Source organism: Roseburia sp. AM59-24XD, from assembly GCF_003478445.1.
Taxonomy (GTDB): domain Bacteria; phylum Bacillota; class Clostridia; order Lachnospirales; family Lachnospiraceae; genus Jutongia.
On record NZ_QUET01000006.1, the window covers coordinates 1 to 57671 of the forward strand.

57 protein-coding genes, 5 pseudogenes and 1 riboswitch (1 of these 63 running past the window's edge) are annotated in these 57671 nt (G+C 46.4%); of the genes and pseudogenes, 10 read left to right on the forward strand and 52 right to left on the reverse strand.

Translation table 11 applies throughout. From position 1 onward, the window contains the following. Positions 1-82: 82 nt before the first annotated feature. Complete coding sequence (locus tag DXA20_RS03690) at positions 83-1132, reverse strand: S66 family peptidase (RefSeq protein WP_022305255.1); 1050 nt, start codon at positions 1130-1132, stop codon at positions 83-85. A 271-nt stretch (positions 1133-1403) separates the two neighbouring features. On the opposite strand from DXA20_RS03690, the gene DXA20_RS03695 reads away from it, so the two are divergent. Next, a complete protein-coding gene (locus DXA20_RS03695) occupies positions 1404-2168 on the forward strand; it encodes a shikimate dehydrogenase family protein (RefSeq protein ID WP_118559362.1) in 765 nt (254 codons plus the stop codon). A 94-nt stretch (positions 2169-2262) separates the two neighbouring features. Here the strand turns inward: DXA20_RS03695 and DXA20_RS03700 are convergent, their stop codons facing one another. The 17 genes and pseudogenes from DXA20_RS03700 to DXA20_RS03780 all read right to left on the reverse strand — a co-directional run bounded on the left by DXA20_RS03700 (position 2263) and on the right by DXA20_RS03780 (position 19111). Then, positions 2263-4098 carry a CDP-glycerol glycerophosphotransferase family protein gene (locus DXA20_RS03700; RefSeq protein WP_022305253.1) on the reverse strand — a complete coding sequence of 612 codons (1836 nt, stop codon included), beginning with the start codon at positions 4096-4098 and terminating at the stop codon, positions 2263-2265. 280 nt (positions 4099-4378) lie between these two features. Further along, positions 4379-4807: a flavodoxin domain-containing protein gene (locus DXA20_RS03705; protein ID WP_330420608.1), complete on the reverse strand. Its 429-nt coding sequence runs from the start codon at positions 4805-4807 to the stop codon at positions 4379-4381. 235 nt (positions 4808-5042) lie between these two features. Further along, complete coding sequence (locus DXA20_RS03710) at positions 5043-5888, reverse strand: hypothetical protein (RefSeq protein WP_022305251.1); 846 nt, start codon at positions 5886-5888, stop codon at positions 5043-5045. Beyond that, entirely contained in the window at positions 5882-6580 is a 699-nt protein-coding gene (locus DXA20_RS03715) for an ABC transporter ATP-binding protein (protein WP_334294581.1), read from the reverse strand. Before DXA20_RS03715 ends, DXA20_RS03710 begins: the two co-directional genes overlap by 7 nt. Beyond that, entirely contained in the window at positions 6573-6980 is a 408-nt protein-coding gene (locus DXA20_RS03720; RefSeq protein ID WP_022305249.1) for a GntR family transcriptional regulator, read from the reverse strand. Before DXA20_RS03720 ends, DXA20_RS03715 begins: the two co-directional genes overlap by 8 nt. 370 nt (positions 6981-7350) lie before the next feature. Further along, the gene (gene efp / locus DXA20_RS03725; protein WP_022305248.1) at positions 7351-7905 is read right to left on the reverse strand and encodes an elongation factor P; all 555 of its coding nucleotides are present in this window, start codon (positions 7903-7905) and stop codon (positions 7351-7353) included. A 160-nt stretch (positions 7906-8065) separates the two neighbouring features. Next, entirely contained in the window at positions 8066-8605 is a 540-nt protein-coding gene (locus DXA20_RS03730; protein ID WP_022305247.1) for a shikimate kinase, read from the reverse strand. 100 nt (positions 8606-8705) lie between these two features. Continuing rightward, on the reverse strand, positions 8706-9509 hold the full coding sequence (gene aroD, locus DXA20_RS03735; RefSeq protein WP_022305246.1) for a type I 3-dehydroquinate dehydratase: 804 nt from the start codon (positions 9507-9509) through the stop codon (positions 8706-8708). A gap of 387 nt (positions 9510-9896) precedes the next feature. Beyond that, on the reverse strand, positions 9897-10922 hold the full coding sequence (gene ilvC / locus DXA20_RS03740) for a ketol-acid reductoisomerase (RefSeq protein ID WP_022305244.1): 1026 nt from the start codon (positions 10920-10922) through the stop codon (positions 9897-9899). Positions 10923-11187: 265 nt separating this feature from the next. Beyond that, complete coding sequence (locus tag DXA20_RS03745; RefSeq protein WP_022305243.1) at positions 11188-11889, reverse strand: FadR/GntR family transcriptional regulator; 702 nt, start codon at positions 11887-11889, stop codon at positions 11188-11190. A gap of 76 nt (positions 11890-11965) precedes the next feature. Further along, a complete protein-coding gene (gene ilvN / locus DXA20_RS03750) occupies positions 11966-12451 on the reverse strand; it encodes an acetolactate synthase small subunit (protein WP_022305242.1) in 486 nt (161 codons plus the stop codon). Between the two features lie 20 nt (positions 12452-12471). Beyond that, entirely contained in the window at positions 12472-13149 is a 678-nt protein-coding gene (locus DXA20_RS03755) for a transglutaminase domain-containing protein (RefSeq protein WP_158577120.1), read from the reverse strand. Between the two features lie 11 nt (positions 13150-13160). Next, complete coding sequence (locus tag DXA20_RS03760; protein ID WP_147403690.1) at positions 13161-13694, reverse strand: hypothetical protein; 534 nt, start codon at positions 13692-13694, stop codon at positions 13161-13163. Positions 13695-13711: 17 nt separating this feature from the next. Then, positions 13712-15024 (reverse strand): annotated as a pseudogene (locus DXA20_RS03765) (ATP-binding protein). 33 nt (positions 15025-15057) lie between these two features. Continuing rightward, positions 15058-16822, reverse strand: a pseudogene (gene argS, locus DXA20_RS18285) (arginine--tRNA ligase). A 76-nt stretch (positions 16823-16898) separates the two neighbouring features. Continuing rightward, entirely contained in the window at positions 16899-18191 is a 1293-nt protein-coding gene (gene aroA, locus DXA20_RS03775) for a 3-phosphoshikimate 1-carboxyvinyltransferase (protein ID WP_118559367.1), read from the reverse strand. Positions 18192-18217: 26 nt separating this feature from the next. Next, positions 18218-19111, reverse strand: coding sequence for a D-alanyl-D-alanine carboxypeptidase family protein (locus DXA20_RS03780; RefSeq protein ID WP_158577121.1), 894 nt, complete (start codon positions 19109-19111; stop codon positions 18218-18220). A 144-nt stretch (positions 19112-19255) separates the two neighbouring features. Between DXA20_RS03780 and DXA20_RS03785 the strand changes: the two genes are divergently transcribed. Continuing rightward, positions 19256-20314 carry a CPBP family glutamic-type intramembrane protease gene (locus tag DXA20_RS03785; protein WP_158577122.1) on the forward strand — a complete coding sequence of 353 codons (1059 nt, stop codon included), beginning with the start codon at positions 19256-19258 and terminating at the stop codon, positions 20312-20314. Positions 20315-20447: 133 nt separating this feature from the next. Here the strand turns inward: DXA20_RS03785 and DXA20_RS03790 are convergent, their stop codons facing one another. From DXA20_RS03790 to DXA20_RS03805, 4 genes are all read right to left on the reverse strand, one after another. Continuing rightward, a complete protein-coding gene (locus tag DXA20_RS03790; RefSeq protein ID WP_118559370.1) occupies positions 20448-20888 on the reverse strand; it encodes a regulatory protein RecX in 441 nt (146 codons plus the stop codon). 110 nt (positions 20889-20998) lie between these two features. Continuing rightward, positions 20999-22099 (reverse strand): recombinase RecA, encoded by a 1101-nt coding sequence (recA, locus tag DXA20_RS03795; protein ID WP_022305234.1) that lies wholly within the window; start codon positions 22097-22099, stop codon positions 20999-21001. Between the two features lie 160 nt (positions 22100-22259). Continuing rightward, positions 22260-23315 (reverse strand): hypothetical protein, encoded by a 1056-nt coding sequence (locus tag DXA20_RS03800; RefSeq protein WP_118559371.1) that lies wholly within the window; start codon positions 23313-23315, stop codon positions 22260-22262. After that, positions 23312-23968 (reverse strand): DUF1653 domain-containing protein, encoded by a 657-nt coding sequence (locus tag DXA20_RS03805; RefSeq protein WP_022305232.1) that lies wholly within the window; start codon positions 23966-23968, stop codon positions 23312-23314. The genes DXA20_RS03800 and DXA20_RS03805 overlap by 4 nt, the downstream gene beginning before the upstream one ends. 256 nt (positions 23969-24224) lie before the next feature. Between DXA20_RS03805 and thiM the strand changes: the two genes are divergently transcribed. The 4 genes from thiM (at position 24225) to DXA20_RS03825 (ending at position 26413) form a co-directional block, all read left to right on the forward strand. Further along, positions 24225-25064: a hydroxyethylthiazole kinase gene (thiM, locus tag DXA20_RS03810; RefSeq protein WP_118559373.1), complete on the forward strand. Its 840-nt coding sequence runs from the start codon at positions 24225-24227 to the stop codon at positions 25062-25064. 73 nt (positions 25065-25137) lie between these two features. Continuing rightward, a complete protein-coding gene (gene thiE / locus DXA20_RS03815) occupies positions 25138-25782 on the forward strand; it encodes a thiamine phosphate synthase (protein WP_118559374.1) in 645 nt (214 codons plus the stop codon). Further along, entirely contained in the window at positions 25779-26015 is a 237-nt protein-coding gene (locus tag DXA20_RS03820) for a hypothetical protein (protein ID WP_118559375.1), read from the forward strand. The genes thiE and DXA20_RS03820 overlap by 4 nt, the downstream gene beginning before the upstream one ends. Next, entirely contained in the window at positions 26012-26413 is a 402-nt protein-coding gene (locus tag DXA20_RS03825; protein WP_158577123.1) for an HAD family hydrolase, read from the forward strand. Before DXA20_RS03820 ends, DXA20_RS03825 begins: the two co-directional genes overlap by 4 nt. Here DXA20_RS03825 and thiD read toward each other — a convergent pair. The 6 genes from thiD to scfA all read right to left on the reverse strand — a co-directional run bounded on the left by thiD (position 26356) and on the right by scfA (position 32800). Next, on the reverse strand, positions 26356-27234 hold the full coding sequence (gene thiD, locus DXA20_RS03830; RefSeq protein WP_118559441.1) for a bifunctional hydroxymethylpyrimidine kinase/phosphomethylpyrimidine kinase: 879 nt from the start codon (positions 27232-27234) through the stop codon (positions 26356-26358). The genes DXA20_RS03825 and thiD overlap by 58 nt on opposite strands. A 1-nt stretch (position 27235) precedes the next feature. Continuing rightward, entirely contained in the window at positions 27236-28543 is a 1308-nt protein-coding gene (thiC, locus tag DXA20_RS03835; RefSeq protein ID WP_022305227.1) for a phosphomethylpyrimidine synthase ThiC, read from the reverse strand. Between the two features lie 247 nt (positions 28544-28790). Next, positions 28791-28893: riboswitch (TPP riboswitch) on the reverse strand. Positions 28894-28998: 105 nt separating this feature from the next. Next, positions 28999-29829, reverse strand: a complete 831-nt coding sequence (locus DXA20_RS03840) for a hypothetical protein (protein ID WP_118559442.1) — start codon at positions 29827-29829, stop codon at positions 28999-29001. A gap of 187 nt (positions 29830-30016) precedes the next feature. Beyond that, positions 30017-30937 carry an exopolyphosphatase gene (locus DXA20_RS03845; RefSeq protein WP_118559378.1) on the reverse strand — a complete coding sequence of 307 codons (921 nt, stop codon included), beginning with the start codon at positions 30935-30937 and terminating at the stop codon, positions 30017-30019. Between the two features lie 174 nt (positions 30938-31111). After that, positions 31112-32485 (reverse strand): thioether cross-link-forming SCIFF peptide maturase, encoded by a 1374-nt coding sequence (gene scfB / locus DXA20_RS03850; RefSeq protein WP_118559379.1) that lies wholly within the window; start codon positions 32483-32485, stop codon positions 31112-31114. Positions 32486-32647: 162 nt separating this feature from the next. Beyond that, on the reverse strand, positions 32648-32800 hold the full coding sequence (scfA, locus tag DXA20_RS03855; protein ID WP_022305223.1) for a six-cysteine ranthipeptide SCIFF: 153 nt from the start codon (positions 32798-32800) through the stop codon (positions 32648-32650). Positions 32801-33052: 252 nt separating this feature from the next. On the opposite strand from scfA, the gene DXA20_RS03860 reads away from it, so the two are divergent. Beyond that, the gene (locus tag DXA20_RS03860; protein ID WP_022305222.1) at positions 33053-33262 is read left to right on the forward strand and encodes an alpha/beta-type small acid-soluble spore protein; all 210 of its coding nucleotides are present in this window, start codon (positions 33053-33055) and stop codon (positions 33260-33262) included. 92 nt (positions 33263-33354) lie between these two features. On the opposite strand, the gene DXA20_RS03865 is transcribed toward DXA20_RS03860, so the two are convergent. The 11 genes and pseudogenes from DXA20_RS03865 to DXA20_RS03915 all read right to left on the reverse strand — a co-directional run bounded on the left by DXA20_RS03865 (position 33355) and on the right by DXA20_RS03915 (position 44508). Then, the gene (locus tag DXA20_RS03865; RefSeq protein ID WP_022305221.1) at positions 33355-33825 is read right to left on the reverse strand and encodes a DUF6465 family protein; all 471 of its coding nucleotides are present in this window, start codon (positions 33823-33825) and stop codon (positions 33355-33357) included. A gap of 173 nt (positions 33826-33998) precedes the next feature. Further along, positions 33999-34352: a stage V sporulation protein AE gene (spoVAE, locus tag DXA20_RS03870; protein WP_022305220.1), complete on the reverse strand. Its 354-nt coding sequence runs from the start codon at positions 34350-34352 to the stop codon at positions 33999-34001. Positions 34353-34422: 70 nt separating this feature from the next. Continuing rightward, entirely contained in the window at positions 34423-35487 is a 1065-nt protein-coding gene (gene spoVAD / locus DXA20_RS03875; RefSeq protein WP_118559380.1) for a stage V sporulation protein AD, read from the reverse strand. A gap of 491 nt (positions 35488-35978) precedes the next feature. Continuing rightward, positions 35979-36488, reverse strand: coding sequence for a hypothetical protein (locus DXA20_RS03880; RefSeq protein WP_118559381.1), 510 nt, complete (start codon positions 36486-36488; stop codon positions 35979-35981). A gap of 77 nt (positions 36489-36565) precedes the next feature. Next, the gene (locus tag DXA20_RS03885) at positions 36566-38533 is read right to left on the reverse strand and encodes a beta-propeller domain-containing protein (RefSeq protein ID WP_158577124.1); all 1968 of its coding nucleotides are present in this window, start codon (positions 38531-38533) and stop codon (positions 36566-36568) included. A gap of 151 nt (positions 38534-38684) precedes the next feature. After that, positions 38685-39429: pseudogene (locus DXA20_RS03890) on the reverse strand (histidine phosphatase family protein). 239 nt (positions 39430-39668) lie between these two features. Next, complete coding sequence (locus tag DXA20_RS03895; protein WP_022305215.1) at positions 39669-40613, reverse strand: transketolase family protein; 945 nt, start codon at positions 40611-40613, stop codon at positions 39669-39671. Positions 40614-40625: 12 nt separating this feature from the next. Beyond that, the gene (locus DXA20_RS03900; RefSeq protein ID WP_279222350.1) at positions 40626-41480 is read right to left on the reverse strand and encodes a transketolase; all 855 of its coding nucleotides are present in this window, start codon (positions 41478-41480) and stop codon (positions 40626-40628) included. Positions 41481-41516: 36 nt separating this feature from the next. Beyond that, a pseudogene (fsa, locus tag DXA20_RS03905) lies at positions 41517-42170 on the reverse strand (fructose-6-phosphate aldolase). Between the two features lie 123 nt (positions 42171-42293). Continuing rightward, the gene (locus tag DXA20_RS03910; RefSeq protein WP_158577125.1) at positions 42294-44063 is read right to left on the reverse strand and encodes an aryl-sulfate sulfotransferase N-terminal domain-containing protein; all 1770 of its coding nucleotides are present in this window, start codon (positions 44061-44063) and stop codon (positions 42294-42296) included. A 4-nt stretch (positions 44064-44067) separates the two neighbouring features. Beyond that, complete coding sequence (locus tag DXA20_RS03915; RefSeq protein WP_118559385.1) at positions 44068-44508, reverse strand: acyl-CoA thioesterase; 441 nt, start codon at positions 44506-44508, stop codon at positions 44068-44070. Positions 44509-44735: 227 nt separating this feature from the next. Here DXA20_RS03915 and DXA20_RS03920 point away from each other — a divergent pair, with 227 nt between their 5' ends. Further along, on the forward strand, positions 44736-46565 hold the full coding sequence (locus DXA20_RS03920; RefSeq protein ID WP_118559386.1) for an ABC-F family ATP-binding cassette domain-containing protein: 1830 nt from the start codon (positions 44736-44738) through the stop codon (positions 46563-46565). A 119-nt stretch (positions 46566-46684) separates the two neighbouring features. Then, a complete protein-coding gene (locus DXA20_RS03925; RefSeq protein WP_022305209.1) occupies positions 46685-46885 on the forward strand; it encodes a cold shock domain-containing protein in 201 nt (66 codons plus the stop codon). 157 nt (positions 46886-47042) lie between these two features. On the opposite strand, the gene DXA20_RS03930 is transcribed toward DXA20_RS03925, so the two are convergent. The 12 genes from DXA20_RS03930 to mtaB form a co-directional block, all read right to left on the reverse strand. Beyond that, positions 47043-48287 carry an alpha-L-fucosidase gene (locus DXA20_RS03930; RefSeq protein WP_279222348.1) on the reverse strand — a complete coding sequence of 415 codons (1245 nt, stop codon included), beginning with the start codon at positions 48285-48287 and terminating at the stop codon, positions 47043-47045. Beyond that, a complete protein-coding gene (locus DXA20_RS18290) occupies positions 48185-48499 on the reverse strand; it encodes an alpha-L-fucosidase (RefSeq protein ID WP_279222349.1) in 315 nt (104 codons plus the stop codon). Before DXA20_RS18290 ends, DXA20_RS03930 begins: the two co-directional genes overlap by 103 nt. Positions 48500-48585: 86 nt before the next feature. Further along, positions 48586-48747: a hypothetical protein gene (locus tag DXA20_RS16095; protein ID WP_158577126.1), complete on the reverse strand. Its 162-nt coding sequence runs from the start codon at positions 48745-48747 to the stop codon at positions 48586-48588. Between the two features lie 21 nt (positions 48748-48768). Continuing rightward, positions 48769-50004: a peptidase U32 family protein gene (locus DXA20_RS03935; protein ID WP_022305206.1), complete on the reverse strand. Its 1236-nt coding sequence runs from the start codon at positions 50002-50004 to the stop codon at positions 48769-48771. 11 nt (positions 50005-50015) lie between these two features. Beyond that, complete coding sequence (locus DXA20_RS03940) at positions 50016-50669, reverse strand: O-methyltransferase (protein ID WP_118559387.1); 654 nt, start codon at positions 50667-50669, stop codon at positions 50016-50018. Next, a complete protein-coding gene (locus DXA20_RS03945; RefSeq protein WP_118559388.1) occupies positions 50666-51037 on the reverse strand; it encodes an endolytic transglycosylase MltG in 372 nt (123 codons plus the stop codon). The genes DXA20_RS03940 and DXA20_RS03945 overlap by 4 nt, the downstream gene beginning before the upstream one ends. Further along, positions 51030-51374, reverse strand: coding sequence for a YlbF family regulator (locus DXA20_RS03950; protein WP_022305203.1), 345 nt, complete (start codon positions 51372-51374; stop codon positions 51030-51032). Before DXA20_RS03950 ends, DXA20_RS03945 begins: the two co-directional genes overlap by 8 nt. A 3-nt stretch (positions 51375-51377) precedes the next feature. Next, positions 51378-53072 carry a ribonuclease J gene (locus tag DXA20_RS03955; protein ID WP_118559444.1) on the reverse strand — a complete coding sequence of 565 codons (1695 nt, stop codon included), beginning with the start codon at positions 53070-53072 and terminating at the stop codon, positions 51378-51380. Positions 53073-53430: 358 nt separating this feature from the next. Further along, positions 53431-53691, reverse strand: a complete 261-nt coding sequence (locus DXA20_RS03960) for a DUF1292 domain-containing protein (RefSeq protein WP_022305201.1) — start codon at positions 53689-53691, stop codon at positions 53431-53433. A gap of 15 nt (positions 53692-53706) precedes the next feature. After that, complete coding sequence (ruvX, locus tag DXA20_RS03965) at positions 53707-54129, reverse strand: Holliday junction resolvase RuvX (protein ID WP_022305200.1); 423 nt, start codon at positions 54127-54129, stop codon at positions 53707-53709. Between the two features lie 155 nt (positions 54130-54284). Further along, the gene (locus tag DXA20_RS03970) at positions 54285-54545 is read right to left on the reverse strand and encodes an IreB family regulatory phosphoprotein (protein ID WP_022305199.1); all 261 of its coding nucleotides are present in this window, start codon (positions 54543-54545) and stop codon (positions 54285-54287) included. A 60-nt stretch (positions 54546-54605) separates the two neighbouring features. Beyond that, positions 54606-55976: a tRNA (N(6)-L-threonylcarbamoyladenosine(37)-C(2))-methylthiotransferase MtaB gene (gene mtaB, locus DXA20_RS03975; protein WP_118559445.1), complete on the reverse strand. Its 1371-nt coding sequence runs from the start codon at positions 55974-55976 to the stop codon at positions 54606-54608. 190 nt (positions 55977-56166) lie between these two features. Between mtaB and DXA20_RS03980 the strand changes: the two genes are divergently transcribed. Continuing rightward, positions 56167-56400: a PTS HPr phosphorylation site gene (locus tag DXA20_RS03980; RefSeq protein ID WP_022305197.1), complete on the forward strand. Its 234-nt coding sequence runs from the start codon at positions 56167-56169 to the stop codon at positions 56398-56400. Positions 56401-56501: 101 nt separating this feature from the next. Here DXA20_RS03980 and thiI read toward each other — a convergent pair. After that, positions 56502-57671: pseudogene (gene thiI / locus DXA20_RS03985) on the reverse strand (tRNA uracil 4-sulfurtransferase ThiI) (it continues 11 nt past the right edge of the window).

Below are 57671 nucleotides of genomic sequence, written 5' to 3' on the forward strand. Positions count from 1 at the left end.
CAAAATTAAATATTTCAATTTTGAAGTATATTCCTCTTTGTTCTCTGCGTCAATATCTTTGCAACTCTATTTTATAAAATTTCTATAAATATTGGATCACAAGGTCTCTTCCGATCTTTCTTTCCTCCACGGAAACCTCTGCAAGTCCTCCGCTGATGATCGGCATGGACGGTGGCAGATGACCAAGATCTGCGTCCATGATCACCGGCACTTTAAATCCCTTTAAGACATCATAGACTGCGCGATACTGGTCAAGACCCAGAAATTCCTCACCGAAGCAGAGCGGTCTGCCGATCAGAAATGCCTTTACATGCTGAAACCATCCGGCCTCCTTAAGCTGCCAGAGTGCGCGGCGGATTCCCATCGGATTTAAGTCGCATGCCTCCATAAACCAGATCATACCATCCTCTTTATAGCGTTCATTAAACTCTGCCACCTTGTCAAAACGCGTTCCGACAAGCGTGTCCAGACAGTCAAGGCAGCCACCGATCAAACGCCCCTTCACGGTAAACTCCTCCAGCTCAGCTGCACTCTTTCCTTCCTGCCACACCACAAGCGTCTTCTTCTCTGTGACATGATACGGCTCCAGCGGATGCTCCTCGTCCTTCTTCGATTCCTTCTCCCACAAAGGATAACCCTGCACCTGCCTTTTTTCTCCGGTCAGGATCCCCCAGGCATCGTTTAATGCCGGATGCCATTCTCGCATACCGAATGCCGGTGCGCACGGTCCGTAGATCGCTGCCGTATCGCACAGCGTCGGCAGCAGGAAGGTCAGGTTTGTATTATCCGAAAATCCCATAAACCACTTTGCCTTTGCTCTGGCGATCCGCTCAAAATCAATATGGGAAACAACCTCACACATCAGCTCTCCACCACCGCAGGACAGGATCACATCGCAGTCCTCTTCGGCAAAAAAGTGATTGACCTCCGCAGCGCAAAGCTCCGGCGTATTACTGATGCCGATCCCGCTTCCCTCGTAGCAGTTTGGTCCGGTTAAAATCTTATACCCCATCTCTTTCCATGTCTTCTGCGCATTCTCAAATGCACTCCGGTATGGTTCAATATTACAGCCAAAGGACGGCGCGATGCAGCCGATCGTTCCATTCTGCGGCAGACTGTTCGGATATCTCATAAATTTTCTCCTTTTGCTTTATTCATTCTATTACACATAATGATGCTGCGGCTTGCTCCGCCGCGATCTGTTTTGTCCCTTGCATCATACCATATTCTTCTCCGTTTGGCGATCTTTACTTCCCACTGGTGTTTCCCCCGGAAATGACGTATAATAAACATATGATGCAGTGGAGCAGTTCGTGCATCTATTGGGTGCCAAAGACCTTTTTCCCCATCATTATATATATGTTTATCAGACCCCACAGATCAGGAAAGGAATGTAAATTACTATGGAATACGGATTACTCGGAGAGAAACTCGGACACAGCTATTCAAAGGAGATCCATGAGCAGCTTGCAGACTATACATATGATCTCTGCCCGGTCAGCAGAGAGGACTTTGATGCATTTATGACAAAGCACGATTTTAAGGCAATCAACGTGACGATCCCTTACAAGCAGGATGTCATCCCTTATCTGGACGCGATGGACGATAACGCCGCCTCCATCGGAGCGGTCAATACGATCGTCAACAAGAACGGTCGCCTTGAAGGACACAACACGGATTTTTCCGGCTTCCTTTACATGATCGAGAAGCACAATATCCGCATTGAGGGCTGCAAATGTCTCGTACTTGGCAACGGTGGCGCCGCCAAGGCAGTCATTGCTGTTTTGAAGCATCTGAATGCCGCCGGCATTAAGCTGGTATCCCGCCGTGACACGCCTGACACGATCACCTACGAGGAATGTCTTGCACATCACACCGATGCAGAGGTGATCGTCAACACGACACCGGTCGGCATGTATCCGAACACGGACGCGTCCCCGCTGGATCTTACAACATTCACAAACTGCCATGCTGTGCTGGATGTAATCTACAATCCGCTCGAGACAAAGCTTACCGCGCAGGCAAAGTCCCTTGGCATCACAGCTGTAACCGGACTGGAAATGCTTGTGGCACAGGCGCTTTACGCCGTGGAGTTTTTCCTTGATACAAAGTTAGATCCCGCCCGGATCGATGAAATCTATCAGAAAATGATCGCAGAAAAGAAGTAGTTTGCGGATATCACAGGCATTTTCCTACAAAAAAGGAGTTTCCTTGGCAATTCTTCAGGGAACTCCTTTTTATATGATGTTGCATCATTACATATTATTTCTTCGTGCATTCCACAATCAGCTCACCGGCACGAACCGTGGATCTTCCATCGAGGTCATCAAAGAATCTCTTCTTGAACTCCTGCAACTTGTCATTTTCAAAATCCTGCTGTTCGATCGCTGTCACGAGATCGCTGTAGGTACGCACAATCTTGCCCGGTGCCATGTCCTCGTACTCATAGTAGAACCCCCGGGAAGAAATGTAACGCTCCAGATCATATGCATACATAAGCATCGGGATGTCAAGCAGCGATGCCTCAAATACTACCGAAGAATAATCCGTGATCAGCACATCCGTCACGAAAAGCAGATCATTCAACTCGGAATTAGCGGACAGATCAATGATATAGTCCTTATATTTCTTGCGGATATGGCTGCGGTTATTGACAAACGGATGATGCTTGACAATGATCGCATATTTCTCTCCCAGATCCTCATAAAGCTTGTTGACATCCAGACGGTCTACCGGATAATATCCGCTAAGCTTTCCATTGCCACGGAAGGTCGGTGCAAATAAAACAATCTTCTTATCCTTTAACTGCGGATACTTCTCATAGAACTCACGTGTAACCTTCTCCTTATATGCCTTGTCGAAGAACACGTCCGTTCTCGGAATACCTGTAGCTGCCACCTTGTCCTCGGAGATACCGAAGCCCTCGGCATAGAACTTCGCAATATTCTTTGAGCTTACCAGCGCATAGTCGTAATTTCTATGGTTCTTACTCTGCTGCGTCTGTCCCCCCGGACGTCCCATACGACTGCAGCCAAAGGTCTTAAATGCACCACAGGCATGCCATAACTGAATCAGATAGGTTCCCTTTCTGCGCGGCATTCTGAAAAACAGCTCGCAGAAGTCATCCACAAGGATTACCTTCGCATTTCCAAAATACCATGCCATGCGGATCAGACTGCCAAGATGCATATGCTTGACCTCGTTACTGTCCAGCACATATCTGCGGTCCAGATCCGGCACCTGATCGAGATACTTATTGACAAACTCAAAATTACCGGTCAGATCATCCCTGCGGTTAGACAGGAACACAACACGGTTGTTCTTGATCGGCAGATGGCGTGCCACCGTATTAACTACATCCATCATCCACATCTTGGCAGCCAGAATACCGATGCGGATACGGCTGAAGGTATCCATCTTGGCACGGACATGCTTAAGCAGGTAAATAATGCCATTCTCCGGAATCTTTGCGTTCTTGTCCTGACAGCCTGTCGCCGCCAGAAGTGCATCCACGAAAAATACCGGGATCAGCACAACAGAGAAACAGAACAATATAAAATGCCAGATCCACATAACAACAGCATTGAAGATCTTTCGTCCTTTATGTGGCTGAAAGATCTTGTCCTGTCCCGGCTTTGCATCTAGAAGAACCCTTGTTGAGTCCTCGGAAAATCCCATCTCATACTCAATATAAGTCTCTCTCTCCTCCTCGGAGTCTTCCACACCGATCGCCGTCTCACGCACAAGAAGCTCCAGAGCCTTTTCGTCCTCCGGATCCACGGTAAACGGAGCTCTCTCCAGAACCGTATGTCCATAGCTTAACTCCAGAGAGAACTCAATGTGACGATTCTTCGGCTGCTGATAGAATAAATACTTCAGTGTGTACGTATAGGATGCCATCAGATAAAAGCTGCCATCCTTCTCGCTCTGATAAAAACGGACTACCATCGGCAGTCGTCTCGTCTGCTCGCCGTTACTGAACACAATAGTCATCTTCGGATCCCGCACCTTTTCGTCCCAGGGACCGGATGCACTGACTGCAATATCAAGCTTCTCCTCACGAAGCAGCAGTCGATGTATAGTTACTTTAAAATCCATTCCTTTCACCTCATAATCTCAAACTTCGCATATGAATCTCTTCTGCGTCCACACGCCTTTTCATATGCATCATTATCAAACAGGATTCCGGATTTTACACAGATTTCATAAAACCCAGACTGTTCTATTATCCTCTCTTTCCATGAAAAAAGCAAGTCTCTTTCCAAAAAAAGAAGACTCCCTGCACGAAGTCTTCTTTTCCGATTCTAAAATGGCATATATTTTACTCAATTCTGAGTGATTTCAACAAAGCCGTAAAGGCTCATTATGTCTGCTTACGCTAAACCTGCGAGGTCACGTCCTGCTGTCTTGCAGGCATCGAGCGCCTCATCATCCGGTGCGTTATTAGCATGATTCCCTCGCCGTTCCACACCTGTGCTCCGTCAGAAGAAACTCTGTCCTCCCAGTCACGCATCCAGTCGCCACTCCCCCATCCGTAGGAACCGAAAAGTACAACTGTCTTGCCGGAGATCGCCCCATCAAGCTCCTCCATCAGAGGCTCCATGATCGTCTCCTCAAGCTGCTCTGCTCCCATAGACGGACATCCCAGCGCGATTGCCTTCGCATCCCTGACATCGTCTGCACTTGCAGTCTCTGCTGTGATCAGCTCTGCCTCTGCACCGGCTTCCTTTGCACCTTCTGCAATTGCTGCTGCCATAGCTGCCGTGTTACCGGTACCACTCCAATAAATAATATTGACCTTAGCCATTCTGATTAACCTTCCTTTCTCCATGATTCATTATCTCCGGAATACAAAATGATATTCCTGATATAAATCTGACACCGCATCCACTCAGGAAACATAGCTGTCTGCACCAGCACACGCTGCCTGGGTTAGATGTGTATATCGCATGTTAGTTATTTCTAACTTCTTTTCTATCATATCATGCATTTCCTCCGGATGCAATATGATCATGTGAGAAAAATTATTACTAATCCCTGATTTATTCCATATTCAGATGACGGCTCATTCTCCAGACTGCGACCACGCCGAATGCCACACATAATAAAAACGTCTCTACAGATACTGTTCCCATTAAATGGCACAGATATTCATTGAACTTTGTCCCTTCTCCCACATGATCCATCGTATTAAGTACTGCTATGACCCTTTCCAGCAAATGTGGTTTAAAGATACTGCCACACTGGAATGTAATAAACAGACCCAGCGTGATCATTCCAACGATCTGCTGTGCTATGTAAACAAATATCAATGCCACCACCGATAAAATATCACGATCTCGGGAGTTTCCCTTTCCTTCCCAGGTATAACCGATCGAAAAACTTGCATAAAACTGACTCAGCGCCGCCGGAATCGACAGGAAAATTGCAATTCCTGCCAGCCATACGATCTTCAATTCTTCCACGCCACTGTCACGGAGAATTTCAAGGATCGGAAGATGGAAATCCAGGCTTCCCAGCATATATGCCAGAATAACTACCACAATCGAAACAACGATCCAGACAGTTCCTGTGACGAGCTTACTGACATACAGCTGCCATGCCGGTACCGGCAGTGTATGCATAAAATAACCTTCGTCCTTTAACAGATTATTCCGGAACAACGCGATCACATAAATGATGCTTCCAACGATCACAGCAATGGCTGCCGCCCGGCAGATCACCCATGCGATCTGATATGCGTATTGAAGCACGATCACATGGTTAAAATGCTCATTCAACGCTTTTAACACTGCAGCAATCCCTGCAAGCACGCCCATCACCGCATAGACACCACCAAAAAATTTACTCTGTATCCTGTTATCATAACCGATCAATTTTCCTAACATGCAAACACCTCCCGAAACAATGCATCGACGGATTTCTTTTCTTCCTCACGGATCCGGTCAACCGATTCATGCAGTACCAATTCCCCATCTTTGATAAAAATGACTTCATCCAGAATCTTCTCCACATCACTGATCAGATGCGTTGAGATCAGTACACATGCTTCCTCATTATAATTATTCAGAATCGTTTTCAAAATAAAATCTCTCGCCGCCGGATCGACTCCACCCATCGGCTCATCCAGCAGATACACCTTTGCCCTGCGGCTCATAACCATAACAAGCTGCACCTTCTCCCGGTTTCCTTTGGACAATGAAGCAATCCTGCTCTTCGTATCGATATGCAGGCTTTGAAGCATCTGCTCTGCCACACTCTTGTCAAAATCCTCATAAAACTCCTCAAAGGTCCGGATAATATCCTTCACCCGAAATGCACTGGAAAGATACGGTCGCTCCGGCAAATAGGATACAATCCGTTTGGTATCCACACCGATCGGCTTTTTATCGATCCGCACAACTCCTTCTTCCGTTGTCAGAAGACCGGCAAGTATTTTGATCAATGTTGTCTTTCCACTTCCGTTCGGTCCCAGAAGTCCAATAATCTTTCCTGTCTCAAATTCTGCCGAAAAATCTGCTAATGCTGTTTTCCTTCCATATTCCTTTTTCACATGTTCACACTGGATCATCCTATTCACTCCTCTCATTTTCGGTCATTCTCATCTGTCTCCTCTGCCGCTTTTCTGCTTTCTTCTGCAGCAGATCAATGACCTCATCCACACTGAAGCCCAGCTTCATCATCTTCTCTAAAAATTCATCCACATATTCCATCATTAACTCTTCTTGTAACCCCTCACGTATATCCCCCTGTTCTGCCACAAAGCGTCCTGCAGTCCGCTGCGAGTAAACAAGTCCCTCTCTCTCCAGTTCTGCGAGAGCCTTCTGCATGGTATTCGGATTGACTCCTGCTTCCAGCGCGAGTTCACGCACAGAAGACAGCTTCTGACCTGCCTTCAACTCCCCGCTGGCGATCTGCCGCTTCATGATATTCATAATCTGCTGATAGATCGGAGCATCATCTGTAAATTTCCAATCCATACCGCACCTCCTGTTCCATTGTTATATTTGCAAATATTCTTCGGTGTGAAATCACACAGTAATCTATACATCGTTGTGTAACTTTGTATTATTGTATTACTTGAGTAACACAATAATACACCATGTGATAATTGTCAAGTGTTAGAAAAAAAAGATTTTAAAGACGCCGCCAAAATAATATGATGTAGGTGTCAAAAGTATAAATTGCGTTTGTTCTCGCACAAAGGGCGCAACCCCTTGGAAATACTGGATTCCCTTGGAATTGCGCCCTATATGATAACTCCAAAATCCAGATGCTTCGCATCTGAATTTTGTCGTTCATGAATTCTGTGCAGACAAACAAGCTTGCCTGCGTTGCGAATTCATAATATTAAACTCTCTTCATGTACTCGCCTGTACGAGTATCGATGCTGATTCTGTCACCGGTCTCTACGAAAAGCGGAACCTGAACGATCGCACCTGTCTCAACGGTAGCCGGCTTGCTGGCACCTGTTGCTGTATCGCCCTTGAAGCCAGGCTCTGTCTCTGTAATCTCAAGCTCTACAAAGTTCGGTGGCTCGATAGCGAATACTTCTCCGTTGTGGGAAAGCATCTGAACCATGTCGTTCTCCTTAACGAACTTCAGTGCATCGCCAACCTGATCGGCTGTCATATCAATCTGATCATATGTCTCTGTGTTCATGAAATGGAACATATCATCGCTGTACAGATACTGCATCTCAGAACGGTCAATGTGTGCCTGAGGACACTTCTCTGTCGGACGGAATGTACGCTCTACAACACCGCCACTCTTGATATTTTTAAGCTTTGTACGGACAAAGGCTGCTCCTTTTCCCGGCTTTACATGCTGGAACTCGATAACCTGAAAGACATTGCCTTCTACTTCGATCGTGAGTCCATTTCTAAAATCACCTGCTGATATCATCTTAAAATCCTCCTTCATGTAGTGGCGGTCAAAACCGCACAACCCTATAAATATTTTACAGGAAACTCCTGTATTTTTCAAGTCCTTTTCCCGGAACGCTTGAATTTTCTTTCACAAAGATCTTCCGTATCAGAAAATCCACAAAAATCTCCGCAACAAATTATGAGACTGTCACAGACCCGTTCTCACGCAGGATACCGATCACCTTCTCCGCAACCTCTCGTGGGATCATGCCATCCGTCTCCACCTTAAGGTCTGCCGCCGCCTGATATCTCGGTTCCCTCTCTCCCATCAGCTCTGCGATCGCTCCAACATTCATCCTTCCGGCAAGCAGCGGACGGTTGGTGCTGTCCTTGACATGCTCATAAATCGTCTCCGGTGCTGCCAATAACAGCAGGATCTTGCCCTGTTCCTTCATCTTCCGGACGTTCTCCTCGCGCAGAACCATACCGCCGCCGCAGGCAATGATCGATGGCGAGTAGCTTTTCAGCTCGTCGAGAAGGTCTGTCTCCATCTGCCGGAATGCCTCTTCTCCCTGCTGGGCAAAGATTGCCGAAATCTCCCTTTCCTGCTGCTGTACGATCAGCCGGTCCGTGTCATACTCGCGCACGCCAAGCTGTCGGCTCAGATTTCGTGCCGTGCTTGTCTTTCCAACCCCCATGAAGCCAATCAAAAATATATGTTCTGTCAACTGATACACTGTCATCCTCCCGTTTACTGATAATCCCGGCGAATTATCTTCTGTCTCTCCTCAATCCTGCTGATCATTCTGGTAAACCATCTCCGGTCTCTCCTTCAGCCTACTGGTAATTCTGATGAACCATCTCCAGCATCTCCTCCAGCTTATTGACCGGAAGCTGCCCCGGGGCGCTCTCCTGTCCGATGCTTCCAAAGGTTACTGCGGAGCCAAATGCCTCTCCCGCAATCCGGCTGATACTTCCGATCCGGCTCATTGACATTGTGATCAAAGGCTTGTCTGTCTGTTCTGTCATCTTCAACGTAAACATCATCAGCCGCATAACATCCATGCGGTTCTCCGGCATCACTGCCATCTTCGGAATATCCACGCCGCTTTCAATGATAAGCTTCATTCTTCCCGCGAGGTCATCATCCTCCGGCGTCATATTGAAATTATGATAAGAGCCAACCACCGTCACCTTCTGACGCAGGGCAGCGATCCAGTTCTTCAGCTCCTCGAACTTCTCCTTCACATCCGCCGCCGGCTCTCCCGACAAATCCGAATAATTTATGTCTTTAAAGATCTCCACATCGACCATATCGACAAGACCACTCTGAGCAATGTTGTCTAACAACTCGCGGTACTCCGGTGTCTCTATCTCCTGACAGCCGCCCTCCGCCTTGGTGCGGAAGGTAACAAGAAGCGGTCTGCCGTATAATGACATCTTTAACCGCTGCAATGTCTCTAAAACCATATCCCAATGATGAACCTCACTGTAATAATCGATGCGCCATTCTATAATATCAACCCTCTTTTGCAGCAGGATATCTGCCGCCGCAATAATAGATTTCCGGTCCGTTTCTGTAATCGATGCACAAATCTTCGGCTTACCACTTCCAATAGAAACATCTCCAACCTGAACCATATCGTCCTCCTTCAAAATCTATCGATCATTCATCCTTTAATGTATCCTTCGCTGCTGCAACAATTGCAGAAACAGCTCCCACAACAACAGCCACCACTATCACAACAAGTAAGATGACTCCTCCGATCAAAGCTTCCATATCGTCCTCCCTTTCTCCGTGGCAAATAATCTCTGATACTCCGTCCCTTTATATACCATGTACATACTAATATACTTATTATAACAGATACTATACTTCCGTCAATCACCGAAACCGAAACAAATTTTTAACTTTTTAAAATAGCGGAACAAAAAATCACTTTCATGCAAAAACAGCGGAGAAAAAGTGCCGGAAGCGCTCTTTCTCCGCCGTTATGTTTATGTATATTCGTTCTGAAACAACACAAATTAGTTGTTGATAAGCTTGTCGCTCTCGTTATTCCAGCTATACAGCTTACGGATCTCTTTACCAACCTTCTCTGAAGGATGCTCAGCGTGAAGCTTTCTCATAGCCTTGAAGTGAACCTGACGACCTGCATCAGACATATCAAGCAGGAACTCTTTTGCGAAAGAACCATCCTGGATGTCTGACAGAACCTTCTTCATTGCCTTCTTAGTATCTTCTGTGATGATCTTAGGACCTGTGATGTAATCACCATACTCAGCAGTGTTGGAGATAGAGTATCTCATTCCCTCGAAACCTGACTGATAGATCAGATCTACGATCAGCTTCATCTCATGGATACACTCGAAGTATGCATTTCTTGGATCATAACCAGCCTCGCAGAGTGTCTCGAAACCAGCCTGCATAAGAGCACAAACACCACCGCAAAGAACTGCCTGCTCACCGAAGAGGTCAGTCTCTGTCTCTGTACGGAATGTTGTCTCAAGAACACCGGCTCTTGCTCCACCAATACCAAGTGCATATGCCAGTGCAAGATCAAGTGCCTTACCTGTTGCGTCCTGCTCTACAGCTACCAGACAAGGAGTACCCTTGCCAGCCTGATACTCAGAACGTACTGTGTGACCAGGTGCCTTTGGTGCGATCATTGTAACATCTACATCAGCAGGTGGTACAATACATCCGAAGTGGATATTGAAACCATGAGCGAACATCAGCATGTTACCTGCCTCGAGGTTTGGCTCGATGTCTTTCTTGTACATATCAGCCTGTTTCTCATCGTTGATGAGGATCATGATGATATCAGCCTGCTTAGCAGCCTCTGCTGTTGTGTAAACTTTAAATCCCTGCTTCTCAGCCTTAGCCCAAGACTTGGAACCCTCATACAGACCGATGATAACATCACATCCGGACTCCTTTAAGTTCAGTGCATGTGCATGTCCCTGACTACCATAACCGATGATAGCGATCTTCTTTCCGCTCAAAAGATCTAAATTACAGTCATCCTGATAAAAAATTCTTGCTTCTGCCATTTCTAATTCCTCCTAAAATAAATTGTTGCGATAAGCTTGTCATACAACTCGTTCAACTTGTATGACATTGATTTTAAAACTATTTTTTCCTCTTGTCAATATATTCTTTGAAATTTATGAAAAAAATTTTGTTTTTCATAATAAAATGAGAAAATCGGCATTTTGTCATTAATTCACACGACATTACGATTATTTTCCTATTTTATAAACGAACAGCTCCCATACCAGTATATACTGCTATGAGAGCTGTATCCTACCGCCGGCATCACTGCCAGTTCAGCTGCTCTGTCAGGAATGCATGATGCAGATGGATCGTCACAGCACTTTTGATCCCCTCTGCGTCGCGCTTCTCCAGAAAATTCATGATCAGGATATGGTCCTTATATGCATCTTCGGCGATCACATCCAGATTAAAGTCCAATGCAAAGGTCTTTTCGATTGTCTCCGTCAGCATCGGCATAAAACGACTGATAAATTCATTGTGGGATGCCTTAAGGATCGCACCGTGAAAATCACTCTCCGACTCGATCCGCTCCTTGCCGGTCGGATTCTCCTCCAGATGTCTCTGGCATTCCTGTCCCAGTCTCAGAATATGAGCGATTTCCTCATCCGTTGCCCGCCTGCATGCCAGTGCTGCCGCCTCCGGCTCGAAGATCATTCGCGTCTCATAAAGATCACGCAGTGTCACCTGCATATCAGAAAAGCTCTTCATACGGATCCTGCTGTCTGCCAGACGGTCAGCCTGCTCTGCCACAAAGGTTCCCTTTCCTCTCTGTACCACCAGAATCCCCTCGGATACCAGCGTGCGGATTGCTTCCCGCAGCGTTGTCCGGCTAATGCCTAATTTTTCGGAAAGCTCATTCTCATTTGGCAGTTTCTCTCCATAGGTATATGTTTCCTTCTCCAATATCATCTTACGCAGCGTGTCGGCAGTACGCTGTGATAAATTCTCTCCCTGCGCTCTCATAATCTCTGTCCCTTCATATCGAAGTCTTTCTTGCGACAAAAGACAGACTTCATCTGTCCTTCCTCTGCGCTGCAAATTATTCAGCGCCTCTTGTCAGTCCTGCAATACCTGTACGAACCATTTCCTTGATCTCATAGCTTTCAAGAAGATCGATAAATGCGTTGATCTTCTCATGGCTTTCCGTCATCTCCACCATAACGGAATCCTTCTCAATATCCACAATGCTTGCATGATGCAGTGCATTCACAAGACAGATCAGTCCGGTCCGCTCCTCCGGAGTCACACCGACCGTCACGATCACAAGCTCACGACAGATCGAATGTTCTGCCTTCAACTCCTTGACCTCACGGACATCCTCCAGCTTTGCGAGCTGCTTCTGGATCTGATCCAGGCTAAGGTCATCACCCTTTGCCACAACGGTCATACGGGAAATGGTCGGATCCTCTGTCTCTCCGGCCGTAAAGCTGTCAATATTAAATCCGCGCCGGTTAAACAATCCGGACACCCTGCTGAGCACTCCTGATGTATTGTCTGCAAGAATCGAAAATACTTTTGTCTTCATATCCTTTGTCCTTTCCTTAATCAAAATGTACCGTCATCCTTCGGTGTAATTTTATTGGAAACATGCTTTCCATTTTCATAAACACGATAATACAGTTTATTGTTTTCAAACTTAATCTGATCCAGAGTGCAGTTTGAAGAATACAGATCTGTCGTCTTCCACACAGCTTTTGCCTCATTGGTCTTATAAGAGTACAGGTAAATACTGTTAAACGCAATGAAATAATATCTGTCTGCATCGTACTGAACCAGATTGTCTCCTGACACATTATATAATACCGTTGCGGAGCCCTTATCAAGGCTCTGACGTTCGGCAATGCCATTCTTTGTCATATACAGCCACTTGCCGTTGTTATAATAGAAGCTGCTGTTGATATTCTTCCAGTAACGGTTGTCGTACTTTGTGCTTGTCGCATCTGCCGTGCTGAAGTCATAATGCTTTGTCTTCCGCATTTTGGCAGCACTGCACAGGAAATTCTGATGGCTGACCCTGCCATACTGGTCTGTCTTGTCTCTGGCATCCATCGGATCATCCCATGTCACATCGACATGATACCACTTCTGACCGATCTTGATCTCATTCCACATATGTACCATCTTATTCGAAGAAACAAACTTAACCGGAATTCCCACCTTCTGCATCAGGATCGCATAGGCTCTGGAATATCCCTCGCAGTTAGCCTTGTGCTTTAAGAACACACCAACCTCCGTCAGACGGAAAGCATTACCTGCGTTGCTGTATAAGCTGTTGTACTGATCAGGTAATCATGTAACACCATCGCCTTTTCCACCTGGCTCATTGATGGCTCTACTACCAGAAGTGCCTGATTGATCGCATCATTTAACTGTGTTCTTGTCTTTTGGATCTTTGCCTTCCGAATAGTTCCATCTGCCTTCTTATATGCATCGGCATAACCAAGTGTGATCTTGACGATCTGATTGGTGGAAGTATTTCTGGATACAGAGAAACGTGTTCCTGTGTAAAACAGATACGGTGTTTCACTGACCACCTCACTCATCATACTCTTCAGATTGCTATACTCTGTCGCGTAATTGAGATTGTATGAACTGACATCAACGCTCACCTGATACTTCTTATAAGCGTTGATCACGGCCTTTTTGGCACCGTCCCAATTACCGGTAGCTGCCGATGCTCCTGAGGTGTTCACAAAAGCACCAAGGAACAACACCGTCACTGCCACTACTACACCACGGATCCATTTTGAGTTTTGACCTCTTACCATAATAAATCCCTCCATTCTCAATCATCTGCCGGCATACCTGCCAGGTGATTAATAAACTGCTGTGCCGTTCTTCCTGATATTCCCCCATGGCTCAGCTCCCATTGATTTGCCTTCAGCTCAGTTCTTCCTCCGACAAGGTGATCTCCGGATAACGTTTTGCAAGCTGCAGAACAATATCGAAATATTCCTGCTGCGACGGTCTGTAATAACCGATTGTCACACCAAAACGTGCCACCAGAGATAACTTTTCCTGCATCGTGTCGGAACGATGCAGCTCATCCTGCGACATATCGGAGCGGTCACTCCACGTCTCACGGATCAGATGACGGCGGTTGGAGGTCGCATAAATCAAGATATTATCCGGTTTCGTCTCCAGACCACCTTCGATCACAGCCTTCAAATACTTATACTCGATCTCAAACTCTTCAAAAGACAAGTCATCCATATATATGATAAATCGGTAATTTCTATTCTTGATCTGCGCGATCACGGAGGAAAGATCCTTAAACTGATGCTTGTACACCTCGATCATGCGAAGTCCCCTGCCGTAATACTGGTTCAGGATTGCCTTCACACTGGTAGATTTACCGGTACCTGCATCGCCGAAAAGCAGGACATTATTCGCCTTTCTGCCCGCCACAAATGCCTCTGTATTCTCGATCAGTTTCTGCTTCTGCTGCTCATAGCCGATCAGGTCATCAAGCATCATATCTCCGGTCGTCGTGATCGGACTTAACAGACCATATTCCTTATCATTGCTGATGCGGAATGCCTTGTTGAGACCGAACTTGCCAACTCCGTATTTCTTGTAGAAGCCGGTTACCACCTCGTATATCTCTTCCTCTCCGGATGCCTGCTCGATCTGCGCGCTCAACTCCTGCACCTTTTCGCTGACACTCTTATTGTAGATCTGCTCGCTCTTCACGATTGCCTTGTAATTTAAGATCGTGGAGAAGCAGGAAATACCAAGCTCCAACTCGATCGGTCCAAAGTCATAGTCAAAAAGCTGCTTGAAAATATGAAAATCATTTCTTGCAAACACGTTAACCGTTCCATCATTGGAGCCCACCTTCTCGGATACTATGGAAAACGGATTCTCATTCATTGCCAGCAGGAATGCCAGATAATTGTGCCACAGATTTTTGTCAAAACCGTAGCGGGTGGAGATATCCAGCAGCCGGTTGATCTGCGCATAAATCTCCGTGATCAGCTCTTCCTTCACATAATCACCGGAGTAAAACTTCTCACAGATATCAGCCAGAGAATATAAAATATTATTCTCTTCTCCAAAATTTCTGTAAATTACAAGATTTGATGTTAAACGATACATTGTAGTATTACCTATGCCTTTCTCACGAAAATATTACATTCTGTCCGGTGCTTCCAGCCCCAGCAGATCAATCGCCTGCTCCAATACACTTCCAACCAGTCTGCTCAGCACGATCCACGACTGTCTCTCCTGTACGTCCTCGTTTGCCAGGATCTTGTTCTCATGGTAGAACTTGTTGTATGCATCACAAAGCTCATATACAAACTGGCAGATCTTATGCGGTGCCTGCTCCTGATAAGCGGCACTGACCGTATCACTCCATTTGGACAGGGCAAGCATCACGTCGGTAACCGTCTTGTTCTGTGCCGGAAGGATCCTGGCATCCCCGTCTACGTTGATTCCCTGTGCCTCAATCTTTGCATTTAACGACTTTGTTCTGACGATCGTGTAAAGAATATATGGTCCTGTATTGCCCTCGAAGGATGTGAAACGATCCACATCAAAGACATAATCCTTGGATGCCTGATTGCTGAGATCACCATATTTGATCGCTGCAAGACCGATCTTAGCCGCAGCGTCGTTTAATACGTCCTCGTCCATGTCACGGTCCGCCATCTTCTCGCGCACCTCTGACTCAACATCGCTCAGAAGCTGTTCCAGGCGAAGCACTCCGCCGTCACGCGTCTTAAACGGCTTGCCGTCCTTGCCGTTCATCGTGCCGAAGCCGACAAAGATCAGATCAACATCATCCCCGATGATCTGTGTCTTTCTTGCGCAGCGGAATACCTGCTCGAAATACAGGGACTGACGCTTATCAACCACATAAATGATGCGGCTTGGATCAAACAGCTTTCTTCGTTCTACAATTGTAGCAAGATCTGTTGTATTGTATAAGGTCGCACCGTTTGACTTAAGGATCATACATGGTGGGATCTCCTTGGTATCGCTCTCTTCCTGCACGTCAACGACCAGAGCTCCCTGATCAATATGTGCATATCCGCCATCCTTCATATCCTGTACCATCTGCGGAATGTACGGCTGTGCATCAGACTCCTTCTTCCACAGGTCGAACTCTACGTTCAGGCGGGTGTAGATCTTACGGAGATCAGCGACAGATACATTGATAATATGCTGCCACAGTGCAGATAACCTCTTCTGCCTGCCTGCAGCTCTGCAGTTGCGGTCTGTGCTTCCTCCTTATAATCCTCATGCTCCTTGGAATAACCGCTGGCATACGGATAGATCTCCTCGAGATCAGACATCGTAAACGGCGGCTCTGTCGGATATTCTCCATCATAGTTCTCTTCAAAATAGACAAGCTCCGGCTGACGGTGCTTTAACTCTGTAATGATCAGACCGATCTGCAGTCCCCAGTCGCCAAGATGAACATCACCAACCACCTTATGACCAAGATAGCGTGCTGTTCTCTTGATACTCTCACCGATCACGGCAGAACGGAGATGCCCGACATGAAGCGGCTTTGCGACATTAGCTCCGCCATAATCGATCACGATCGTCTCCGGCTTGTCTGCTTTGTCGCAGCCAAACAGCTCGTCCTCGTTCATATGGTTGACAAAATCTGCGAGAAATGCATCGCTGACTGTCATATTGATAAAGCCCGGCATCTGTGCCACAATTTCCTTGAAGGTACTGCTGTCTTCCAGCTTCTCCACAACCTCATTGGCGATTTGGATCGGTGCCTTGTGATACTGCTTTGCCGCTGCAAGAGCGCCATTACACTGATACTGGCAAAGATCCGTCTGTTCGACAATGTTACCTTTGCATATTTCTGCTCATAACCAGCTTTCTCAAAAGCTGCACTAAGTTCTTCCTGTAATAATGTTATTATATTCTTCATGATCATCCTCTTTTCTGCGCACATGTTCTTCTCTGTCGTCCCCTCCCGGTGCGCTTTGGAAAGAACGCTTTATATATCAGCCGGTAATTTCATCAAGCAATTGAAAATAATTCTCGAAGGTCTTACGACAGCACATCGGGTCACGGATCACAATACCCTCTGTACGGACACCTGTCACGGCAAACGCCATTGCCACGCGGTGATCCTGATAGGTCTCTATCTCTGCCGGCTGAGGTTCATCCGGATAAATGGTAACTCCATCCTCACGCTCCTCAAAACGAACCCGCAGCCGCTCCATATTCTCACAGATTGCATGCAGCCTGTCACATTCCTGTCCACGGATATGTCCGACATTGCGAATGCACACCGGACTGTCCGCATATGGTGCAATCGCCGCAAGGGTCAATGTCTGATCCGAAAAATCGCTCATGTCCACATCCACACCATGCAGACTGCCCGGCTCCGGTCCTGTTAAGAACAGCTCTCCATCCCGCCAGTCCAGCCGGCATCCCATCTGTTCTAAAACACTCAGAAACTTCATATCACCCTGCAGGGAATCCTGCCGCATGTTCCTTACACAGCAGGTACTTCCCGTGATCGCCGCCATCGCATAGAAATAACAGGCGGCGGAAACATCCGGCTCCACTGTATAATTCTGCGCCCGATATCCCTTTCTGCCTTCCACTCTGTAGCAGCGTTCGGATTCCTGCTCGACACCTGCATGGCCAAACTGTTTCATCATCTGCTCTGTCATCCGTACATAAGACAAAGCACTTCTCTGTCCGGTCAGGTGGATCGTCATATCATCAAAGTGAGACGGTGCTGTCATCAGAAGTGCGCTTAAAAACTGGCTGCTCCTGTCAATATTTAAGGATAACTCTCCCCGCTCCTGCCGATGACCGATCCCGGTCACATAAACCGGAAACGTACCTTCATCGCACAGATAATGAACACCGGCTCCAAGCTCTGTGAGTGCATCAAAAAGCTCTTTCATCGGCCGTTTCTTCATCTGCGCGGAAGCATCCAGCCGAAACTTTCCCACCGTCATTGCTGTCATCGCTGTCAGGAATCTTGCCGCCGTTCCGGCACTTCCCACATAAATATTCGCATTGCTCCGCGGTACTCTTCCGCCCATTCCCTGCAATGCTACTCTGAGCGCCTTTTCATCTACCTCTACGGTAAAACCCAGATCACGCAGTGCCTGCAAAAACACATTCGAATCATCACTGAACAATACACCGTCCAAGATAGATCTTCCCTCAGCAAGTGCCGCGAGAAGCAGTGCTCTGTTGGTGATGCTTTTGGAACCCGGCACAGTGACCATCAGATTAGAGTGGTATGGTAATTTCTTTCCCTGATATGTCTGCATGTCAAATCTCCCCGATTATATAAAGATCACTGGATCCATAAAGGATCAATATGTAGCAAATGCGTAGTCAAGAAGCTCCTGATATCCTTATAGAGCTGTTTATGATCGCCCTTTCCATAAAAAGCACAGATCACAGTATTGCCCTTTTTGTCAACGGCTGTTGCCACAAGACAGTGTCCTGCTGCACGCGTCGTTCCTGTCTTACTGCCGATGATCTTATATTTCTTATTCTTGACCATCTTCTTGTAGTCACTATAAAATGCATTGGTACTCTCGATCACAAATGATTTCTTAACACCAACCGGCTGTACACGGTACTTATGCTTTGCTACGATTCTTTTGATCACAGGATTCTCCATGGCCGCCTTCGACACTTTGATAAAATCAGCTGCCGTCGTATAGGTTCCGTAATATCCGCTCCCCTTGTCCAGCCCGATCGGATTGTCAAAATGGCTGTGCATCATGCCAAGAGCCTTCGCCTTCTCATTCATCCACACCACGAAATCCTTCTGACTTCCTGCAGTTCCCTGTGCGAGAGCCACTGCAGAGCCTGCATCAGATACGATCAAAAGCATATGAAGATACTGCTCTACCGTATAGGTTCTGCCCGTCTTCAAGTTCAATGCAGAAGCATCGGACGGAACCATTCTGCGGATCTTTTTGGTATATTTGATCTCTTCATCTGTTCCTGAATACTCCAAAACCGTCAATGCAGTCAGCAGCTTTACTGTGCTTGCCGGATATATCCTTTTGTTCGCATTACTCGACAAAATCTTTTTGCCACTTCCGGCATCGATCATGTAATATGCATGCGACGTTGTCTTGGGTTTTGCTGCTGCCTGTGCTTTTGCTGTCGGGACAATTGTTGTCAGCATCGACAGAACAAGCAGGAATACGATACACTTTCTTGTATTCTTCATCTCCATCCTCATTTCCGTACATATCTCTAATGCACTTTTTCTTCCTTTTTGATCCTAGCCAAATATTATAACACATAATTTTCATTTACGCTATCCGTCAAATGTGATACATTATTCTATAACACAGAAAGGATGGGTGATCATATGTCAAACCCTATAGACGGACTTCTCACAAAAGAGCAGACAGATCTGATATTCGAAAATATGAGCGATGGTGTCCTGATGGTCAACGAAGACGGTATCATTACATATATGAATTCAGCCTGTGCCAAGCTCCTTCATGTCTCTGCGCCGGATGTGATCCGCAGCTCCTTTACGGATCTGTTCCTGCAGAACAAGAAGAACCGCGCATTCAATAAGCTGTTCAAAAACAGTATGGAAAAGGGACAGCTCACCGATAAAACAACCGTGAAATATACTCCCACAGATGCAAAGGACAGCTCCTATCTGACCATCGATATCAGCCTGATGCAGCAGGAAAATACCTCAATCCGGCGAAAGGAACCATTTCAGGGAATGATCGTTCTGATCGAAGATGTCACAGACAGCCAGCTTCTTCAGCAGCATGACCATGACTGTGCCTATATCTTTGCCGGTCTGATCCTTTGTATCAGTATATATCTGGCAGCCTGGAGCTTCTGTCGCTTCACCCTGCACATTCCGCTGACAACACACGACTATACTCTGATGATCGAGGTCATCACCTTTGTGCTGTTTCTTGAAATTGCATTTTGTACGAGCTTTTCCTTAAGGGAGATCGGTCTAATTCCAAACATCTCCCGATTCCGTACCAACCTCAAAGAGACACTTACCACCGGCATGATCTCCTGTCTGGTGATCATCCTTGCAAAGCTTATCCTGTCGCTTGCCGGCATAAAGATCAAGGGCTACTTTATCGGTGGCTCTCTGCAAGGTGCATACATTTATATCTTCACTGCATTTATTCAGGAATTTCTCGCCCGCGGAGTGATCCAGAAGAGCGTAAAATCCCTGCTGCATGTAAAATACCAGAAGCAGCTCAGCATCTTCCTGACCTCGCTGTTGTTCTCCCTGATGCATCTGCCCTTTGGTTTCTATTTCATGCTGGGTGCATTCCTGTTAAGCCTTGCACTTGGTGCAATCTTTGAACGGCAGAAGGATATCTGGGGCTGTGCACTGCTCCACTGGGGCTGCGGTTATCTTGCGATGTGTCTGTTCTTCTGACAGGAGCCGGTACAAGCAGATCGGAACACTCCGGGTTTCCTATATATTTAAAACAAACGGACCAAAGAAAATTCATTCTCTTCGGTCCGTTTATTTTATTCCATCGCCGTCATCAACTGCGGCGGCTTTCTGCTTACATGTCCAACGCCTTCTTGATATCTCCAAGTCGAAAGCCCTTCCGGTATAACTTCCCGGCAATCTTCTGCTTCTCCTCATAAGAAAACTCAGTCTCTCCATGCGTGAGCTTGCGCAGCGCTGTCTGCAACGCAGCGTCATCATTCTCACATACGTTCTCTATCGCCAGATCAATATACTCCTCCGGCACATGGCGCTGATACAGATCCTGCCGCAGCCTCTGTCTGCTCCGCTGTTCATGATGGAACTCTACAAAATGAACGGCATATCTGTAATCATCCAGATAATGAAACGACTTGACATACTCGATTGCCTCTTCAATGGCTCCCTCGGAAAATCCCTTCAACGACAGCTTGTCACGAAGCTGCCACTCGGTCCGATCCATATACTTCAAAAGAGACATCGCCTTCTTCTTGGCTTCTAATGATTCGTCCTGCATTAATACGCTCCGTCCTTATCGTGCTTTCACGGCTTCACCCCGGACTCGGCAGCGCTGTCCGGTCTGACTCCCCTCATTGCCTTCCCTTAAGATAATCTGTCCTGTCAGACTTACTTTCCCTTCGGTGCGCCAGCCTTATCCTGTGCGTCTGCCGGTGCGGCATCATTCTGCTCTGCCACTGCATCCGCATCCTCTGAGCCATCTGCGGACGGGATTCTCTTAGCGCGAACCTTGTCCTCGACTTCCTTCATGATATCCGGATGCTCCTTTAAGAACTGCTTTGCATTCTCACGACCCTGACCGATCTTATTCCCATTGTATGCATACCATGCACCACTCTTATTGATAATATTGTCATTGGCAGCCAGATCAAGAATATCTCCCTCTCTGGAAATGCCAATGCCATAGACAAGATCCACCTCAGCCTCACGGAATGGAGGTGCTACCTTATTCTTAACAACCTTGATCTTAGCTCGGTTTCCAATAGCCTCTCCGTCCTTCTTGATCACCTCACCACGACGTACCTCCAGGCGAACAGAAGAATAATACTTGAGCGCCCGTCCACCGGTTGTCGTCTCCGGATTACCAAACATCACACCGACCTTCTCACGGAGCTGGTTGATAAAGATAACGGTACAGCTTGTCTTACCAATGATACCGGTCAGCTTACGAAGAGCCTGTGACATCAGTCGCGCCTGCAGACCCACATGGGAATCGCCCATATCTCCCTCGATCTCAGCCTTCGGTACAAGTGCCGCCACAGAGTCAACAATAATAATGTCGATCGCCCCGGAACGAACCATCGTCTCCGTGATCTCCAGAGCCTGTTCTCCATTGTCCGGCTGGGATATGTATAAATTGTCAATGTCAACGCCGATCCGCTTCGCATAGACAGGATCCAGCGCATGCTCCGCATCAATAAATCCGGCGATACCGCCAAGCTTCTGCACCTCTGCTACAATATGAAGTGCTACCGTGGTCTTACCACCTCCCTCAGGACCGTAGATCTCCACAATTCTTCCCTTCGGAATACCTCCTACTCCAAGTGCAAGATCCAGCCCCAGAGAACCTGTCGGGAATGTCTCCACGTTCATATGGGTATTGTCACCGAGCTTCATCACCGAGCCCTTGCCGTATGCCTTCTCGATCTGTGCAACAGCAGACTCCAGTGCCTTTCGTTTATTCTCATCGATCTTAATTTCCTTTGCCATAATCTTCCTCACTTTCTTACGAACAAGTGTTCTTATTCATTAAGCATAAACTATTTTCGGACTGCTGTCAACAGTAAATATTTCAGGTGGTCAAATCTTATCATAATTTTATGCCCGCTACAATTATTTTTACAGTTTCCTTATATTTTTCATAAAATTTTTAGTTATGCTTCATAACATACTTCTGCGTATATTTCGTCACATACTCCTGCGTGATCAGATGATAGTTGTTCATCGCATTCAGCGTCCTGAAAAACTGATCTCTGGTGACCGGTGCCTCCACAAGCTCCTCCAGTACACTTTCCATTTTCTGACGGTACTCCTCCAACGTATAAACATTATTCTTGCATAAAATGCCATAACGATAGATATCTTTAAAATATTCATCAAACCGTCCGGAGGTATTCACCGCATCATCCACAAGAAACGGTGCTCTTGTCAGAATACTGAAAATCCCCTTCATAGAGGTATTGGTAAATGAAATTCCCGGATGGATCGTAAACAGATTCTTCACATATACGATATGTCCGTTTTTTGTATTTTGCTTATATTCCGGCAGATACGGCTTATATACGCCCGTCATGAAACCGGAATATTGAAATGCCAGATAATCCTGTTCGGGATCTGCCGGCATATTTTTATGATAATGCACGCCCTTAATATCATTAAAAGGAATCTTAAACTCTCTGGCACTGCGGTCCATGATCAGAAGATGCAGATAATGATCCGTCCGCCAGACGATTGCCGGTGCCTGTTGTATTTTCTCCGCCGGATAAGAATCGACCATCGCAAACACATGCTTCTGCTTCACCTGATGCTCTTTGACAAGTTTTTTAAACTTACGCGCATTAAAGGAAGATAAGTACTGAAGCTTTTCCTTCTCCTGTTCCTTTTGCTTCTTCTCCTCTTCCTTTTCGCGGTCTTCCTGTCCCTCCTGCATTTCGCCGGATGCATCCAATCCTTCGACTCCTTTAGCAGACAGCTTCTCCCTGCGCCTGCGGTCGCTGCGCTCAATCTCGGTCAGTGAGGCTGACTGTGATGTCACAAATGCCGACAGCGCGCAGACAAAGGCTCCCGTTCCGAACGCAAAGGATCCAAGCACTGCCGCAAGTACGCCAAACAAAACCGCAGCAAGTCCCATGATAACGATCGACCACAAAAATACTCTTGCTTTGGCACTGCCATAAAACATCGTATGCAGAATCTTATTCATCATCGCCGCAGTCTTCCCCCCTCATACTTCTCATATGTCTCCAGACAATGAAGAAGCGTATCATAGTGCTCCTGTGAAGATCCTTCCTCCAGCACAATATCAAGTGCCGCCGCCAGATTATTCAGATAAAGCTCATTGATATAATCACGCATACCGGTAAGGATCTGCCGTTTCTCGCGGTATGTCTCCGCATCCAGAAGTGCAAGGAAACCTCTCCTTGCAATCTCCTCCTCCGGCATTCTCCCGGTCAGCCTTTTCTCTCCCTGATCATTGATCAGAATTTCCCGTAATTCTTCATCGCTGACCGGTTCTGCCATCATTTCCTTTCTACTGCTTTCCTGCAATTGTCCGGAATCGGTCTGTCCGTTTTCCGGGACAGATTTATTTTGTGACCGGAGCACACTACCACCGTCTTCCTTCTGAAAACGTACCTCCACAAAACGATACTCCTGCGCCGCCTCCGGATAACGCGTTCTGTCAAGCCTGTCTGTAAACATGGACAATGGTCTTACCCATGTCTCAAACGGCGGATACATCGCCTGATACACCACCATTTCCTCTCCGCTCTCCGAATGCTTTGCAATCGTGCGTACCTGATATATATTCCCTTTAAAATGCCGATAAAATGCTCCCGGCACCGGTCTGTTCTGATTCATCGCTTTCCCCTCCTGTCTTCTCTCATTATAGGATGTTTTGCAATGATTATCAATTTCTTTTTGCTGTCTGCATCCTGCCACAAACACACGCACATATGCTTGACTTTTTCGATCGCTATGATATACTGGACTCAGATTTTGTCGAACGGCAGAAGAAGGGGCATACCACCGCGGGTATGATTCTTTTTCTGTCGTTTTTTTATCAGAATACAAGCAGCGCAGTCCTTTTACTGCCGCATCAGAAAGGAAACATATTATGAATATTACAGAACAGGCAAAAGAAATCTTTGACAACATCAAAACAGTTGCTCCGGTTGTACACAATATTTCCAACTACATCACCGCAACCGACTGCGCCAATATGACGCTGGCATGCGGCGGCTCTCCAACTATGGCAGATGATCCGGATGAAGTTGCCGATATCTCCGCAGGCTGCAACGGCTGCGTGATCAACATGGGTAACACCGGCGGATTTCTGGAGGAGTCCATGCTGCGTATGGGACGCAAGAACAACGAAATCGAGCATCCTGTCATTTTTGATCCGGTTGGAGCCGGAGCCGCACACCGCCGCAACGCCGTTCTGGAAAATCTGATGAACAGCATCCGTTTCACCGTAATCCGCGGCAATATCTCCGAGATCAAATATGTTGGTGACAAGAGTTCCCACGCCAAGGGCGTAGATGCTGCCAATGAGGATCTTGCAAACGAGGATAACATTTATGAGATTGCAGAATACGCCAAAAAGATCAGTGCCATCACCTGCTCTGTGATCGCCATCAGCGGTCCGATCGATGTTGTTGCCAACGCAGACACTGCTTATCTGATCCGCAATGGTCATCCTATGATGTCACGCATTACCGGTACCGGCTGCATGCTGACCAGTGCGATCGGTGTCTTTGTATCCGCCAACCCTTATAAGGCTCTCGAGGCTACTGCAACAGCAATTGCCGCTTACGGCTATGCCGGTGAGCTTGCCTACGAAAAAACTGTCCGGACAGAAGGCGGCACCGGTTCTTTGCGCACCTTCCTCATCGATTATATGAGCAGCATGGACTACGAAACCTTCTTAAAGGGAGCTAAGATCGAGCGCGTATAACACTGATACAATCCGTGGCATCGTCGAATTCAAAACATCCTATCATAAATTCAGATAACAAAAGGAGATAAAAATGTCATATCCATTAAGAAATGATGCACTTACCTTATATGCGATCACTGATCGTTACTGGTTAAACGGCAGACGTCTTGCCGATGTTGTTGAAAACGTTCTCAAAAACGGAGCAACGTTTCTGCAGCTTCGCGAAAAAGAATTTTCCCATGAAGAAATGGTACAGGAAGCAATGGAGATCAAAGAGATTGCTGCCAGATATCAGGTTCCGTTTGTCATCAACGATGATATTTACGCCGCCAAAGAAATTGATGCCGATGGCGTCCACATTGGTCAGAGCGATATGGAATATCAGAAAGCCAGACAAATCCTCGGACCGGATAAGATCATCGGTATTTCCGCCGCCACACTCGAGGAAGCGGTTGCCGCCGAGAAGGCAGGTGCAGACTATATCGGCGTCGGTGCCGTATTCCCAACCGATACGAAGGCAGATCATACCCCGGTTACCTTAGAGGCGCTGAAACAGATCACCGATGCCGTTTCCATCCCTGTTGTCGCTATTGGCGGAATCAATGCCGATAATCTGACAAAGCTTGCCGGAACAGGCATTGACGGCATCTCTGTGATCTCTGCCATCTTCGGTCAGCCGGATCCCGGAATCGCCACGAAAGAACTGCTCGCACGCACAAAGGAGATACTCTCATGAATACCATAAAAGAAGCCGGACTTTATATTTTCGACATGGATGGGACGCTTCTTGATTCCATGGGAGAATGGACACACCTTGGACGCAGCTTTCTGCTGTCCAGGCAGATCCAGCCTCCTGAGAATCTGGAGGACATCATCGAAACAATGACAATGGATGAATCCGCTGCCTATTTCCGGACACTCGGCGTCTCCGGAGACATTGCTCGATCAATCATGATGTCATGCAATTGATCCATGATTCTTACCGGCTACGGATTCCATTAAAACCCGGGGTACTTTCTTTACTGAAAGATCTATCCACCAAAAAGGACAGTATCCTCTGCGTCCTGACAACCTCAGAGCGCGACTGCGCTGAGAATGCCTTTCGACGTCTTGGAATACTGTCCTATTTTAAGGACATACATACCAGCTTTGAAATCGGTCTCGGTAAACGCACCGGCGATATTTACAAGTATGTATGTGATCTTTATCAGGTACCACCTTCGAATACGGTTGTCTTCGAGGATGCTCCTTATGCCATCCATGCTGCCAAAGAAGCCGGATGTTATGTTTATGCTGTTCCGGAGGAAACCTACCGCGCAGACTGGGAGGACTGTGTAAACACAGCCGATGATGTATTCCAGCCATGATCAAGCGGTCCGTTTCCATGACCCAGTTCAAGTCCTGTGGACATGGCACCGCGCACATATTCCTTGGCACGTCCCACGGATTCTTCCAATGAGTAACCAAGCGCAAGTCCGCTTGCGATCGCAGAGGACAGGGTGCAACCGGTCCCGTGTGTATTGCTGCATTCAATGCGCTCTGCCGGAAACCATACCGGTTCACCCACATATAACAGATCATCCGCTGCCTGCTGCATATGACCGCCCTTTAAGAGTACCTGACAGCTATATCGCTGCCACAGCTTCTTCGCCGCAGCTTCCATGTCGAAGACGGTTGTGATGCAGTTCTCCGGTACCGGTTCACTGCTCTGTAAATGTTCCTCTTCAGTCTGGATCGTCCCTGCAAGAATCGCCTGTATCTCCGGAATGTTGGGCGTCACAAGCTCAGCCATCGGAAACAGTCGTTCCAGCATCAAACGTTCCCCTTCCGGCTCCAGAAGACATCGTCCGCTTGTCGATACCATGACCGGATCTAATACAATATGGGAGGGCTGATATTCTTCAAGCAGATCAGCCACCGCCTCCACAGCTTCTGCGGTAGAAAGCATGCCGATCTTAACGGCATCCGGCTTAATATCCTTAAGCACCGCTTCCAACTGCAGACGAATCATTTCGCCGGTTACACTCTGCACGCCGGTCACACCGCATGTGTTTTGTGCCGTCACTGCCGTGATCACACTCATACCGTATACACCAAATGCAGACATTGTCTTTAAATCTGCCTGTATTCCGGCGCCTCCACTTGAATCCGAACCGGCAATTGTCAATACAACCGATAATTTTTTCATCTTATTCATCGAAAATTGATACAATCTCCCCGTCCAAAATCTTGTTCATATTCTTTACTGCACAGAAGTTACCACACATAGAGCAGGTATCCTCCTTCTCCGGAGCTGCCTCGGCACGGTATCTTCTCGCCTTCTCCGGATCAATCGAAAGCTCAAAGGTCTTCTCCCAGTCAAGGGCGCGGCGGGCTGCTGCCATCTCATCATCCCAGTCTCTTGCACCCGGAAGTCCCTTCGCAATATCAGCGGCATGCGCTGCGATCTTGGAAGCAATGATTCCTTCCTTTACATCGTTCAGATCCGGCAAACGCAGGTGCTCAGCCGGTGTTACATAGCACAGGAAGGATGCGCCATAAGTTGCTGCGATTGCCCCACCGATTGCAGAAGTAATATGATCATAGCCCGGTGCAATATCCGTAACGAGAGGTCCAAGTACATAAAATGGTGCTCCCTTACAGATTGTCTTCTGAATCTCCATATTCGCTTTGATCTGATCAAGCGGCATATGACCCGGTCCCTCGATCATAACCTGAACATCCTTTTCCCAGGCACGTCTTGTCAGCTCACCAAGTGTGATCAGCTCCTGAATCTGGGAAACATCGGATGCATCCTTCAAACAGCCCGGACGACATGCATCACCAAGACTCATCGTAACATCATATTCTCTGCAGATATCCAGCACTTCATCATAATACTCGTAGAATGGATTCTCATTACCGGTCATCTCCATCCATGCATAAATGATGGAACCACCACGGGATACGATGTTCATCAGACGTTTATCCTGACGGAAATGACGTGCTGTTTCCTTATTGACGCCACAGTGGATCGTCATGAAATCAACGCCGTCCTCCGCATGCATTCTGACAATGTCGAGCCACTCCTTCGCGGTGATCTCCTTTAATGCCTTGTGATAATATACGACTGCATCATAAATCGGTACGGTACCGATCGTTGCCGGACACTCTGCCGTCAGCTTGCGGCGAAACTTCTGTGTATCTCCGCTGGAGCTTAAGTCCATGATCGCCTCTGCTCCCATATCAACGGCACTCTTTACCTTTTCCATCTCCATGTCAAGATCAGTCCAGTCACGGGATGTTCCAAGATTGACATTGATCTTTGTGCGAAGCGCACTTCCGATTCCGTTCGGTTCAAGTACCTTGTGGTTCTTATTCGCCGGGATGATTGCCTGCCCCTTTGCGATCAGGTCACGAAGTACCTCCACATCCATTTTCTCTTTGGCAGCAACCTTCTCCATTTCCGGAGTGATGATATTCTTCCTTGCTGCATCCATCTGTGTTGTGTAATCCATAATCTACCTCACTTCTTCCTTTTTAACTGACTCAGACTTTGCGCACTCAGTATATAACTGTGGTCATAAAAATATTATGGTGCACGTTTTAATTTTTAATAATAGCTGTGCGAAGTTTGAGTAACTCATAATAAAATAAACATACGCCCGGGAGCATTTTCGTATATCGCGGATGACACATTTCTATACAAAAAGTGCTCCGGATATATTCATCTGAAGCACTGTAATTTGTAAGAATATGATGTTATACAAAGCAAATCTATCTTCCTACGCCGGAATTATCCGAATCAGGTTCATGGGTCGGACATCTTTCGTCCCTCTCAGCCGTAACAGCTCCCCAGACAAATTATCTCTTTTAGTATAGTGAGGGTCACGCTGTCTGTCAAGCATACAAAAGAAGAATCCATTCATTTACAATTTATCAATTTCATGTACACCTGCACAAAATTGCAAAATTATAACAGCTGAAATCCCACAATTCCGATAATACAGACAATTCCACCCAGCACACTGAGAAGATCGTGCTCCTCTTCTTTTCTGGCAATGCCCCAGAAGAAAAGCACCACAAGGATCATCGGCTGGATGAAGGAATAATTAGCAAGGCTTACCGCGATCACGGCATTCTCGCCAAGCAAACCTGCAACATTCGGAATCTTGGTCAGAACGACAAACAGACCACCGTTTCTCTTTTCCTTAAAGAGCCGAACCGGATGTACCACCGGTAAAAGGATCAGAGCAAGAAGGATCAATGCAAAATAAAGACACATTGTTGAGGATATGTACGGCTCTGCCGCTGCGATCACAAAACCATAGCCGTATTTCGCCGCCAGATAGACAATGAGCGGAAGAATAATTTTCCCATAATGAATGGTCTTTCTGCCCGCCTGTGCGATCAGTATAAGGCCGACTACCGTCACTGCAATAAATGCAAGACGCACCCACGAAAACACCTGTGTCTTCATGGCAATGTCCGTAAAATAGGACGCAAACAGGCAAATTCCAAGCCATGCCTTTAATTCAAACGCCGACATATCCCGAAGGATCAGTGCTGACATCTGAAACTCCAGCATCTTGGAAGCGGTCAACAGAAGGATCGCTGCCACTGCCGGCAGCCCCCACACAACGTGCGTATCAACAAACGGCAACGTAATTGTCATAAATACCGCAGTTGCTGCTGCCATCAGGAATGTCAGTTCATTACCATTAAATTTAATCTTGGCAACTGCATATTTATCACTCAGCGAGCAGATCGTGTAGCACAAAACTACCATTAACATTAATAACATAATATTCCGATATTCCTTTCTCAGCCCGCAGCCGTACTCCACAGGCGTAGTGTCTTCATTCCTGTTTCGTCAGTAACAGGAAAACAGAGACAAACTTTTCGATTGCCGGAAAATCTGTCCCTGCTTTTATCTTGTGATGTTGAGGGAAAAATATTTGCCCCCTGCAGCATCTTATTCCGCTATATTATTACTGATTCGACATTGCAATCAGCTCCTGCAGCATCTTCGGAAGCTCCGTCTCCATGTTCTCATCGGAGAACTGGCAGGTTCCTACTGCCTTATGACCACCACCGCCGTACTTGAGCATCAGGCTTCCGACATTGACCTTAGAGGTCTTATTCAAAATGCTGTAGCCAACTGCTGCAGAACATCCTGCACCGCCCTTTCCGTTTACGATCCAGCAGGAAATATTCTGTTCCGGATACATGCTGTAGATCATAAAACGGTTACCGGAATAGATCGGATCAACACCGCGAAGATCAGATATGATCACATTGCCCTCGACGTGTGTATGTGCCTTGACCATTTCCTGAAACTTCTCGGACTGCTCATGATAAATCTCAATACGTTCCACCACATCCGGCAGTGCCAGGATCTGATCCGTAGTCATTGTCCGGCAGGCATCGATCAGTTCTTCCATTAACTGATAGTTCGGAATCCGGAAATTACGCCAGCGCCCAAGACCGGTACGTGGATCCATAATAAATCCGATCAGGATCCATCCGGTCGGATGAAGGATCTCATCAATCGTCAGATTGGCGGAGTCTACCTTGTCCACCGCCTCCATCATCTCATCAAACTGTGGAAACTTCTCCTTGCCGCCATAATATTCATAAATAATTCTGGCACAGGATGGAGTCAGACGACTCTCTCCTTTATATTTGCCGGCTAACTGCTGTCTCTCATGCTCGCTGGAATGGTGGTCAAACCAAAGACCACAGCCCTCCACATAAGGAACATTTGCCAGACAGTCATCCTCCGTAACCTCAATCAGACCATCCTGCAGATCCTTCGGATGTGCAAACTTCCAATGATCAATGATCCCGGCTTCCTTTAACAGTGCCGCACATGCTAACCCATCAAAATCAGATCTGGTTACTAACCTCATGATAATACCTCCATTCCTTTGTTAACCCACATATACACTGCGGTGATCCATTCTCTCGTAACTCACCTGTATACACCGCAGCAAACGACTTCTTTCATGCAGCCACCAATGCTGCCTCTTCTCTATTATACTATGCCACGGCAAACACGGCAACATCATTGTACGTTGATCGGCTTATGCATTCGCCTTTTCTAACATCTCACAAACCTTGATCAGAATTGCACTTTCCAGACGCTTTCTCTGAATCTTGCAGGACATCTCATGAACCTTATGAATGTCTCCATTATAAATATAGTTGTTTGCATTACAGCCACCGCTGCAGTAAAACTTTGCCCAGCACTTCTGGCAGGATAGCTTGGAATAAACATGTGCCCCCGCAAATTCCTTCTTGATCTCCTCATTGAAGGTGCCTTCCTCAATATTACCCATGCAGTATTCCTCATGTCCGACAAACTGATGGCATGGATAAATATCTCCATCCGGGGTGATGGAAACATACTCGTTACCACTGCCGCAGCCACGCAGACGTTTGATCACACACGGTCCCTGCTCCAGATCGATCATGAAATGGAAGAAATTCAGGAATCCACCGTTCTTCTTAAGTTCCATCAGACGGTCTGCCAGCTTATCATACTCCTCGCAGATACGATCCAGATCTTCCTCCGTGATCGCATACTCCACTTTCGGATCCTCCACAACCGGCTCCACCGAGATCTGATCAAAGCCCTGCTCATACAGATGGAATACATCCTCGGAAAAATCCAGATTGTACTTTGTATATGTTCCACGGACATACCATTCCTTATCGCCACGCTTCTCCACAAGTTTTTTAAAATTCCTGACGATGCGATCATAGCTTCCTGTTCCGTCTGCACGCACACGCATCCGGTCATTGACTTCCTTTCGTCCATCGATGGAAAGAACAACATTATACATTTCCTTGTTGATGAAATCAATCGCATCATCATCCAGAAGCATACCATTTGTTGTGATCGTAAAACGGAAATGCTTACCGTATTCCTTCTCCTTGCTTCTGGCGTAAGCTACGGTCTGCTTTACTACATCGAAATTCATCAGCGGCTCACCACCGAAGAAATCAAGCTCGAGATTCTCTCTTCCCACAGACTTCTCCAAAAGAAAATCAATGGCTGCCTTAGCGGTTTCCAGAGGCATCAGCTTACGTCCCGTACCAAAATCTCCCGTGGATGCAAAGCAATACTTGCAGCGCAGATTACAGTCATGGGAAATATGAAGGCACATTGCCTTGATCGGCGAATTGATCGCTGTTTCGGCATAGACAGCATACGGATCTCCGCTGAAAAGCACTTTGTCATGGTAAAGCTCTAAAATCTCTCCATAGCACTCCTCAACCTGCTCCCTTGTATACTTGTCTGCCAGCGCTTTCACTGCCTCTTCCGGACATTCCTCTGCCAGCGGTTCCTCCAGATGATCCAGCAGATCATAAGTAAGATCATCCACCAGATGTACTCCACCGCTGTTTACATCCAATACAATATTTAAATCCTTTGCTTTAAATTTATGAATCATAATTATCCTTTCTTAATTCAGATCACCCACACCAGATATGTCAGCGCATCGAGCCTGTGTGATCCGATACATTACCCGTGGGAAATTTGAAACTGTAACATGTAAATAGCTGCTGCAATAATAAATTGCAGCAGCTATCTGCTTTCAGCGCAATCACAACAATTATTTGTCGTCATCCTCTCTTGCACACTTCTGGTTTCCTACCGTACAAGATGTCTTACATGCAGACTGGCAAGATGCCTGACACTTACCACAGCCGCCCTTCTTAGCGGACTCACTTAAGTTTGCCTTGTTTAATGTCTGAATATGCTTCATGATATCCTCCATCCTTTCATAAGTTCTAAACATAATTATTTATATTATTGTATCACATTTCTCACAAATTTCAACCTTCTGGTCAAATTTTCCTCAAAAAGCAGGAAGAAACTGGCAAAATATTTTACCTGCAATTGCAAATAATAGAAATCAGGATAAGCAAAACAAAAGCCTATCCCGCCGAAAAAGATATGAATCTGCTGCGGCAGAATGAAATCAATCGGCAAAACCAATATCAAGGAGGTAGAAAAAATGACAAACAGTCAGAGTTCAAAAATGGAAGTTCCACAGGCAAAAGAAGCTATGGACAAGTTCAAGATGGAGGTTGCCAGTGAGTTAGGAGTACCACTTAAGAACGGTGGTTACAACGGAGATCTGACATCCGCACAGAACGGTTCCGTTGGTGGCGAGATGGTTCGTCAGATGATCAAGCGTCAGGAAGAATCTATGGCAGGTAAATAATCAATCATCTGTCAACACAAATATTTTCCATGGGTTGACATGGAAAAAGGGCTGAGAATGATCTCAGCCCTTTTGATATATCGCAAAAATTCTTACAGCTCGATATACTTACCTTCACCATTGTCTCCGTTGATGACATAATATGCCTTGCCTTCCTCAGAGTTGATGTAAACCTTCAGATCCTTGATACGTCCGACCTGATGACCCTCGTTCTTGTAAGCCTGCTCGATCAGAGAAACAACCTGGCCGGCCTCAACCTGCTTGCCATCGAACTCGAAGTAAACTTCCTGAACGCGTGGCTCAGCCTTCTTAGCTGCAGGCTTTCTTCCACGTTTCTTAGGCTCTGCCTTCTTAGCTGCAGGAGCTTTCTTTGGTGCCTCTGCCTTCTTAGTCTCAGTCTTCTTTGGTGCTTCTGTCTTCTTAACTGTATCTGCTGTCTTAGCTGCAGGAGCGGCTGCCTCTGTCTTCTTAGCTGCTGCTACGGTTGCGGCTGCTGCTGTTACTGCTGCGTTTGTCTTAACTGCGGTCTCTTTTTTTGCGGTAGTATTTTTCTTATCTGCCATAATACTTCTCCCTTTCATAACTAAAGAAAAAAATTAACGATTCATCTACGATAAGAAGTTTATAGCGTTTTACGAAAAGTTTCAACCCTTTTTTCAATTTTTGTTACTATTGTATAATTATTTTAATTTTGTAACAAAAAATTATAAATATTGCCTTGTTTTTCCAGTGCTTTTTATTTCATTTTCGGTTTAAAAATCAACGATCCGATATACCCAAAAATCATTGCACCGGAAACGCCAACCGAACATGCCGTAAAACCGCCTTTAAATAATCCGATAAAACCTTCCTGATCAATCGCTTCTTTCATACCGCGAAATAAAACATTTCCAAAACCAAGAAGCGGAACCGTTGCTCCGGCACCTGCCCATTTTTCGAAAGGCTCGTACCAGCCAAGCGCTCCGAGTATGACACCGGTGCAGACGAGCAATACCATGATCCTTCCCGGCAAAAGCTTTGTATTGTCCATTAAAATTTGTACAATGACACAGATAAGTCCACCCACAATAAATGCCCAAACATAATTCATATTTTTCGGTTCTCCTTTTTTCAAATTTTATTGCATAATTTTTCAAAAAACGCTACGTTTCTTTTTCTTATTATCTGTCATTTTCTCCGGCACTTTCCAGGATAACTGCATGCGCAATTCCCGGTACACTTTTTCCTTCATTAAAACTTACCGGTGACAAAAGTGCTCCGGTCGGAACAAACAAAACACGCTTCCATTCCTGATTTTTTAACTTCTGCAGAATATAGCCGGTCAGCATGACCGCGCTGCAGCCACAGCCGCTTCCACCGGACTGTACATTCTGGTCATCCCGATAAATTTCAATGCCACAGTCGATATATCTGTCCGCAATGTCATACCCCTTTGCCTGCAGAATATCCAGCAGGATCTGTCTTCCAACTTCTCCCAGATCACCTGTGATGATCTGATCATAGTCCTCCGGCTTTCGCTGAAAATCATTCAGATTCGCTGCGATCACGTCAGCCGCAGCCGGTGCCATACAGGCTCCCATATTCATACTGTCCTTGACACCATAATCTACGATCTTACCGGTGGTAACGCCGCGTACCTGTACGATTTTTTGGACATCTGTTTTGCGGGACAGTTTCTTCTTCGTATCAAACTGCGAGGATAGAACAACTGCCCCGCTTCCCGTCACAGTCCAGGTTGCCGCCTGCGGACGCTGGTTGCCATACCCCAGCGGAAAACGAAACTGCTTTTCTGCACTGGCAAAATGGCTGGACGTAAGTGCCACGACACGATCCGCAAAACCGCCGTCCACTAACATCGATCCGATTGCCAGTGATTCCCCCATCGTCGAGCACGCACCATACACACCAAAGATCGGGATGTCCAGATTCATCAGACCAAACGAGGATGCAATGAGCTGTCCGAGCAGATCGCCCGCCACAACATAGCGGATATCCTTTTTCTTTAAGCCGCATTTTTCGATTGCCATCTCCGCTGCAATCTGCTGAAAGCGTTCTTCCGCTTCCTCCCATGTCTCCTGTCCCGCCATCGGATCCTTTATGACATGATCAAAATATTTTCCGTAGGGTCCCTGTGCTTCTTTTTCTCCAACAACAGACGCCGCCCCTACGATCAGGGGCGGACAGTCAAATTCTACGCTTTGTTTTCCGATTTCTTTTTTTGCCATCCGGCACCTCCTTTTCCGCACAAAATGTGCATACCTTTTATGCCTATTTTTTCCAATGAAGGTACCGATTATTCATAATAATCTCACGAAACTTTCCACAGCAATGAAACGAAATCGCTCATAATATTTCTTATGTCCAATTACTGATAATAGAATTTTGCCTGCCAAAGAACTTGAAAATCCGTGAGCTATGACAAAAAAATTGTCTTGTCACTAACGGATTTCGAAAAGTCTAATTGCTTTGCTGCTTTGATTTTTGATAAACGCATCCTACCGTACTCGCCCCGAGGTGGGCTCAGTCGTGCGGATGCGCATTTATCAAAGCATTGCAAAGCAAAGACTTTTCAGAAATCCTACTGATCTGCGTCAATTTTTTGTCATAGTTCACGGATTAATCTGTTTTACGAGGCAAAATTATTATTTGTTTTCAGGACATAAGAAATATTATGAACCTACATTAACATTTCGTGAGGAAAGTTTTCGTAACATGATTATGAATCCTGTGAATTTTTTGGAAATGTTTTTTCATTTTTGCCGGTATATTTGATAAATAATTTCTGAAGTTTGAGGGCATATTTTTTGTCGAGATAATAACTTTTTATGTCGTCGCCGTCTACGGCTCCCCAGGTGAAAAGTCCTGTTTTATCGTCCTGATAATCGGACCAGTACAGAATGTTTTTTGTGTCGTTGTCCCAGCGAAACAGTATCTGTGTATCCCACAATCCAAGATCCTCCGGCGAATATTTTGGATCTTTTTCTTTTTGATAAATTCTTGTTTTTTGCAGAATATGAAATAACTGAACCTTGTCCTGAAAAGACAGGTTTTTTAATTTCTTGCCGGAATAATTTCCCTGCGCCAGCGAAACCTCCGGTATCTGAAATACCGAATACATTTTCATCGTTCCAAGAATGGAACGAGAAGTCTGCTGTCTTGTGACCACAAAGATCACAAGGCAGAAGACCACGATCACTGCAGCAAACATGATTTTTCTTTTCTTCATAGTTTCCCCCTTTTCCAGGCAACCTGCTACCGTTACCATAGCGAACTGATTTTACTTAAAAATTTAAGATTTCTTCTTTATAGATACGGAACGATCACCATATCACTGACACCTGCATGACCATACGGAATAATATAAAACCACGATCCGATCCGCATGCCAACCATTCCACTGCTTCCTGTTTTAACCTCGTAGTCCCCGATTGATTCGAGCTTACCTTCTCTGCTGTAACGATATAATACATAGGTATTCCGGTATGCCTTCTCTTCCGGGTCGTCCAGATATTTCTCATCGTAGGTCATTCCCCCAAAACCGACGATACTGTTGTCCCCATCAATAAATACACCCTTGTAATCATACTCTACATTGCTGTTCTCCATATCTTCGATGAGCTTTTCATCAAAAATATGCAGATTTTCATTGTCCGAAATATCGTACAGTGCTATCTTAATATGTTGATTCTGCGTATCGTCTGTTGTCCCGATTCCGAGAAGAAGATTGTCTTTGACCGGATGAAGATACGTAGAAAAGCCCGGCATTTTCAGTTCGTCCATCACCTTTAGCTCCTTTGGATCAGAAAAGTCAATACTGATGAGAGGATCCGTCTGCTGATAGGACACCACATATCCGACATCCTCCAGAAGACGGACGGCTTTGACATCTTCGTTTTCTGCAATATTGCCGCATTTCGAGATCATTTCTAATGCATCGTCAAAAACGTAGGCACAGATCTCTGTGTTACTGACATAGTTTTGCCCGGACTCATAGCCCTCCTCCCCCTTTGCATCCTGCTCATACGCATAATGGATAATCTCTGTCACCACATACAGCATGTCTTTTCTTTCCTGAATGGCAAAACTGTTTGCAAAGGATCCCGGCATTACCACCGTCTTATTTTCAACCAGTTTTCCCCCGTCCAGTTTAAACCTAAGTATCCTGCTGCTGTCATTTTTTTCCTGTTGGGCGATATCTGCATAAAGAGTCGTGGAAAGATACAGATTATTCTCTGTCATATATACGCCCGCGTACAGACCAATCACTGCTTTTGTATTGATCTTTTTCACGTCCTTTTGCAGCTTCCATGTGCTGACCATGGTGTATGCATTCCCCTGTGCATCTTCCGGCAGAATAATATTGTCGGTTTCCAGAAATTTTCCGTCCAGCCACGGAACATAACGTTCCTTATTCTTCTCCTTCATCGCAGTCACCGGAACGTCCCAATTCTGTGTCACCAGATACAAAACACCCTGATATTCCCGCAGAGTATTGTAACTGCCATTCTGCAAAATATGGCGCAGTTCCTTTGGATGTCTGATATCGGAAATGTCATAGAAATAAACGGCTGTTTTAACATCCCACTTCACCGTTCCCTGAAGCTCCTCTTCTCCGGCAAGTCCATGAAGCTCCTCTGCCACAACAAGTATATCCTGATAAACATACAATGCTGCCGTCCGGTATGACAACCATTTTGCATCAGAAGATAAACCTGTGGATCCATTTTCGTTCTTTGGAATCGGCAGCTTAAACTTCAATATCTCCTTTGTCTGTTTCCCCTCCGGCTTCAGAATATGAATACACGGCGGATCACCCCAGTCATTCTCCGTCTCCTTCTGTACCAGCTCATAGATATATTGTCCGTCCGTAATGATCGCATCTGCTTCCCCGACTCCTGTTTCCCGCTGGTTGATCGAAACATATGTCTGCACATTGCTGTCGACAGAAGCAGTTGCATATTGCACATCCCCGCCGGAAGTATTCTCTCCTCCCATCTTTGCGTTCATTGCATCACTGTCTTTTAAAACAATTTTATCCTGCTTCTCAAGCAGTCCCATATAATATTGATAAATCTGCCGGTAGCTGTCCACATGCGTGATACTGTTGGTATAGCAGCCATCCGTTCCTCCCAGAAAGATCCGGCACAATAATACTGCAAGCACGAACCACACACAGCCTCCGGCAATCCGTGCCGGTTTCTTCCAGTGACGTTTGCGAAGCGTCACCTTCCTCATTCTGAGTCCGATCAGCCGTTCCGTTCCATTCATCATAAGCGGCTCCCTTCTGCCGCTTCCCCTGCGGCACATAAAATAAACAATTTGTTTCCCATTTTCGGAATTCCTATTTATCTGTGTCGCCTCAGCTCAAAATGTTGCATGAAATAAATTTTTTTAATATAGTTATCACCGGATTGGATGTGGGTTAGTCGTGGCGCTCATCGGTGTGGTCATAGCACTCACAGAATCTGGCTGCGAAGGCAGGTGGTTCGTCTGCCACATACAGGTGTGAGGTATCTCCGAAGGCTGTCATACGGAAGGAGGCAATGCCCCGGGCGGCGTTCTTCGGTGTAGAGTGTTGTAACGGAGGTTGGTGCTGCACAGAGCCCATGCCACAGCACCATCGGTGAGATACCAAGAAGATGACTTAGAAGCACGCATTCCAGTCCGAAGTGACAGAACAGGACAATGGTGTCATCATTGGCATTCTCCGCACGATAGATCTGTCCCTCGCGGCGATAGCCATGACGCTCAAGCAGCTTGTCAAATTCTCCGATGACCCAGTCATACTCCGCCCTGATATCACCATGTTCCGTTGTCCCTTCTTTCAGAAGTGTATGGTCACTCCATGCATCCTTATCATAAAAGGAAGAAACCTTCGTCCAGTCCTCCGGAAGCCAGTCCCACAATATCGCCCTGTCGCCCACGTCCGGTCGTTTGATCCAGGCATCAAATTCCCGCATCCACGTCATCTCTTCCGCTTCCCGTCCCAGCCGTTTCAGCGTGAAAGATGCGGTATCCTTTGCTCTTCCAAGTGGAGAAACATAAAATTTTGCAATGTCCAGCTTACAAAGGCGGTCTGCTAAAAGCTCTGCCTCCTTCCAGCCCTTTGGGGTCAGCGAATCAATGCTGTAATCCGGATCTCCATGTCGTACGATCATCAGTCTCATATTATATCAGTCACCTTTCCTATTTTATTAATGCAAAGCATGCCTGCCAATTTCTACTTCCAATGCTTCTTATATGTGAGGGATCTGACACGCCTTGCGCGTTGCCGTACCATTATCGAAAATTTTCTATATACCAGAAATGGGATCTGTACCATTTTCAGTACAGACCCCATAAAATAACATATCATTTCTAAGCAGCTTTTGCTTTCTGCCGCCAGTCAAAGACGTCGAAACAGACCTTACTCCGCTACAAATGCCTTTACCTTTGCGTAAATGCTGTCTGCATCAAGACCATACTTCTTGATCAGTTCAAGAGCAGGACCGGACTCACCGAATGTGTCGTTCACACCGATCTTCATTACCTTTGTCGGTGCCTTTGCAGACAGGCAGTCACATACTGCACTGCCAAGACCACCGATCACGGAATGTTCCTCAACGGTAACAACCTTACCGGTTTCTTGGGCTGCTGCCACAACCAGATCCTCATCCAGAGGCTTGATCGTATGAATGTTGATCACCTTTGCGGAGATGCCGTCTGCTGCAAGCTTCTCTGCAGCCTCAAGGCTCTCTCCAACCTCAAGTCCGGTAGCGATGATCGTCACATCGGTACCCTCGCGGAGTACAACACCCTTACCAATCTCAAACTTGTAATCCGGTCTGTCATTGATCACCGGCACTGCCAGACGACCAAAACGGATATATACAGGACCTTCATGATCCAGCGCCGCCTTTACAGCAGCCTTAGCTTCTACATCATCCGAAGGATTCATAACGATCATCCCCGGAATCGTGCGCATCAGCGCAAGATCCTCACAGCACTGATGGGTTGCTCCATCCTCGCCGACAGAGATACCTGCATGAGTTGCTCCAATTTTTACGTTGAGATGTGGATATGCGATAGAATTACGAACCTGCTCAAAAGCACGTCCTGCTGCAAACATTGCAAAGGAACTTACAAACGGGATCTTTCCTGTCGTAGCAAGTCCTGCTGCAATACCCATCATATCACATTCTGCAATACCACAATCTATATGTCTGTCCGGATATGCTTTCTTAAAGATTGCAGTCTTGGTCGCTGCTGCCAGATCGGCATCCAGTACGACAAGATTTGGATACTCCTCTGCATATTCCTTCAACGCATTTCCGTAGCTTTCTCTTGTTGCTATTTTCTTTACGTCAGCCATGTTCATCCTCCTTTACTTTAAGCTCTCACCGATTTTGTCCAGATCAGCCATTGCCTGTGCATACTGCTCATCATTCGGAGCAGAGCCATGCCATCCTGCCTGATTCTCCATGAAGCTTACGCCCTTGCCCTTGATACTCTTTGCAATAATTGCGGTTGGCATTCCCTTGGTAGATTTCGCCTTCCGGAATGCATCTGCAATCTGATCAAAGTCATGGGCATCAATCTCGATCACATTAAAATTAAATGCCTTGAACTTGTCTGCGATCGGATATGGTGAACATACATCTGCAATATCTCCATCAATCTGAAGTCCGTTGTTATCAACGATCACAACGAGATTATCTAACTTACGGGCACCTGCAAACATTGCAGCTTCCCAGACCTGTCCCTCCTGGATCTCGCCGTCACCAAGAAGTGCATATGTTCGGTAATCTTTGCTGTCCAATTTTGCGGACAGTGCCATACCAACTGCTGCAGAGATTCCCTGTCCCAGAGAACCGCTTGACATATCAACACCCGGGATATGCTTCATATCCGGATGACCCTGCAGATAAGATCCCACATGACGAAGTGTCTTCAGATCCTCCTTCGGGAAATAGCCTTTCTCTGCCAGTGTTGCATAAAGTGCCGGTGCGATGTGTCCCTTGGAAAGAACAAAACGATCACGGTCTGCTTTCTTCGGATCCTTTGGATCTACATTCATCTCTTCAAAATAAAGATATGTTAAAATGTCTGCTGCGGAAAGAGATCCACCCGGATGACCGGACTTTGCACTGTGCACTGCTGTCACAATGCCTTTACGAATCTCATTTGCAGTTTTCTTTAATGCTAATGTATCCATTTTCATTTCCTTTCTGTCTTTGATCTTATGATGACAGCTTTTCAAAGCTGCCGGTTCTTATTACTCACCAAATACGGCAAGATACTCCTTCTGGAACTTCTCAATACCCTGATCGGTCAGCGGATGCTTTGTCATCTGCTCGATTACAGAATATGGTACTGTTGCAATATCAGCTCCTGCCAGAGCGCAGTCTGTTACATGGATCGGATTACGGATGCTTGCCGCAATGATCTCTGTATCAATACCGTAGTTGTCAAAGATAGCGGTGATCGTCTCGATCAGATCAATACCCGGCTGTGAAATATCATCCAGACGTCCAAGGAATGGTGATACATATGCTGCACCTGCTCTTGCTGCCAGAAGTGCTGATTTGCAGAAAAGATCAGTGTTACATTTACCTTAACGCCCTCAGAAGCAAGTACCTTTGTTGCCTTGAGTCCCTCTACTGTCATAGGGATCTTTACAACCTGTTGGATGAAGCTTTGCAATTTCACGTCCCTCTGCGATCATGCCCTCTGCGTCTACAGTTGTTGCCTTAACTTCTCCACTGATAGGACCATCAACGATAGAAGCGATCTCCTTTAAGATCTCCTCCTGACTCTTGCCACCCTCCTTGGCAATCAGAGAAGGGTTTGTGGTTACACCACAGATCACACCCATATCGTTTGCCTTTTTGATGTCCTCAATCTTCGCTGTGTCAACAAAAAATTTCATTATAACTTTCCTCCTATACATTATTCATTAGACAGTTGCCTGATTACATACAAACTACTGTTTTTAGTATACCTCTTTTCCGGGACAGGGTCAATAAAAATAGCGTGTCGAAACGTTAAAACATCAGTAAAACCAAACGCCCTTCCAGTCGTTTTTATATACCCTGTGCAGGCTGCCCTTCACACGGAAGGAACGAATCTTTCTTCCGCTTCCGTCAACCTCCTCAAACAAATGATCTGCCGACCTGCAGTAAAGAAAACTATCATCATATACAGTTACATTTCCACCGCTTTTGTTCCAGTCCAGTCTGTTCTTATCCACCAGTGCATAAGTTCCTGCCGTCTCGTCCACAAGATACCGGTAATAGTAGGAATTCTTCCTGCCGGATGAACCCCTGCCGGAATTGTTATTCAGCATACTGACATAATACTGTCCATCGGCAAGTCCGGAATTTTCCCCGGTCACAAGCGCATTCTGACCATACTGGGAGGCAAAAAGCTCCGGTGTCGTATTGCCTGTGTCGAGAATGGAATTCACTAACGGTGATGCCTGTGTCGGCTCGGCCTGTCCCTCGGCAAGACCTTTGGTCAATATCTTTTTGCGAAGCTTTTTGTCTGCTTTGTTCTTTCCGGAAATATTCCATAGCTTCCGATCCGTGATCATATAATCGAGCTTCGGCATCAGACTGTTGACATTGCTGACCTTCATGATCGTTGAATATTTGGAGGAGCCAAGCAGAAGCTGATTCGTTCCGGTCACCCGGATTGAATTGACCTGCATATGGTTCTTCCCTTTTAAGGTCTTCTTATGATCGGCACGCTTTACAAGCTTCACAAGTGCCGGTATATCTGACAGATTCAGGGCATCCGTAACCTTCCCGGAATTAACCTCCACTCTTGTAACGTTTCCGAGGGATGCCGACTGCTGTACCGGTCTTGCCAGCACATAGACCGCCCCCGCTCCATCATAAGCAAATTCACCGTAGATCTGATGCATCGGAAGCTTTAAGCACTTCTCCACCTGCCCCAGTGCATTGACCCGGACAAGCGTATTATTATCCACGGCATAAACGAGCGTATCATAAATTTCTTCGATATTATAACCGGCTGCTTTCGTCGGAAATTCCGCACGCAGCACGCCACTGTTATCATAAAATAAAACGGCATTTTGCTGTCCGGAGGAAGCTTTGCGGAATACCGTATAAAGACCGTTTTGCTGCTTTCCTTTGCTACTCCCCTTCTCGGATGAAAGGATTGTCTGCGCACCACTCCGGCTTTTCGGCATGTCCACTTTATAGTACAGTGTGTTGGCAAGCTCGTCCTTTTTATTGTACAGCTTAACAATCAGATAATTGGTTCTGCCCGGCACCAGACCGATGATCTGATACTCATGCTCCTTTGAAACATTGCCGGAAGCGCCGTTGTCGAGTGTTCTCGTAAAATCCGGTATCTTGTCGTCATCCACCGAGATCGTATAACGGCAGTAGAAATTCCCTTTGCTTTTAAAGTACATATACAAAGAATCCGGATTGGTTCCATATGGATTGTATGCCCAGAGAACGTCCTTCTCCGAATAATCCCGCTTCTTCTTCAGTTCGGTCAGCATCTTTTCTGCCGATGCCGACCGGCTTTCATTATAAACCTCATCCAGACTGGCATAATCTCTGGTGACAACATTCTTGTCAGAGCCCGATAAATAGAGCGTCTGCATATCCAGCTTGTCAATATCCTCCAACGCCTTATCCTTCGTGTTCGTATCCATCTCTTCCTGCAAAAGCGCTGCCTTTTTCTTCTCGATGCGCTGTGACACCGCATTCATTTTCCAAAGAAAGGCTCCCATCCCCGCGATCATCACCAGACTGGTGATCAATATAGTTATCAGCTTCTTCTTCATGAATTCACATTCCCTTTCTTCCTTCTCCGCCATCCTCGTGAAGTGCCTGTATCATGATCTCATACAGCTTCGGATAGCTCTTGCGGATAAGCACCGGACGCATATCCTTATCCAGGAAGCAATGTCCACTGCTGCCTGTGCTTCGCAGCTTTCCGGTTGCTTCATCGCACACCTCATAGGCAAATTCCATCTTGATTCCATCGAACTTCGATATGCGCACAGATATGCTGATCGTATCCCCAAAGCGGACCGGATCCTTATACCTGCAGTCCACAAAGGTGACCGGAATGATCACTCCAAGCTCCTCCAGTCCGCTGTATGAAAGTCCTATCTCGTCCATCCAGTGCAGACGTGCCTCCTCGAAATAACGAATGTAATTAGAATGGTGTACGATCCCCATCTGATCGGTCTCATAATAATTGACCGAACGGCTGTATTTTATCATCAAATCCCCCCGTTTCCTTTTTTGACAGAATCACGCTTTACAGGTATCATATTGATATTGTGACTCCTACCAGTTATTATAAAGCCTGGCGTGCCAAAAGTCCATTTTATAACCGGGATATTTTTCCGGATTCTGACACACCTCCTTTTCCGGGGATCACACAACTTTATGAAAACACATCTGTTACAGATTATTTATCATAGAAATTATCAGAAAAGAGGACGATTATGAATCTCATCACAACAGAACACCTGACACATTCCTACACGGAACGAAAGCTATTTGACGATGCTTCCTTTTCCTTAAACGAACAGGAAAAGGTCGGAATTATCGGCATTAACGGCACTGGCAAATCAACCCTTTTAAAGATCCTTGCCGGCAAAGAGGAACCGGATGAGGGAACCGTTATTATGGGAAGAAATCTGCGAATCGGCTATCTGCCGCAGAATCCTGTTTTCCCGGAAAGCTTCGATGCACTGACCGCAGCGCTTCCTCTCGCCTCTGACATTTCCGGAGATCCTATGGATTACGAAGCAGATGCAAAATCAATGCTGACAAAGCTTGGCATCACGAAGCTGTCCCAGAATATCACAGAGCTTTCCGGTGGACAACGCAAGCGGATCGCCCTTGTACGCACCCTGCTGACACCATCGGATATCCTGATCCTTGACGAGCCGACCAACCACCTTGACAGTGCGATGGCGGAATGGCTGGAAAACTTTCTGAAAAACACAAAGAGTGCTCTGATCATGATCACCCATGACCGCTACTTCTTAGACAGCGTCGTCAACCGTATCGTGGAGATCGACAAGGGCAAGCTGTACAGCTACAGCTGCAATTACCTCGGTTATCTCGAGCGCAAAGCCCAGCGTGAGGAGATTGAAATGGCAACCGAGCGCAAGCGTCAGAGTCTTCTGCGCGTGGAGATTGCATGGATGCAGCGCGGTGCCAGAGCACGTTCCACAAAGCAGAAGGCACACATCGCCCGCTACGAAGCACTCCGCGACACCAAGGCTCCGGTACGGGACAACTCCGTAGAGATGGCTTCCGTCTCTTCCCGCCTCGGAAAAACGACCGTCGAGCTGGAACATATCACAAAATCCTATGGAGATCGTACCTTGATCAATGATTTCTCCTATATTTTCCTCAGAGATGACCGGATCGGAATTATCGGTCCAAACGGCTGCGGCAAGTCAACATTAATGAAGATCATTGACGGCACCGTCAAGCCGGACACCGGAACCATAACGATCGGTCAGACTGTAAAGATCGGTTATTTTTCACAGGAAAACGAGGCTCTGGAGGAAAATATGCGTGTGATCGATTATGTCCGCAGCGGTGCAGAATATATCCGACAGCCGGACGGCTCGCTGATCACCGCATCCGCCATGCTGGAGCGCTTTCTTTTCCCGGGTGACATGCAGTATGCCCTGATCAAAAAGCTGTCCGGTGGCGAGAAGCGCCGTCTCTATCTGCTCCGCATCCTGATGGAGGCACCAAATGTCCTTTTCCTCGATGAGCCGACGAACGATCTTGATATCGCTACACTGACGATACTGGAGGATTATCTGGACCATTTCGACGGTATCGTTGCTGTGGTATCGCATGACCGTTATTTTCTGGACCGTGTTGTCCGCCGGATCTTCTCCTACGAGGAGGACGGGCACCTTGTGCAGTACGAGGGCGGTTATACCGATTATCTCCATGCAAAGCAGGCGAAGGAAGCTGCGATCACACCGTCCGGCACAGACAGCACTGTCACAGAGAATGCCTCCAAAACAATCAACCGCAGCAACTGGAAGGACGGACAGACCCATAAGAAAAAGATGACCTATCAGGAACAGAAGGATTTTGAAACGATCGAGGAGGATATCCAGAAGTTAGAAACCCGCCTGGAAGAGATCGATGAGGAGATGGGACGCGCCGCCAGTGATTTCGTCCGGCTCGGCAAATTATCCGAAGAAAAAGAGAATCTTTCTCAGGAGCTTGAGCAGAAAATGGAGCGTTGGATGTATCTTGAGGATCTTGCGCAGGAACTGGGAATAGACAAAAATTAGCGGAGTATTTGATGGGTTTTACATTGACAGCGAACAACGAATATGATAGATTAAACATGTTGTTGAATCTGTGCTCACACAGGTTACAAAATTTTTTCATTATTTTAGGAGGCACTACTATGAAGGGTACAGTTAAATGGTTTAACGCAAAGAAGGGTTTTGGTTTCATCTCTGACGAGACAGGAAAAGATGTATTCGTACATTTCTCAGCACTTCAGATGGACGGCTTCAAGGTTCTTGATGAGGGCGAAGAGGTTGAGTTCGATGTTGTTAACGGAGAAAAGGGACCACAGGCTGCTAACGTTGTTAAGCTTGGTTAATTGCAGACAACAGACAGACGTTATATTCATGGCATAAACCATTTTAGTTTTTTGATAAAATTTTTTATTGCAAAATTATCTGGACATAAGCTTTGAGGTGTAACAAAAGGCTGATGCATCATCTGATGCACCAGCCTTTCTTTATTATCTGTTTCTGTTATTTCAGCTTCATGCGGTATACAACCGGCATATCACTCTTTACAAACGGTGCATGGATCGTCATGGTATCCGCATCGCGCTCGTAAGTCACCGGCTCATCATAACCAAGTGCCTTCATCTCAAGAATAATGCCGTGGAAGTCCTTGCTGTCCTCGCCCATAGACTTAACAACAACATCGGCACCCTCCTGCTTCATCGCAATGATGTAGATGTAATCTGCCTTACAGGTGAAGCGGATATCATCCTTGCCATAAGCCTGACGACCTTCCTCGGAGAACATACCTTCAACACCCTTGGTGCTGCCCTCTGCCTGGATACGCCATGGGTGTGTATCGTAGATTGCCTCTCCGTTGACGCTCATCCACTCACCCATCTCCTTTAAGATCTTGATCTCTTCGTCGCAGATAGTTCCATCTGCCTTTGGTCCCACATTCAGAAGCAGGCAGCCGTTCTTGCTGACGATATCCACGAGATCCTGAATGATCTCCACCGTCGGCTTAAAGCGGTTCTGCTCTGTGTAACACCAGGAATTGTATGCCATAGAGGTATCTGCCTGCCAGGTAAACGGCTTTGCCTCTGTAAAATGTCCACGCTCCATATCAAGCACACCGGTGCCAAGCATCATTGCATCATGCTTATAAGAAATAGTCACCTGCTGTCCCCATTCCAGACCACGGTTATAATAATATGCTGCAAACTTCTTAAGATATGGCTTTACGGAATCATGCTGGATCCACCAGTCGAAATATACCATATTCGGATGATACTTCTCCACAAGCTCACAGTTTCTTGCCAGCCAGTCCTCCATGAAATCCTGTGGTGGTGCCGGGCTGAACAGATCCTGATTATCCGGTTCCGGCATAGCAGGGTAATAGAAATCGCCTAACTTCATCGGATCCTTGATATCACTGTCAAACTCCTTACCATGCCCCATAAAAAAGGAATGCTCTACACGGTGATTTGACTCACAGAAGGTCAGTCCCTCCTTCTCGATGGCTGCCTTCATCTCGCCAAGAACATCACGCTTCATAGCCATCTTCACGCTATTCCACTCGCTGATCTCACTGTCATACATCTGAAAACCGTCATGATGCTCTGCAACAGGCATGACATATTTGGCTCCCGCTTCCTTGAAAAGCTTCACCCACTCCTCCGGCTGAAACTTCGGTGCCGTAAACATCGGTATAAAGTCCTTATAACCAAACTTTGTGTGCTCTCCGAGGTATCCCTGTGATGCTGCCACTCCTCCATGCTCTGGATATACATGTTGCGGGAATACCATTCATTGTTAAATGCCGGCACGCTGAAAAGTCCCCAGTGAATAAATATACCAAACTTTCCATTCTTGAGCCACTTCGGCGTCTCATAATCAGAGAGGGATACCCAGTCCGGTTTAAACGGACCTTTCTCGATCACCTCATCCACAATGTTTAAATATTTCTGCTGTGGTGTCATTCTTTTTCTCCTTTTCTTTCATTAGCGACTGGCAAGACGATATGTCTTGTCAGACTGAGTATACTGGATATCCAGTCCGAACTCCTTCAGGCATGAATATCTTCGTAGATACTCTTTCTTTCGCCGGTCAGGTCGTGCTCACCCAGCCAGTCCAGAATCTCCTGCATGGTTACTCCTTTTTCCGAATCTGTCTGCTCCACAAACAGCTCCATCACATACAGTACTCTAAGTCTTACATTTTTTTCCATAACGCTTCCTCCTGAATGTATTTACTCACATGATACACGGATCAAATTCATCAGATCCGGTGTCTCGCTAAATCTCACCTGAATCATTTGCTGTGGGTGAGGACAACTCTCCATTGCTTCTCCTTTATCATCCCGCATGGCAAGAACCTTCACGTGACAGTCACTGCCATCCGGCTTCATAATCTCAACCTCATCGCCCACACAGAACTTGTTGCGCTGCTCCATCACTGCGTAGCCGTCCTCTGTGATTCCGCCGACAATGCCAAGATATGTGTACTTACGAACGTAGGTATTGTTATCGTAGATCTGTCCCTCATGGGTCGGTTTGCCATAGAAGAATCCTGTCGTATACTGACGATAGGTACACTTTGAGATCTCATCCATGTAATAGTCCTTGCGGGACTCATATAACTCCGGTGAGGTGAAATAATCATCGATCGCCTGACGATATGTTCTCGCCACATCCGCCACATAAAGTGCCGTCTTCATGCGTCCCTCGATCTTGAAGCTGTCGATTCCGGCATCCACAAGATCCGGAATATGCTCGATCATACACAGATCCTTTGAATTAAAAATATAGGTGCCACGTTCATTTTCCTCCACCGGAAGATATTCCCCCGGACGATTCTCCTCCATGATATAATACTTCCAGCGGCACGGATGCGTGCAGGCACCCAGATTAGCATCCCGCCCGGTAAAATAATTGCTGAGCAGGCATCGTCCGGAATAGGAAATGCACATTGCTCCGTGCACAAAGGTCTCTATCTCAAGATCATCCGGAATATGCGCCCGGATATCCTTGATCTCCTTGATTGAAAGCTCTCTTGCAGAAACGACGCGCTTTGCACCCATCCGCTGCCAGAACAGATATGTTCCGTAATTGACATTATTGCTCTGGGTGCTGATGTGGATCTCTATCTCCGGACAGACCTCTCTGGCAATATCAAATACACCCGGATCGGAAATGATCAGAGCATCCGGTCCGATCTCCTTTAACTCGCCGAAATAACGGCGGATCCCATCCATATCTTTATTGTGCGCTGTGATATTTGCTGTCACGAAAACGCGTTTTCCGTGCTCATGCGCAAAGTCAACACCTTCCTTCATATCCTCTGCCGAGAAATTCTTCGCCTTGGCACGCAGACCATACATATCTCCACCGATATATACCGCATCCGCACCGTAGATCACAGCCACCTTTAACACCTCTAAACTGCTTGCCGGTATCAGAAGTTCCGGCTTTCCATTTGGTAACAAACCATTCCACCTCACTTTATCCGTCTGGACACGGTAATGCCGTCTCCAACCGGTAATATCACTGTATCAAGCTCCTCCGAATGAGTCAGCTGATATAAATATTCCCGCATCCTTCCGTGGATCGTACGATCCCTGCGGTTGATCGCGTAACGTGACTGGATCACGTCACCATCCTGTAATACATTATCCGTTATCAGCATACCATTTTCAGGCAGCATCTTCAATATGTTCGGCAAAAAATTAAGATACTGTCCCTTGGCAGCATCCATAAATATAAATTCGTATTGTTTTCCCTGTGCGGAAAGCTCTGTCAGCACATCGGCAGCATCCCCTTCCAACAGGCATATCCTGTCTGTTTTGCCGTAGCGTTTAAAATTCTCCTTCGCCGCTTTGATCCTTGCCGGCACCTTCTCGATCGTCGTGATCGTTGTCTCCTCCGGCACATATTCGCTCATCAGGATACCGGAAAATCCAACGGCAGCCCCAATCTCCAGAATAGACGCCGGCTTTAAAAGTCCCAGCATAAACCCGAGATATGACTGCATCGGACGACGGATGATCGGCACCTGATCCTTCAGAGCCTGCGCCTCAAGCTGATCCAGTCCATCCGGAAGTTTCCACTCCAGCGCATCAATAAATATAGAAAGTCTCTCATCTATTATCATTGGTCAAATCCCTCCGATACTGTCAGGCGGTTTAATATCTGCTCATATGTCATGGAATCGTTCAGGGTATATTTTCCGGCATAGATCTTGTTGCGTTCCGCATTCATCAGCTTGGCACGCACCAGAAAGCTGTACCGATCATGGATCACACCCCTGTCCTGAAGCCTTGCTGCAATGTCTCCGAACGCATCGGTGGAATGCACCTCCACAGAAATCTCCTTCCCCGGTGCATCCTCCACACGGACATCGGCAAAAATGTTGTAACAAAACCGGTAACCGTGCAGACACAATGCGACCGAACCGAGAACCAGCAGCGAATACAGCACAATATATACGGACGTCATCGCAGCCGGTTTCCAGCTATTCATCCAAAAACTCCAGTGCAAGATCAAGATTTTCCAGAAAATATCCCTGCATTCTCTTAATCATCATGCAGTACTGATGCTCTGCCGCCAGAAATTCATTGGCAAGACCGTTGACCTGCAGATCTGCAAATTCCTTCTGAAGCTGATTGTTCTCCTCGATCGGATTCGCATGATCCGTCATCTGGAATGCAATGCTTCTGCGGCGGAATTCTCCGATCCGCTGATAGATCTCAGGACGTTTTCTGACATTCTCCAAAAGCGTCTGATACTGATTATACTCCTGGGTACGCTTTACCGCATCCACCAGCTGCTCCATCAAAAGCTGCGTCTCTCCACTCATAGACTATTCAACCTCCATAATAACCGGCAGGATCATAGGATTACGTTTCATCTTCTTCCACAGATAATCGCTCAGGCTGTCCTTGATCTCTGTCTTGATCTTGGACCAGTCTGACACCTGATTGTCCAGACATCTCTCCAATGCCGCATAAACAATGCTCTTCGCTTCATCCATGAGATATTCGGACTCACGGACATAAACAAACCCGCGGGATACGATGTCCGGTCCTGCCAAAAGCTGATTGGTATACTTCTCTAAGGTTAATACAATAATGATCAGTCCGTTCTCTGACAGATGCTGTCTGTCTCTGAGTACGATATTTCCGACATCGCCGACGCCAAGACCATCCACCATGATGCCCTGTGCCTGTACCTTTCCGACAAGTGCGCAGTGCTCACTGTCAAGCTCTAAAACATCACCGGAGGATAAGATCACGGTGTTCTCCTTCGGCACGCCCATAAGCTGTGCAAGCTCTGCATGCGCCTGCAGATGGCGGTACTCACCATGAACCGGGATCGCATACTGCGGCTTTGTCAGTGCGTAGATCAGCTTGATCTCCTCCTCACTGGCATGGCCGGATACATGTGCATCCTGCTCGATGACCTTTGCACCCTTTGCTGCCAGCTCGTTGACAACCTTGGCTACATTCTTCTCATTGCCCGGAATCGGACGGGAGCTGAAGATAACGGTATCTCCCGGCTCGATCGTGATACGACGGTGCAGGTTTGATGCCATTCTCGACAATGCTGCCATCGCCTCGCCCTGACTTCCTGTCGTGATCAGCACCAGCTTCTCCGGTGCATAGTTCTTCATCTGATCCATATCGATCAACGTATTGTCCGGAATATCAATATATCCTAACTCTGTCGCTGTGGTGATCACATTGACCATGCTTCGTCCCTCAACGACAACCTTTCTTCCATACTTAACCGCAGAGTTGACGATCTGCTGCACACGATCCACATTGGATGCGAAGGTCGCAACAATGATACGGTGTTTCGTATTCTCCGCAAATATATTATCAAACGTCTTTCCAACGGTACGCTCTGACATGGTAAAGCCCGGCTTCATTACATTGGTACTGTCTGCCATCAATGCTAAAACGCCCTTCTTACCAAGCTCTGCAAAACGCTGCAGATCGATAGGCTCTCCTCTGACCGGTGTATAGTCCACCTTGAAATCTCCGGTATGAACGATCGTTCCAACCGGTGTAAAAATTGCAAGTGCTGCCGCATCGGAAATACTGTGGTTCGTACGGATAAATTCCACACGAAAACAGCCGAGATTGATTGACTGACCATATTTGACCACTTTCTTCTTGACCGGCTTTGGCATCACATGCTCCTTGAGTTTGTTCTCGATCAGACCCATGGTAAGCTTTGTCGCATAAACCGGTGCATTGACCTCCTTTAAGACATACGGAAGTGCTCCGATATGATCCTCATGACCATGCGTGATCACAAATCCTCTGACCTTATCAATATTTTCCTTGAGATATGTGATATCCGGAATAACAAGATCAATACCGAGCATATCGTCTCCCGGGAAGGAAAGACCGCAGTCCACAACAATGATATTATCCTCGTACTCAAATGCGGTGATATTCATACCGATCTGTTCCAGACCACCGAGTGGAATGATCTTCAGTCCATGTCCCACCAGACTGCTTTTATTCTTCTGGTTGGATTTCTCTGTCATACGGCGTACCTTTTCTGCAACTGCTTTATCTGCTTTTGCTGCAACACTCTCCTCTTTGGCAGCCTTGGACGCTCTCGTCGCTCTCGTTCTCTTAGGCTTCTGCTTCTCTGTTTCCGTCTCCTTTGTTTCACGTTCTGCCTTTGCTGACGGCTTTCTCCCTCTTCTTATGATCCGTTTCGCTCCTTTTTCTCCCTCTGTTTTGTGCTGTGCTGCACTTGTTTCCGTTTCCTTTTTCAATGAATTACCCTGCCTTTCTTCTATCTTAATTAATTATTTAAAATCCAGAAAATTGCATAGAAAAGCAAAGCCATTCCAGACATGCTTCCCGTCTGTCAGGCACCTTTTCCTCTGCATCCTTCTACATTTGAATATCTACGTCATCTAATAATTCTTCGAACACCTTAGAAAGCGCTTCTAACTGCGCCTCATCCTCCACGAACTCGTAAATCGTCTGATCGTCCTGATCACTGATCTCCTGCATAATGTAAACCTGTGCTTCGTCCTCCTGTGTATCGCTGTCCGTTACCAGCAGAAAGTCCTTTCCTGCAAGTGTGGTCTGCTCAATTATATAAAAAGGGATCTCCTCCCCTTCATCCGTAATAAAATTAATACTCTGCATGATTATTCTCCATTTCTACTTCCGGAGCATATCAAGATAGCCCTGCAGGATCAGTGATGCTGCAAGCTTGTCTATATACTCCTTACGGTTTTCTTTTCGAACTCCACCCTCGTCTAATACAGCGTCCGCTTCCTTTGTCGTCAGACGCTCATCCTGATAAATGATCGCAATTCCCGTTCTTTTGGCAAGCTGGTCCCCGAACTCCCTGGTTCGCTCACACCGCTCACCTTCCTCATTGTTCATCCGCTTTGGAAGTCCCAGCACGATCCGCTCCACGTCATACTCCACGATCAACGCATCAATCCGCGCAAATGTCTTGCGAAGCTTCGCCGGACGTTCTCTTTGAATTGTTTCCACAGGCTGTGCCGTCAACAGCAGTTCATCGCTGATCGCAACCCCCACTGTCTTATCGCCGTAGTCTAATCCCATGATCCTCACTTGCGTTCCTCCTTCTGCTCCGGATCGAGCTGTCAAAAAGGGCAAAACAAGCGTTTTGCTCTTAATTTCCGCCACAATACGAGCATTCCTGTCCAATCAAAGGAGCAACCTGCACTCTGCAGAAAAAATCCATGCTCCAGCCATCTTGTCCGGAATTATTTGAAATTATTCTGAATATAATCTTCCAGAAGCACCTCGATGATCTCATCACGCTCCACACGCATGATCAGGCTTCTCGCTCCCTTATGACTGGTAATATAGGTTGGATCTCCCGACATCACATAGCCAACAATCTGGTTGACCGGATTGTATCCCTTCTCAGTCAAAGCTTCATAAATACGGGCAATGACATCCTTTACCTCGAAATCCATATCCTTCTGTACGTTAAAATATTGTGTATTATTGATTTCCTGCATAATGGCACTACCTCCATCCTTTCACGAGCACATATCTATCCAATATAGTAATATATCTTTTTACAAATTACAAGCCTTTTCCATTGTACCAAACAAAATCTCCCCATCCCTATCACCTTCGATATGGACATCGATCAGCCTGTTACAAAGGCTTTCATCACATTTTCCTGCCTCATACGGTACCGCAACCCGGACATACCTTTCGTTATAGCCGATCAGATATTTTTCCTTTCCAAGCATCACTGCTTCCTCGACCAGCACCTTCTCGGTCTGTCCCATAAATCGGTCATGGTATGCCTTCTCTAACTGTGCTTCGATCGCAAGAAGTGCATCGCTCCGCTTTCCTTTGATCTGCTCGTCCACCTGGTCTGTCATGGCATCCGCCACGGTTCCCTGCCGTCTGGAATATTTAAACACATGGATCTGTGCAAAACCAACTTCTTTAGCAAAGGCACATGTCGTTTCAAATTCCTCCTGCGTCTCTCCCGGAAAGCCCACGATAATATCCGTTGTAACCGCCGGATGATCAAAATATTTCCGTAAAAGCTCCACCCGCTGCAGATAATCCTGCGATGTATAATGGCGGTTCATCCTCCTGAGTGTTTCATCACAGCCGCTTTGCAGGGACAAATGAAAATGCGGACACACCTCCGGAATTTCTGATAAATTTTTCACAAATTCTTCCGTGATAATTCTCGGCTCCAATGACCCAAGACGAAGTCTTTCAATCCCTTCCACCTGCGCCATATTTTTTAAAAGCGTCAGCAGATATTTTCCCTGCAGCTTTACAAAACTGTTCGCATCAATCTTCTCTGTTTCGCGGTCCACTCCAAAGGAAGAAAGATGAATTCCCGTCAAAACAATTTCATGAAATCCCGCCGCAGCAAGCTTTCTTGTTTCCTGTAAAATATCTTCGTCCGGGCGGCTTTCAAGCTTTCCGCGGACATAAGGAATTATGCAGTAACTGCAGTACTGATTACAGCCGTTCTGAATCTTAATATATGCTCTTGTATGCAGCTCCTGCTCTGCCTTTTCGGACATTTCTCCCATCGAATGTTCCGGACATTTCTCTGTCTGGAAAACACCTTTTTCCTCGAGAAATTTCTCGACAAGTAAGATCATATTTTCTTTGTCTTCATTGCCAATAAAAAGATCGACACTTTCATCCTCTTCTCCCTTTCTTCTGGCAGAATCCACATAGCAGCCGGCAGCTGCCACAACGGCATCCGGGTTCATCCGGCGCGCACGGTGCAGCATTTTTCTCGATTTGCGGTCTGCAATATTGGTAACCGTGCAGGTATTGACTACATATACATCTGCTTTTTCCGAAAATGATACAATCTGATGCCCTTCTGTTTCAAATTGCATTTTCATTTTTTCCGTTTCATAGGAATTCACTTTACAGCCCAATGTTAAAAAAGCAATTTTCATTTTATCCGGTATTCCTTTCTTCCGAAATCCGATAAATTTTACATATTTTTTACCGGCTTTTGGTGTTTTTACTAAAATATGGCATTCCTCACCCATTTTTCGCATTATTTTTTGGCAACATTGTATATTGACTTTTCGTCCGGTAATGTCTAGTATAAAGGAGAACAAAATCAATGAGGAGGTAATAGTTATGAAAACAGTAAAGATTTCTTTAAACTCAATCGACAAGGTTAAGGCATTTGTAAACGATGTAACAAACTTCAATACTGATTTTGATCTGGTATCCGGAAGATATGTGATTGATGCAAAGTCTATTATGGGAATCTTCAGTCTGGATCTTTCCAAGGCTATCGATCTGAACATCCATGATGATGACAACATCGATGAGATTCTTAAGACTCTCGCTCCATACATCGTAGAGTAATATTTATGTGCATACCTTTATGAGTTTCCTCAGGTTTTTCTGGGGTTTTCATTTCGAGAAGTACAGAGAACACCAATGGTGTTCTCTTTTTCTTTTCTCTTTTATTCACCCACGGTAATGATCTCTACCGTATTCAAGGCTTCCCTGACCATATCATCAATCTTGTCCACAAGCTTCTCCTCCGAGCGATGCAGCATAGAAAGTACCGGCTTTGTCACCGGATGCTTTGCCACGAAGATCGTACAACAGTCCTCATACGGCTGAATGGATGTCTCATAGGTATTGATCTTCTCGGAAAGTTCTACGATCTCCTGCTTGTCAAAGCCGATCAGCGGACGATAGACAGGAAGTGTGCAGACTTCGTTGGTTGCCGCCAGACTCTGCATAGTCTGACTTGCCACCTGACCGATGCTCTCTCCGGTGATCAGTCCCAGACAATCGTTTTTCTTTGCCAGTATCTCTGCGATACGCATCATATAACGGCGCATCAGAATCGTCAGCTCCTCATGCGGACACGTCTCATAAATATACATCTGTATGTCCGTAAAATTGACCACATGAAGACGGATCGGTCCTGTATATTTTGATACAAGCTCCGCCAGGTCAACAACCTTCTGCTTTGCTCTCTCGCTGGTGTATGGCGGTGCATGGAAATATACCGCATCGATAAACACGCCTCTCTTGGCGATCATATATCCGGCAACCGGACTGTCAATACCGCCGGACAATAACAGCATCGCACTTCCATTGGTTCCAAGCGGCATACCGCCTGCTCCCGGAATCACTTTAGAGTACACATATGCCTTCTCTCGGATCTCCACCCAGATGCGGACCTGCGGCTTATGCACGTCTACCTTAAGCTCCGGAAAACGGTCGAGAAGATATGCACCCGTTTCCACACAGACCTCCGGGGAGGTCATCGGATAATGCTTATCACTTCTCTTGGACTCCACCTTAAAGGTAAAATCAAGCTGTCATACTGCTGCTCCACAAAGTCACCAACGCCCTTTGCCACGCTCTCCCAGGTCTTGTCCTCGATCACGTTGACCGGGCAGATGCCTGAGATACCGAAAACGTGCCGGAGTGCCTCGATCACATCCTCCTCATCAAAGTCGCCCTTTGCCTCCACAAAGATACGTCCCTGCTGGCGCTGTACATGAAACTCTCCGTCCACCGGCTTTAATGTTCTCTCCATCTGTGTACAGAGCGCATTCTCAAACTTGTATCGGTTCTTTCCCTTGATACCGATCTCTGCATATTTCACCAAAAAT

Coding starts and splice junctions, on each gene's coding strand:
- DXA20_RS03710 (WP_022305251.1), bottom strand. CDS start 5,888: ATGTTAGGAAAATTGATCGGTTATGATAACAGGATACAGAGTAAATTT.
- recA (WP_022305234.1), bottom strand. CDS start 22,099: ATGGCAAAGGAAATTAAGATCGATGAGAATAAACGAAAGGCACTGGAG.
- DXA20_RS03920 (WP_118559386.1), top strand. CDS start 44,736: ATGAATCTCATCACAACAGAACACCTGACACATTCCTACACGGAACGA.
- DXA20_RS03700 (WP_022305253.1), bottom strand. CDS start 4,098: ATGGATTTTAAAGTAACTATACATCGACTGCTGCTTCGTGAGGAGAAG.
- DXA20_RS03820 (WP_118559375.1), top strand. CDS start 25,779: ATGAATACCATAAAAGAAGCCGGACTTTATATTTTCGACATGGATGGG.
- aroD (WP_022305246.1), bottom strand. CDS start 9,509: ATGGTTCAGGTTGGAGATGTTTCTATTGGAAGTGGTAAGCCGAAGATT.
- DXA20_RS03945 (WP_118559388.1), bottom strand. CDS start 51,037: ATGAATAGCTGGAAACCGGCTGCGATGACGTCCGTATATATTGTGCTG.
- DXA20_RS03720 (WP_022305249.1), bottom strand. CDS start 6,980: ATGGATTGGAAATTTACAGATGATGCTCCGATCTATCAGCAGATTATG.
- thiE (WP_118559374.1), top strand. CDS start 25,138: ATGTCATATCCATTAAGAAATGATGCACTTACCTTATATGCGATCACT.
- efp (WP_022305248.1), bottom strand. CDS start 7,905: ATGATATCAGCAGGTGATTTTAGAAATGGACTCACGATCGAAGTAGAA.
- thiM (WP_118559373.1), top strand. CDS start 24,225: ATGAATATTACAGAACAGGCAAAAGAAATCTTTGACAACATCAAAACA.
- DXA20_RS03840 (WP_118559442.1), bottom strand. CDS start 29,829: ATGTTATTAATGTTAATGGTAGTTTTGTGCTACACGATCTGCTCGCTG.
- DXA20_RS03940 (WP_118559387.1), bottom strand. CDS start 50,669: ATGATAATAGATGAGAGACTTTCTATATTTATTGATGCGCTGGAGTGG.
- DXA20_RS03690 (WP_022305255.1), bottom strand. CDS start 1,132: ATGAGATATCCGAACAGTCTGCCGCAGAATGGAACGATCGGCTGCATC.
- ilvN (WP_022305242.1), bottom strand. CDS start 12,451: ATGAAGACAAAAGTATTTTCGATTCTTGCAGACAATACATCAGGAGTG.
- mtaB (WP_118559445.1), bottom strand. CDS start 55,976: ATGAAAATTGCTTTTTTAACATTGGGCTGTAAAGTGAATTCCTATGAA.
- DXA20_RS03800 (WP_118559371.1), bottom strand. CDS start 23,315: ATGATGAATAAGATTCTGCATACGATGTTTTATGGCAGTGCCAAAGCA.
- DXA20_RS03695 (WP_118559362.1), top strand. CDS start 1,404: ATGGAATACGGATTACTCGGAGAGAAACTCGGACACAGCTATTCAAAG.
- scfA (WP_022305223.1), bottom strand. CDS start 32,800: ATGAAGCATATTCAGACATTAAACAAGGCAAACTTAAGTGAGTCCGCT.
- DXA20_RS03980 (WP_022305197.1), top strand. CDS start 56,167: ATGAAAACAGTAAAGATTTCTTTAAACTCAATCGACAAGGTTAAGGCA.
- DXA20_RS03745 (WP_022305243.1), bottom strand. CDS start 11,889: ATGAGAGCGCAGGGAGAGAATTTATCACAGCGTACTGCCGACACGCTG.
- DXA20_RS03910 (WP_158577125.1), bottom strand. CDS start 44,063: ATGAAGAAGAAGCTGATAACTATATTGATCACCAGTCTGGTGATGATC.
- scfB (WP_118559379.1), bottom strand. CDS start 32,485: ATGATTCATAAATTTAAAGCAAAGGATTTAAATATTGTATTGGATGTA.
- DXA20_RS03915 (WP_118559385.1), bottom strand. CDS start 44,508: ATGATAAAATACAGCCGTTCGGTCAATTATTATGAGACCGATCAGATG.
- DXA20_RS03845 (WP_118559378.1), bottom strand. CDS start 30,937: ATGAGGTTAGTAACCAGATCTGATTTTGATGGGTTAGCATGTGCGGCA.
- DXA20_RS03970 (WP_022305199.1), bottom strand. CDS start 54,545: ATGCAGGAAATCAATAATACACAATATTTTAACGTACAGAAGGATATG.
- DXA20_RS03960 (WP_022305201.1), bottom strand. CDS start 53,691: ATGCAGAGTATTAATTTTATTACGGATGAAGGGGAGGAGATCCCTTTT.
- DXA20_RS03865 (WP_022305221.1), bottom strand. CDS start 33,825: ATGGCAGATAAGAAAAATACTACCGCAAAAAAAGAGACCGCAGTTAAG.
- spoVAD (WP_118559380.1), bottom strand. CDS start 35,487: ATGGCAAAAAAAGAAATCGGAAAACAAAGCGTAGAATTTGACTGTCCG.
- DXA20_RS03925 (WP_022305209.1), top strand. CDS start 46,685: ATGAAGGGTACAGTTAAATGGTTTAACGCAAAGAAGGGTTTTGGTTTC.
- DXA20_RS03785 (WP_158577122.1), top strand. CDS start 19,256: ATGTCAAACCCTATAGACGGACTTCTCACAAAAGAGCAGACAGATCTG.
- DXA20_RS03780 (WP_158577121.1), bottom strand. CDS start 19,111: ATGAAGAATACAAGAAAGTGTATCGTATTCCTGCTTGTTCTGTCGATG.
- DXA20_RS03790 (WP_118559370.1), bottom strand. CDS start 20,888: ATGCAGGACGAATCATTAGAAGCCAAGAAGAAGGCGATGTCTCTTTTG.
- DXA20_RS18290 (WP_279222349.1), bottom strand. CDS start 48,499: ATGACACCACAGCAGAAATATTTAAACATTGTGGATGAGGTGATCGAG.
- DXA20_RS03805 (WP_022305232.1), bottom strand. CDS start 23,968: ATGAATCAGAACAGACCGGTGCCGGGAGCATTTTATCGGCATTTTAAA.
- DXA20_RS03895 (WP_022305215.1), bottom strand. CDS start 40,613: ATGGCTGACGTAAAGAAAATAGCAACAAGAGAAAGCTACGGAAATGCG.
- spoVAE (WP_022305220.1), bottom strand. CDS start 34,352: ATGAATTATGTTTGGGCATTTATTGTGGGTGGACTTATCTGTGTCATT.
- DXA20_RS03950 (WP_022305203.1), bottom strand. CDS start 51,374: ATGAGTGGAGAGACGCAGCTTTTGATGGAGCAGCTGGTGGATGCGGTA.
- aroA (WP_118559367.1), bottom strand. CDS start 18,191: ATGCAGACATATCAGGGAAAGAAATTACCATACCACTCTAATCTGATG.
- thiD (WP_118559441.1), bottom strand. CDS start 27,234: ATGAAAAAATTATCGGTTGTATTGACAATTGCCGGTTCGGATTCAAGT.
- DXA20_RS03860 (WP_022305222.1), top strand. CDS start 33,053: ATGACAAACAGTCAGAGTTCAAAAATGGAAGTTCCACAGGCAAAAGAA.
- thiC (WP_022305227.1), bottom strand. CDS start 28,543: ATGGATTACACAACACAGATGGATGCAGCAAGGAAGAATATCATCACT.
- DXA20_RS03885 (WP_158577124.1), bottom strand. CDS start 38,533: ATGATGAATGGAACGGAACGGCTGATCGGACTCAGAATGAGGAAGGTG.
- DXA20_RS03880 (WP_118559381.1), bottom strand. CDS start 36,488: ATGAAGAAAAGAAAAATCATGTTTGCTGCAGTGATCGTGGTCTTCTGC.
- DXA20_RS03705 (WP_330420608.1), bottom strand. CDS start 4,807: ATGGCTAAGGTCAATATTATTTATTGGAGTGGTACCGGTAACACGGCA.
- DXA20_RS16095 (WP_158577126.1), bottom strand. CDS start 48,747: ATGGAAAAAAATGTAAGACTTAGAGTACTGTATGTGATGGAGCTGTTT.
- DXA20_RS03760 (WP_147403690.1), bottom strand. CDS start 13,694: ATGGTAAGAGGTCAAAACTCAAAATGGATCCGTGGTGTAGTAGTGGCA.
- DXA20_RS03955 (WP_118559444.1), bottom strand. CDS start 53,072: ATGACAGAGAAATCCAACCAGAAGAATAAAAGCAGTCTGGTGGGACAT.
- ilvC (WP_022305244.1), bottom strand. CDS start 10,922: ATGGCAGAAGCAAGAATTTTTTATCAGGATGACTGTAATTTAGATCTT.